Source organism: Paenibacillus sp. MAEPY2 (assembly GCF_000499205.1).
Taxonomy (GTDB): domain Bacteria; phylum Bacillota; class Bacilli; order Paenibacillales; family Paenibacillaceae; genus Paenibacillus; species Paenibacillus vandeheii.
This window is the reverse complement of the sequence record NZ_AWUK01000037.1, coordinates 1-57,671: the sequence shown is the minus strand read 5'-3', so window position 1 is coordinate 57,671 and position 57,671 is coordinate 1. Positions and strand designations below refer to the sequence as shown.

Genomic DNA, 57,671 nt, shown 5'->3' with positions numbered 1-57,671 from the left:
GATGCTACAACTTTGTTGTCCGGAGCGATCAGTTGAAGTACAGCTCCCTCACCCAAATCGAGCGATTTCAACTGCTGCTCCAGAACTTCCAGTTTCAACTCAATGATTAACACATAGGACTGGGTTGTCCCTTGCAGATTCTTCATTGAACGTGCAATCCGGAACGTTGGTGTACCGCCATCTTCCTTGGTTTCCGTTGGGAGCCAGCGGTATCCACCAGCTTGAACCAACTCGTCATACCAGGCCTCTTTACGAATATCACCCATAGAAGAACTGCTGCTTCCTGTACCCATAGTGGATCTTGTTTCATCCGTCGGCACAAGATAAATCGCTTCCATAGATTTATTCGTAAAAGCAATGTTTGATAATTGTTTGTTGATGGAGCTTGAATTTACAAACGTATCGTATGCCGACAAGTTTTTATCAGACATCTTTTGAAGCAAGGACTGCATTTCCGGATCGAAGAAAATTTGTGTAGATGTATCTACAAACCGCTCCAAAATGATGTCCATTTTTTGCTTGGTTTGTTCAATCGTTTCCTGATTCGATCGGGATGCATTCTTCTCAATCGTATCTTTGGCTTTAGCATAGGATAATAGACCTAAACCAATGACAAAAAACATGATTCCTACAAAAAAGACCAAAAACAGTTTAACGCCTACCGATTTAACCGGATTAGCCTTCTTAATCTGTGTAAACGTTGTTCCCCCAACATTTTTCCAGTTCTGCTTTTTCAATTGGGCTTTTGTTTTATTCCATCCCAACTTCAGCTTACTCCGATCCAATTTAAAAGATTGTTGGTCTGGAGCATCCCCGGTCTTCCTTTTTGCTACCTTCTCTTTTTTTACTTTCTGTACCTTCTCGGGTGTTGTCAATTCTTCCCCACTGTCCTTCTGCTTCTTTTGAACCAATCCCATTCACCTGCCAGTAATTTACTTGTTGGATTTTTCTTTCTCTCCCCTATAAATATGTAGTATTCGACAACATTCCCCTTTCCCCTTTCGTTTTCCCGAAATTTTTTACAACTTTTTTCCTATTTTTCTATAATAAAAAGACCCCCGTATGCCGATATACGGAGGTCCAAATTGTACATTTTATAACACTATCTTGTTAAAACTTAGTATTATTTTGTTAAAAACTAGGCATTTAAACCTACTTCTTTTTTCTCATCATATCAAAATAGGAAACAGGCTGATCCACCTTCATTTTCACACGCTGTAACGGATGACGAGCTGCATCGAGCACATTGCCCTCTTCATCCTGCAATTCCCCTACAACCTGTTTGAAAAAGTGGCCCCCCGGACCGAAAAATTCGATCTCCTGTCCTGGTTTGAAATGATTGCGCTGTTGAATGGTCGCCATCCCTGTAGTCGCATCATAGTCGATAACCAATCCGGCAAAGTCGTAAGGTACCGCTTTTTCTTCCGGTTCATAGATGTGATCCTCATGATCCGGTGTATCATAGAAAAAGCCGGTATTCAGTGGACGATTTGCCGCCTTGTTCATTTCTTCAACCCATTCAGGTTTCAGAACATAATTCTCCGGATCTGCCATATAGGCATCGATGGCTTGACGGTATACGTTAACCACGGTTGCCACGTAGTGAATCGATTTCATACGTCCCTCGATCTTGAAACTGTCCACACCCACATCAATCAACTCGGGAATATGGCCAATCATGCACAGATCCTTTGATCCCATGGAGAATGAATTATCCTGTTCCTGGAACAGGGGAAGCTGATTCTCACCCAGTTTGAATGGCGCAGGTGCCTTCAACTGCATGTCCTCTTCGCTAACCCACACCGTATCTTCTCTCACATCTTCAAACAAATCATACTTCCAACGGCAGGACTGGCAGCAGCCGCCCCGATTGGAGTCCCGATCCGTAAAATGGTTAGAGAGCACGCAACGTCCGGAATATGAGGAACACATCGCCCCGTGAATAAAGGCTTCAATTTCAATGTCCACATTTGCCTTGATCTCTTCAATCTCTTCGAAGCTGGTCTCACGTCCGAGAACAACCCGTGGAAGTCCTTCATCTTTCCAGAACTTCACGGCTTGCCAGTTGAGTGTGGATTGTTGCGTACTCAGATGTACCTCAAGACCTGGCACAGCACGTAGGGCTACTTCAATAATAGCCGGATCAGCTACAATGATCGCAGAGATTCCCGCATTATAGAGGTTTTGCAGGTATGTTTCGATACCCTCAACATCCTCATTATGTGCATAGATGTTCGTCGCTACGAACACTTTAGCTCCATACTTTTTGGCAAACTCCACACCTTCACGCATCTCTTCAAAGCTGAAGTTATCCGCGTTGGAACGCAGTCCATAGGCCTGTCCACCGATATATACGGCATCCGCACCGTAATGGATTGCGAATTTCAGTTTTTCCAGATTACCCGCCGGAGCTAGCAGCTCCGGTTTGTCCAGACGGTTACGTTTACCCGAGAACTTCCGCTGTACCGCCACTGTTTCCATTCTGTTCACCTCATCTATTAATACACTTGTTCTTTATAGAAAAATCCAAACGATAATTCACGTTCAGGGTCCTGTAACTCCCGCACCTCATTGAGCCACTCTTCAGAGAATGCATATGCATCAGCATCGGCAACATAACTGTCAATCGCTGTCCGATATGCACGTACAACAGCTTCATTGTAGGCTAGTGATTTTAAGATACCTTCAATTTTGAAACTATGCACACCCGCCTCCATCAACAGATGAAGATCTTCGAGGATACATATATCCTCAGAACTCATAATGTGCGTGCCATTCATGTCCTCATAGATCGGGAATTTCTCATCCCGGCGTTCAGCCTCGATTAGGAACAATCCACGTTCTTTACCCAGGTGTCCCTCGACTGGCCGTCCTTGATGAGCCATATAACTTTGCACCAGACTGCGCTTGGAATGATAAATATTCGTCATGCCATGCACCTGAACCTGCGCTTCCACCTTCAGAAAAGGAACCATTTCCGTCAACTCGTCCATATTCAACTCACGGGCAAGCACAACGCGACTCGCTCCCTTGGTTCCCCAATAGTTGGCCGTTGCATAATTCGTTGAAGTCATCTCCGCATTCCAGTGCAGCTTCACGTGTGGAGCGTACTCCTTAATCGCAGCCAATACGGATGGATCATTAAATTCCACACCATCAATACCGATTCTGCCAAGTGCTTGAACATATTCAGGCAATTCTTTCAACAGCTCGTTGGACATCAGATTATTCATGGACACGTATACACGCGCCTGATGTTTGGCTGCAACGGCAACCACCTCTGCTGTCTCTTCCACACTGAAGCTGCCAGGAAGACGCATACCGAAGCGATCGTCCCCAATTAACAAAGCATCTGCTCCTGCCTGGAGCAGCACCTCTGCCTCTTTCACATTTGCCGCCGTAACGAGCAGTTCATGTTTCGTACTCATATACATCCCCTCCGCTTATTGCGCAGCCTTACTTTTGGCTATATTTTGCTGATGTTCCTTATATGTTTTGGCGAACAGATGTCCGAATGTACCGTCCTTTTTGGTCACATAGAACAGGTAATCCGAAGCTTCTGGATTCAACGCTGCTTCAATGGATGCCAGACTTGGACTCGCAATCGGTCCCGGTGGCAGCCCTTTGTTCAGATACGTATTATAGGGACTCTGTACCTTCAGATCCTTGTAAAGCAATCTGGCCTTCGGCTTATCCAGTAAATACTGTACTGTAGCGTCAATCTCCAGTTTCATATCCTGCTTGATCCGATTATAGATTACGCCTGCCACAAGCGCGCGTTCCTGATCCACCACGACTTCTCTCTCCACAAGCGATGCGATTGTTAACATTTCATGCAAAGACAAATTTCTCTCCTTGAGCTTGGACGCCAAATCAGGGATAGAATCAATCTTGGTCTGGAATTCCTCTAGCATTCGCTGCATGACCTCTTGCGTAGAACTACCCTCTTTCAGCTCATACGTCTCTGGGAACAGATATCCCTCCAGTACATATCGCAGTTCTTCATCCACTGGAATGTCCTTGATGATGTCGATATCAAAAGCAGACGGATCATTCGCAAGCTTGATAAATTCCTCACGATCCACAATGCCCTCAGCAGACAGCTTGTCCGCCATTTGTAATACGGTATATCCCTCAGGAATAGTAAACTTCACCATGGATTCTGGCACAACTTCACCGTTATTCAGCTTATTAATTATCTCATCGTATGACACGCCGGGATTTATGGAATATGTACCTGCCATAAAATTCGATCCTTGTTTCTTCCACTTCAGGTATCCCTTAAAGGCTAAACCACTTCGAATCAGACCTTCCTGCTCTAACTGATCCGCAATTTTGGAAGTTCCTGATCCACTCTTGATCTCGAAAACGATCGGTTCTGCGGATGCTTGTACCGGACGCATCATGTTCCAGACATATACGCCTGCTCCTCCGGCAACAACCAGGATGATAAGCAAAAAGACTAAAATCGCTTTTCCTTTCAAAAAAGACACAACTCCTTTACACAACCAAAAAGAGCGGACTTCTCCGCCCTTCCGGTTTCTTCAATTTGAAGCTGATTCATCAATCTTCGTCAATGGGGAGTGTACATTCATCATACAGTTCAGAGATGTTCTCCCACTCGTCATCATCGTCAATCGTAACTAATTCCGGCATGATCTGGCCTTCACTTCCCGGTAAAACCCGCAGAAGTTCAACTTCGTCATAAGGACGTAATGAACTGCGGAGCACCGCATACTGCTGGCCCTTCACTTCAAACTCAGCCAGCAGGTCATACGGATGCGATTTACCGTTCTCTTCTTCCAGCTCAACATGAGCACCAAAAGCCAGACGCAGCGAATCTGTCCATTTCAAGTCTTCGCGGCTGTATTCTGTCATTTAGTTCGCTTCCTCTTCATCTTCTGCAAGAAATGTATTAAACGTCTCCTCGACGATATCCCATTCAGCATCATCTTGGATGACGAAAAGTTTAATATCGTCGCCCTCTTCTTCATAACGGAATGCATACACATCCGTCTCTCCATCTTCGGGTTCAACCGGAGCAACCATCATGTACTTGGCCTCCGAACCGTCCACTTCGAATTTCATGATGACTTCAAATTCCTCTTCATTACCCTCGTCATCCGCAATGTAAATAATCTCCGATTCTTCTTCCATACCCAGTTGATCTTCAGCCATTGTTGATCCCCCTCACCTTTTACTATTGGCATCCAAATAATTTTGCAAAATCAAGCTTGCGGCCATTTTGTCCACAACCTGCTTGCGTTTTTTGCGACTGACATCCGCTTCAAGTAACGTTCGTTCTGCTGCAATGGTTGTCAGCCGTTCATCCCAAAGGTGAACAGGTAAATTCAGTTCGCCCCGCAGGCGTTCGGCAAAAGCAATGCATATTTCACCACGCGGTCCTACGGTGCCGTTCATGTTTTTGGGAAGTCCGACTACAATCTCGCTGATCTCATGCTCACGCACAAGTTCTGCAATTCGAGCGAACTCACCTTCATCCCGGCGGCGTTCAAGTACTTCCAATCCCTGGGCAGTCCAACCGAAGGCGTCACTAGCGGCAACTCCGATTCTTCGGTCCCCATAGTCCAAACCTAATATTTTCATCCATGCTCTCCCATCCTCAAGCCTGCTCAGGTCGAATAATACTCGCCTTCTCAAGCTTCAGGCTGTCTTCTGTCGGTTCATTTCCCGCTGCCTGCATAGCTGCATCACAGCGGAAGCGATGTACATTACCGGTGATTGGCCAGATAAGAACGAACAAGCTCTTCAATCAGCTCATCGCGTTCTTTTTTACGGACCAGACTGCGTGCATTGTTGTGACGAGGGATGTATGCGGGGTCTCCAGAAATCAGATACCCGACAATCTGGTTAATAGGATTATACTCCTTATCCACCAGTGCATCATATACCGTGAGAAGAATCTCTTTGGAGGATGCTTCCTGCTCGTCGGCTTTCACATTAAATTTAACCGTCTTATCCATGGAGTCCATTGATGACACCTCGCTCCTGCATGAACATGGGGACCATGTCCTGCCGAATTGATTTCTGCTTATATAATAACATATTCTGACTGCTACAAGTAAACAAAGGATAAGCCAATTGTGTTTTTTGCTTGTCCTTTACTGGCTTCAGCATATTGCATCATTCGATTCCACTCGCTCTCGGGTACAAAAGTTGGACGGGAAGAAGCATCCCGATCCAACCTCCGAATAAACGAACAGAACCATTTCGAACTACATTTTGGCGTTTGAAAGCCGCTCGTTCAATTTATGCATTATGCCCGCTAACCAATGAAACCGCCAGTTTCAACGCTTCATCCAGCTTGCTCGCATCCTTGCCTCCGGCTTGCGCCATATCAGGACGTCCGCCGCCTCCGCCGCCGCATACCGCCGCAACTTCCTTGACAATTTTACCTGCATGCAGCCCTTGTTTTACCTGTTCAGCAGGGACAGCTACAACGAAATTCACTTTACCATCAGCTGGAGCACCCAGTACGAGTACTGCATCAGGCAGTTTTACTTTTAATTCATCAGCCACTGTCCGCAGTGCATCCATATTCGGAGCATCTACACGAGCTGCAAGCAATTGTGTATTTCCTGCTTGTACCACTTGATCTGTCAATGCGCCTGCTTCCATGGCACTCAGCTTGCTTTGCAGTGATTCAGTCTCTCTGGCAGCTTCTTTCAATTGCTGATTCAGACCTTCAATGCGTTTAGGCACGTCGGCCACATTCGCTTTGAGCAGGGATGCCGATTGTTTGAGCAATTCAAGCTGACTTTCTACATACAGATACGCACCACGGCCAGTAACAGCTTCGATCCGACGTACGCCGGAGCCGATTCCACTCTCGCTCACCAACTTGAAGATACCGATCTCTGATGTATTGTTTACGTGACAGCCGCCACAAAGTTCCAAACTATAATCTCCGACTTGTACCACACGCACAATATCACCGTATTTTTCACCGAACAGTGCCATCGCACCCATTTCTTTGGCTTCATCAATGGCTTTCAGTTCAATGTTTACGTTCAGACGATTCCAGATCTGTTCGTTCACCTGACGCTCGATCTCAGTTAATTCTTCCGGCGTAATGCTGCCGAAGTGCGAGAAGTCAAAGCGCAGACGTTGAGGCTCTACGAGAGATCCTGCCTGATTGACATGCGTTCCGAGCACATCTTTGAGCGCTTTGTGCAGCAAATGGGTTGCTGTATGGTTTTTGATAATATCGCCACGTTTGGACGCATCCACTTCAGCTTTAATCACTTCACCCACACGCAATTCTCCGGACTCTACTGTCACCAGATGCACATGTTGTCCCAGCGGAGCTTTGAACAGACCTTGCACTTTCGCCGTTACACTGGCTCCTCGCAGCAAGCCCTGATCACTCACTTGTCCGCCACTTTCCGCATAGAACGGAGTCTTGTCCAGGATGACCTGGCAAGTCTGTCCTTCGCTTACGGAGTCTACCAGGGCGTCACCAGCAACGATGGCTACCACTTTTGCTTCCGTCAACAGGTCATTATAACCAACAAACTCGCTTTTAACCTCCAGATCGGCAAGCGGTCCGCCTTGAACCTTCATGCTCTCGCTTTCCTGGCGTCCTGCACGTGCACGATCACGCTGCTCCTGCATCGAGGCATCGAATCCTTCACGGTCAACAGTCATGCCATGCTCTGCTGCATAGTCTTCGGTCAGGTCAAACGGGAAACCGTACGTATCATACAGTTTAAACGCTTCAGGCCCGCTAATAACCGTGCGACCTTCAGATTTGGCTGTGCTGCTCATGTCCGCGAGAATAGCAAGTCCATCCGTGAGTGTTTCATGGAAACGTTCTTCCTCGGTTTTGATCACTTTAGCGATAAACTCCTGCTTATCCACCACTTCAGGGTAGTACATCCCCATCACTTCACCGACAGTTGTTGTGAGTTCATACAGGAATGGACGGTCGAGTCCCAGTACTTTACCGTAACGTACGGCACGACGAAGCAAACGGCGAATTACATATCCGCGTCCTTCATTGCTTGGCAGAACACCGTCACCTACAGCAAAGGCAACCGTACGAATGTGATCGGCAATAACTTTCAGTGCAACGTCAATCTCTACGCTGTCATTATATTTCACACCGGCAAGAGCCGCTGTTCTTTGAATCATCGGTTGGAACAGATCTGTGTCAAAGTTGGAATCCACATTTTGCAGAATGGATGCAAAACGTTCCAGACCTGCACCTGTATCAATATTTTTGTTCGGAAGCGGTGTGTAGCTACCATCTTTGTTGTGATTGAACTGGGAGAATACCAGGTTCCATACTTCCAGATAACGTTCATTTTCCCCGCCTGGATACATCTCGGGGTCATTCATGTCATTGCCATAAGCTTCGCCGCGGTCATAGAAAATTTCGGTACAAGGTCCACACGGGCCTTCGCCGATATCCCAGAAGTTCTCATCCAGCTTGATGATACGTTCAGCAGGCAGTCCCACTTTTTCGTTCCACAGTTTGAAAGCCTCTTCGTCTTCAGGGTATACCGTTACCGAGAGACGTTCCGGATCGAAACCGATCCATTCTTTGCTTGTGAGAAATTCCCATGCCCACGTAATCGTTTCTTCCTTGAAATAGTCTCCAATGGAAAAGTTACCGAGCATTTCGAAGAACGTATGGTGACGGCGAGTTTTACCGACATTTTCAATATCGTTCGTACGAATACATTTTTGGGAGTTGGCGAGACGTGGATTCTCCGGTTTCTCCCGACCGTCAAAATACGGTTTTAACGGAGCCATACCTGCATTAATCCACAGAAGGGATGGATCATTATGAGGTACAAGCGATGCGCTTGGCTCGATTTTATGTCCTTTACTTGCAAAAAACTCTATCCATTTGGACCGGATTTCACTGGCTTTCATACGGAGTGCCCCCAATTAATTATAATAGTCCGGTGCATATTCGCTCCGGGTTGTTAACAAGTAAAAACAAACACAAAAAACGCCCCTGATAGTCAGGGACGATTGTAATCGCGGTACCACCCTGGTTATTGCTGTTCATCCGCAGATGAAACAAACAATCTCCTCGTTGATGCGAAATAACGGTCGCTCCCGGCAGGGTTGTCCTGCACTCCGAAATCAGCTTTCCGCCGCTTCAACTTTCAAGACTCTTCCAGCCATCGGGCTCAGATTGCATCTGATCCGAAGAAGTCTATTCTCTGAGGAAAGGAACCCTCGGCGTACTTCATTTCATCATCGATTTCTTGTTCTAAACATACCCCTCCATTATATCGATATGCCTATATGGTGTCAACGCACCCTTGAGGAACAGACCTGTGCTTGGGTCAGTCGGTTCTTCGTTTGATGTAATACGCAAAAAAGTGCTGCACGATCACCTTGAGGACAGCAAAGACCGGTACTGCCAGAATGAGTCCCACAATGCCCGCCAGTTCGCCTCCCACAAGGAGCGCGAAGATAATCGACAACGGATGCAAATGCAGAGTCCTCCCCACCACCTGAGGAGAGATGACGTTGCTCTCCAACACCTGGCACAGTGTGTTCACGATGACAACAAAGAGCACCATTTTGAACGATACAGTTGACGCCATAACCACTGCTGGAGCAGCTCCAAGGAATGGACCCAGATAGGGCACGATGTTAAATACAGCGACAATGCTGGCAAGCAGCAATGCATAAGGCATATCAATGACGATGTAACCGATATAGGCAAAGATGCCCACAATTACACAGACGATAAATTGTCCGCGAATATAGTTCCCCAAGGCCGTGTCAACCTCTTTCATAACCGAAACAATCGCTTTGCGCCGTGATCGAGGCAGGTAGGCCACTATGGTGCGCTCGAATACCTCAAAATCTTTTAACATATAGAAAATGAGAAATGGCACAATAAACACATTGAATAACACATTAATGGTTGTCCCGATATTATCCATCAGCTTCGTGATCCCCTGAGTCAGCCGATCCTCCATCTGGAAAAACCAGCTGTTCATGCCTGTGCGTACACTTGGTGGCATTAATTTGTGGTCCATATTATTCATCAAACTCTGGGCACGCATCGACAGCTCCGGCATATGCTCGTTCAGTTCCTCCAATTGTTCAATCAATACCGGAATGACATTCATCAGGATGACCCCGATACAGGTGAGGAAAAAAGCATAGATTAACAGCACGGCAATGGTTCGAGGGACTTTACGTCCTCCCAGCATGCTTACAATCGGATTGAGTACATAGGAGATGATGAGGGCCACGATAAAAGGTGCCAGCACTGTTTTCAAAAATCCATATATATGAAGCAGCAATGGCCGCAGCAGCCAGATAAAATACAGAATAATCAATCCGAGTAGCAGCCAGATGGCATAACGGAACATCTTGTTTTTGGTTAATTGCTCCACTTGCATCTCTCCCTTTTGGACTGGCTCTGAAAGTCAGTATATGTAAGGAAGGGAATATTTATTATCGCCGTCCAGAAGTGGGGACTAACAATTCTCACCCATGGATGGACAATCGGGTAGACGTCGTATTTTGGACACAAAAAAAGCGCCCCCTTCATGATGAAGGAGACGCATCTTGTGATTCGGGGTAGCATATATTATACAAGTCCCTTGAACCACTATGTAACCGCAGCTATATACATCTGTCATCATTTCATGACAGCATTCAATGACATTCTTTGTCATGAAACCGCATATAGAAGAAGTTAGACTGCTTATTAAGAAGAAGCATGAAGATGAGGGAAGTCTTGCGGCAGCTCTTCCCCGAAGAACAGATCATCGAGGGAACTGAGCGTGCCGTCTTCTTCCACCTGGTATACAGACATTTTCTCACCGTTCACTGTTAATTCGATAAAGCATCCCCAGCAATAAAATTGGTGGGAACCGATTTTCCCAATATCTTTGGAACTACAGTTTGGACATTTCATATTCATTCACCTATCCATTAACAGAATGAATGGCATTTTCCAAGCGCTGTTCACTCAGCGGCGGCACCATAATGGCACTTTCCCCAATGGACATATCACTTGTACATGGCAGCCATTTGCGGCCCTCAATCAAATCGGACACAAAACCGTCCGTAATTTCAATCCCTATTATTGTATTTCCCAACTCCTGGTCAAAATAAACATCAGAGACTCGTCCAAGCAGCAAACCTTCTTCGGTGAGCACGGACATCTCCTTCAATTTAGACTGACCGAGGAGGTACGTGTGTTTTATGTCGTCGGCTCCCGTTTTGCGGACAGCCTGTTGATTACGGATCATGACGGCATCTTCGCCGTAGGCAACGATATCTTGCCACTGCACGATTTTGACATGACTGGTAAACAGGCCTTTGTTTTCAAGTTCAATGCCTTCAATTTTCCAATCGTCATTCACAATGAAATCCTGGATTTTGCCGACCTGCTTCCCGTCCTCAACGTCAAACACGGCAAGTCCGATCATTTCCTGAAGCTTCATCGCAGGGTCCCCCTCATCTTCTTATCATTAAATAGCCGCGGCGCTATTGCTAGGTATGCCCAAAGTTGATGAGTGGCAATCAGACGCCGATCATCAAAACCGCTTCTATCCAACCGATGAAATGGAACTTCTTCCCTCCTTTTGTTCCATGTGCAATGAGCCCTTAGGCTCTATTACGCAGTCGCCCAAGAATGGTTCCAATTTTTTCGGCGGTTATCATGATTTCTTCCGTAGTATTACCCAATCCCCAGCTAAAACGAATCGCGGAATGCAAAAATGTCTCCGGCAAGTTCATTGCTTTCAGCACATGGGACACTTCGAGGGAACCGGAAGTACATGCCGAACCGCTCGCCACAGCGATGCCTTCCATATCCAGATTCATGAGCATCGTCTCCGTGGACACCTCCGGAAAGCTGATGTTCAGGATATTGGGCAGCGTATATTCAGGATGTCCGTTGACGTGAAAATGCTCCGCCCCTACGTGTTTCTCCAGTTGTTCCAGCAGCAATGACCGCAATGCCAGATCATGTTCACGGCGCGCGTTCGCTTGTTCCCCTGATATTTTCAACGCCTCCGCAAAGCCAGCAATACCTGCCATATTCTCAGTCCCAGCCCGTCGTTGCCGTTCCTGCAGTCCACCATGTGATCTCGCCTCAAGCACAATTCCGCGCCGTACATAGAGCGCACCCACGCCTTGAGGCCCATTGATTTTATGAGCAGAGAAGCTGATCAGATCCACAGGCAGTTCCTTGCAGGAAATTTCCTGGGTGCCAAGAGCCTGAACTGCATCGGTATGGAACAAAATATCATGCTGACGAGCCAGTTCACCAATTTCGCGGATGGGCTGAATGGTGCCTACTTCATTGTTGGCATACATCATGGTGATCAGTACTGTATCTGGGCGAATGGCCTCTTTTAGCTCTTCCAGACGTATTCTTCCGTATTCATCTACAGGCAAATAGGTCACGTCATAGCCTTGTCGTTCCAGTTCCTGGCACGTATGCAGTACCGCATGATGTTCAATGGCTGTTGTAATGATGTGACGTCCCCGTTCTTTCCTCGCTGAAACTGCGCCAAATATGGCCAAATTGTCACTTTCCGTGCCGCCTCCGGTAAATACGAGTTCATCCGGGAAACAACCCAAAGACGCCGCAATCACATCCCTTGCTCCACTGACGGTCCGTTTGGCTTCGCGGCCAAAGGCATGGATACTTGATGCATTGCCATATTGCCCTGTCATTACTTTCATCATCGCTTCCGCGACTTGTGGATGCATAGGTGTCGATGCGGCGTGATCCATATATATTCTTTTCATTGATTTCACCCCGTTATATGTTGGACTTCCATCTTTTCATGTTGTGTAATTGAAAATTTAAACCAATGCTATTGTGTCATATCTTCGTGTATAATGTTTAATATCCTTTCAAAAAGGAGAGATCGACATGAGTGATCAGGTTCTCAGTCAAATTCTGAATCAGCTTCAACAAATGGACAAGCGTTTCGACAACATCGATGGACGTCTTGAAAAGATCGAAGACAGGCTTGGTACATTGGATAGCAGACTTGATACCATGGATACCAGACTTGACACCATCGAGGAACAAACCAAAAACATTCCTCTGCTTCAGCAGGCCGTTCTGGAGACACTGGAAGTTACCAAACGTCTTGAAGCTTCACAAATCACGTTTGAACGTAAAGTAACTGCCGAATTAAACACCCATCAGCACAGCATTGATATTTAGAACCGTCGTCAATTGCGTATGGAAGCAGATATAGAAGCACTTAAACTTCGTTAGATTCTTGAGCTCCGTTCCAGATGGCAGCCACGAAAACGTTGCCTTCTTCAGTACATTATTTACATAAAATTTTGTTCATTCCAGGCTATCGTAGAATTGGAAGAATCACAATGTAGCTTGTTGCACGGCTAAAGCCCCCAATATGGGGGCTTTAGTGTGTCGTCTCTGATGCTCGTCATCAACTATGTTAGATGTAAAACATGTAGCTATCTTTTTGTTCCTGATTTTGGAAAGTAATCAGATCCTTCAACGTTGTTGAATCCAGTACTTCTGCAATGCTATCACGGATGCGCAACCACAAGTCGCGCTTCGCCGGATCATCTTCCTCCGTGAAATCCACTGGAGAGATTGGACCTTCCAGTACACGAATAACATCCCCTGCCGTTACGGTAGCCGGATCGCCTGCCAGAATGTAACCGCCGTAGGCGCCACGGATACTTTTGACCAATCCTGCATTACGCAGGGGAGCGATCAATTGCTCCAGATAATGCTCCGAGAGCTGATTGCGCTCGGCAATACTTTTCAAAGATGTAGGGCCTTCGCCAGTTCTGGCTGCGAGCTCCATCATGATTGTGAGCCCATAACGGCCCTTTGTCGATATTTTCAAAGGAGTCACCTCTTTCAATTTTCGAAAAAACAAGTTGTGAAACATAAAATAACAGGATGTGGCCCAAGCCTGTCTTTCCAAGATTCCAGGATCCGCCACAGGGGGATATTAAAAATACAGGCCTAGTCCCTCTAATCCTCCGTATTCCGATCATAACCCTCAGCTAATGTTAACATATCTGCATGCTTTATGGAAAAGAAAGATTGACGAAATTCAGAAAATGTACGCCTGTGGTGGACACTATCCAAAATCGGCCGGGTGTATCGTAACTTGAGTCCGGTTATGGTAGAATAGAAACGAAACACATTTATATAGAGAAATGGTGATAACGATGTCCAAAACAATTGAAAATACACGGGTCGTCGTTGGCATGTCCGGAGGTGTCGATTCTTCCGTCACCGCACTGCTGCTGAAGGAGCAGGGTTACGATGTCATCGGCATTTTCATGAAAAACTGGGATGACACGGACGAGTTCGGCCACTGTACCGCTGAAGAGGATTCAGAGGACGTACGCCGGGTTTGCGAACAGATCGGCATTCCTTACTACACTGTCAACTTCGAGAAAGAGTACTTTGATAAAGTATTTTCCTATTTCCTTGATGAATATAAGTCGGGTCGGACTCCGAATCCAGATGTCATGTGTAATCGCGAGATTAAATTCGGCGAATTCCTGAACAAAGCACTGGATCTCGGCGCTGATTATGTGGCCACAGGCCACTATGCTCGCCTAATTGAAGAAGACGGAACGTTCAAACTGCTGCGCGGTGTGGACAGTAACAAAGACCAAACGTACTTCCTCAATGCACTGAATCAGAACCAGCTGTCCAAAGCCATGTTCCCGATTGGTCATCTTCCGAAACCGGAAGTGCGCAAGATTGCAGAAGCGGCTGGCCTGTACACCGCGAAGAAAAAAGATAGCACAGGTGTCTGCTTCATCGGCGAGCGCAACTTCAAAGAGTTCCTGAGCAACTATCTTCCTGCCAAAGGCGGAGACATGGTTGATATTGCAACCGGAGAAGTGAAGGGCCGTCATGACGGTCTGATGTACTATACGCTTGGACAGCGTCAAGGTCTCGGCATTGGCGGTTCCGGTAATGGTGAACCCTGGTTCGTGGCAGACAAGGATCTGGAGAAAAATCAGCTGCTTGTCGTTCAAGGCGATGCACATGCAAGTCTGTACTCAACTGGTCTGACTGCAACGGGTGTAAACTGGATCGCAGGTTCAGCGCATATGCCTAACGTGCCCTTCCGTTGTACCGCCAAATTCCGCTATCGTCAGCCGGATCAGGGTGTAACCCTGACATGGCAGGAAGATGGCAGCGTGGATGTACAATTTGACCAACAGCAAAAAGCGATTACGCCTGGTCAAGCTGTTGTGTTTTATGATGGAGATGTGTGTCTCGGCGGTGGAACGATTGATCAGGTTCAAAAAGTGCCTGTACCAGCGCTACAATAGATTCAATAATAGAAATGAACCCATCCCATATGCATTTTGCACAATACCCTGTATTCCTATAACAAAAGCCATCTTTCATGTATACCATGACGGATGGCTTTTTTCCTTCTTTTTCCTGCAAAAAAAATATTTTTTTTCACTTATGCAGCCAGCCACACGCCTGCAAAAGAAGCCGCAACCCCCAGCAGTACCGAACTGATGACGTATACAACTGCTCTTGAGTAACGTTCCTGCCCCAGCAGACCGAGGGTCTCATATCCAAATGTAGAGAATGTGGTATACGCTCCGCAAAATCCAGTCCCCCATATCACCCAGATTCCGTACGAAATCGAGGCTGACTGATGCCAGCCATAGAGCAATCCAAGTAACAATGAACCACTGATATTAATGACCCATGTCCCCCATGGGAAGGCCGTTCCGAGCGAACCGGATATCCATCTACCCAAACTATAGCGGAGCACTGCTCCCAGCATCCCTGCAAGACCAATCCAGATGATCATGGTGCAACACCATCCTGCGTTGGTTTACCCAACATTCGCTGTCCAAGCTTCATTCCCAATGCACACAGCAATAACCCTGCAAGTAAACTCACAACGAGGTATACAACAGCCTTCACCCACATTCCTTCCTCAGATAAACGGACAATATCCAACGTAAACGTGGAGAATGTGGTGAATGCGCCCGTAAACCCCGTCCCAATCGCTAGACGAAGTTGAGGCGTTATTTTGCCTGGAACAGCTATGGTGAAGAACCAACCCAAAAACAGACTCCCGATGGCATTAATCAGCAGCACTGCCCAAGGGAAGCCTTCATTTGTTACTGGCATCCATAATTGAATCCCATATCGGCAAAACGTACCTATAATGCCACCGATTCCAATATAGAAAATTTCTTTCATCGTTCAAGCCTCTCCCGGTTCATCGATCTTACAGCTCTCTGCGCCGCTGCTGGTTTAGACGAATCTTGGATTCATTGCCTTGTTCCGTTGCTTCATAAAATACACGACGCGAAAGCCGCTTCGGTAAATACTCCTGCTTCACGTAATGTCCCGGATAATTGTGCGGGTATTGGTAACCCTCATGTCCCAGCTTCACTGCACCCGAATAATGGGTATCCCGCAGATGAAGAGGGACCTCAGCAGATTTCACCTCATCAATGGCATTCATTGCTTTTGAGATCGCAGTGTACACCGCATTGGACTTCGGACTTTCAACAGCAAACAGAATCGCTTGGGCAATGTTCAGCTTGGCTTCAGGCCAACCATTATTGCGATAAGCATCCAGCGCCCCGATGGCCTGGGTCATCGCTTGCGGATTCGCAAGTCCAATATCTTCACTGCTCGCTGCAATCAGACGACGTATAAACGTCATCGGGTCCATGCCCAACTTTTCTACTGCATACAAAAACCAGAACAGTGCTGCATCACTGGAACCCCGAATGCTTTTGTGAAATGCCGACAATACATCATATTGTGTCGATTCATCCGCCTTCACAATCGGACGACGAATAGACTCTTCAGCTACATCGAGCGTGATGTGAATGGAGCCGTCCTTCTCTGGCGGTGTAGTCAGTGCAGCCAGTTCCAACGCGTTCAGCGCACGCCGAATATCGCCATTCGCCATCGTCGCAATATGTCCCAATGCCTCGTCGTCAGCCTGCAGATCCATGAATCCCAAACCTTTATCCGCATCCGCCAGTGCTCGGTGCATCGCAATCAGGGAGTGCTCTTTGTTCAAAGACTCCAGCTGAAACAGCGTAGAACGGCTCATCAAGGCCCCATTCACATAATGAAAGGGATTCTCTGTCGTAGCGCCGATAAAAATGATCGTGCCCTTCTCTACTGCAGGTAGCAATGCATCCTGACGTGAACTATTAAAGCGGTGTACCTCATCCAGGAACAAAATGGTTTTTGTTCCGTACAACTGCTTGTTCGTCTGTGCCTGCTCAATGACTTCACGTACATCTTTAACCGAGGCATCCACCGCATTCAGACGAACGAACTGTCCCTGCGTATGCTGGGAAATAATATGTGCGAGGGTCGTCTTACCACATCCCGGAGGACCGTAAAGCAAAATGGACGAGATCTGATCGGCTTCAATGGCGCGCCGAAGCAGTTTACCCGGTCCTATAATTTGCTCTTGCCCAATATATTCATCAAGCCGCTCTGGCCGCATGCGGTCAGCGAGCAGTCTTGCTTGAGGTTCTGAATCCTGCTGAAACGAAAATAAATCCATTGCTCATCACTTCCTTAACGGATTGCCTTTACTTGATCCTTACCAAAATCCTGATTAATCTCTATTCTCTATCATATCATACTCCCGCGGCAGCATACCCATAAATGCGCCAAGCGCACTGCTGACAAAGGCATCCTTGCGCGTAATAAAATGAGTCATCATCCGATTCATGCCTGCGGGGAGAGTATGCTTTCGCAGTGATCCACTTTCGATCTGGCGCCGAATGACGATCTCAGGTAACAGTGAAATTCCCATGCCGGAGGTGACCCCGCTAATAATCGCTTCAAGGGTTCCAAATTCCATAATGATCGGACGGGTTACGCCGCTAACCGACAACCATTCCTCCAAAACCTGACGATATGAACAACCCATGCTGTAGACCAGAATCGGTTTACTGGTGAGCTCTTCGTCTTCCGGTCCCATACCGGAGGAGACCACATATAGTTCTTCATCAAATACGGGAGTAGAAGCAATATCGGGGTGATCACAGGAACAACCGATAAAAGCCCCTTCCAATTCATACCCAATAACCTGATCCATAAGCACTTGGGAGTTCCCCGTAGTCAATGATAAGGAGACCGCCGGATGCAGTTTATAATATTTTGCCAAAAGCTCAGGCAACCGAACCGCTGCAGCAGTCTGCGTGGAGCCGATGCGCAGCGGGCCAGCTGGCACACTTGTGGAGCTGAGCGCTTTTCCAGCCTCATCAAGCAGGCCGATAATTTTATCTGCATATGTCAGCAGCATCTCACCTGCTGGAGATAACGTCATTCCCCGATTATGACGAATAAACAGCAGTGTCCCTACTTCAGATTCCAGATGTCGTATCCTTGCTGTGACATTGGACTGCACGTAACCAAGGCGCTCCGCAGCTCGGGTCAGATTTCCTTCTTGTGCCACACATTGAAATATCCTTAAATCGCCGCTCTCCATTGAATGAACCTCCCAACGATCACTTTTTTAGCCAGACATCATTTAAAATGATATCCAATCCATTAACAATCATTATACAGTATAGCTACTCCGAGCTACAATCGGGGTATATCAGAACACAGCAACTTACTCTCGCTGAGTTCACTTAAGGAGTGTTAAGGATGATGAACTGGAAGAACACCGTAGCTTTGGTTACTGGAGGGGGTACGGGCATAGGTCGAGCTGCCAGTATATTGCTAGCTAATCGTGGAGCTACCGTTGCCGTCAATTACTCCCGTTCCCAGGATGAGGCTGAAGAGACAGTTCAACATATTCTGGATGCGGGTGGCCATGCTTTTGCCATTCGGGCCAATGTGGGTTCCGATGTCGAGGTTCGCCAGATGGTGGCCTCTGTCACTGAACAAGTTGGACCTGTAACTGCACTCGTAAATAACGCCAGTATCACGCATCATATCCCCATGAAAGATCTGGAAGCTGTAACAGATGACATATGGAATGAACTATATGACGTCAATGTTAAAGGCATGTTTTACACCGCACGGGCTGTAGCGAAGGGAATGCAGCAGGTTGGCCAAGGCGCAATCGTTAACCTCGGCAGCATAGCTGGCAGCACAGGATCAGGGTCCTCCCTTCCCTACGCCGTTTCCAAAGCAGCAGTACATGGGTTAACGAAATCATTAGCACATGCGCTTTCTCCCGATATACGGGTTAACGCCATCATTCCGGGTGCAGTTGCGACCCGCTGGTGGGCAGGAAAGGAAGAACAGATGAATCGTCTGGGTGGTACGTTATTGTTACAGCGAATAGCCGCAAGCGAAGACATCGCACATATGATATGCACCGCGCTGGAGCAACCGTCCATGACCGGACAATGGATTACAGTAGATAGCGGTCAGACGTTATGAGCACGGGAAACCAAAGGGAGGAAGGAAACCTGATGAAGCCTCTAAAATATACGTTCCTGATCATCGTAACCACTCTCATCATGGGAACCTCGTTTCCTGTAGGCAAAATCGGTATGATGTATGCTCCTCCCTTTTTGTTAATGGGACTTCGCTATATATTGGCAGGAGCATTACTTGCCTGGATCATCAGAAAACGCCCCATGCCTGTGGGGTGGAAACAATGGATGCAAATCGGCGTAATCGGTTTGTTCCAGTCGGCGGGCGTGATGGGCTGTGCTTATTACAGCATGAACTGGATCAGTTCGGGAGAGTCCGCCATTATCACGTTTACAAATCCCTTGCTTGTCATCCTCCTGAGTGCTGCATTATACGGTGTGTCCTATCGTTTTAGCCAATGGACCGGTGTGATTCTCGGATTTGTCGGAGTGGCGTTAACCTTTGGATTCCATCTGAGCTTGAGTCCTGGGACGTGGATTGGGTTTGCCGGGGCTATATCCTTTGCTGTATCCACGTTGCTTATTAAGCGCTGGGGAACAGCTCATGATACATTTGTGCTTACCGCTTATCAAATGCTCGCTGGAGGCGTCGTACTGCTCTTACTGAGCGTTTTTACAGAGCAGCCTCATTTTATCGTGAATACAACGTCTATCGTTGTCCTGGTATGGCTGACGATTTTCTGTTCCATCATTCAGTTCACACTTTGGTTTTATCTACTGCAAAACACAGATCCGGCCAAAACCAGTTCCTTTCTTTTTCTGGCACCGCTGTTTGGACTGCTGTCGAGCTTTGTCTTGCTGGAAGAGCATGTCGGCTGGATCGTCGGTGCAGGTGGAGTAATGATCTGTCTGGGCATTTTCCTGGTTAACCGTCATCCCAACAGGCATAATTCAACCTTGGATAAACCGGGTTTGACCCAACGAACACCTGCAAGTTAACCCCCGTATAAGATCAGCTACCTGATTGCAAATACTTTCGTGAATAACACACCTCTGCTGTGAACGTACAAAAGAGCATGGTGCTTGAACAGCGCCATGCTCTTTTCATATGAATACGATGTTCAACAAACAAGAATTCACTCTGACTCGCTGTCAGGCCAACCATGAATGGCAACGGACTCGCCTTCCAAATTGTGAGTTGCAGCAGCATAGTCAGGCAATGGGCCCTCGTGGAATAACCACAGTTCGTGCAATGCCCGTGTACAGCCAACGTATAACAGCTTCGCATCACCCGCATTAGGCAAATAGTGTTTCTCATCCGCGTCCGCTACGATAACGGCATCAAACTCCAACCCTTTTGACAAATAGACAGGTAAAACGGAGTGTCCACCTGTGTACTGTTTTTTGCCGCCGTCAATCAAGTTCAGCTCCCAGCCTGCTTCCTGGAGTTCATGATGAAGCTCCTTTGCCTCATGCAGGGTACGGGTCAGAATGGAGACGGTGCGATAGTCTTTGACCGTTAACAGCTTCAAAGCCTGTTCGAGGCTTGCTGTACGTCCTTTTTCCCCATAGGACAATGTCCGTACAGGATCACCACTCCGGAATACAGGAATCGCCGTAATCCCGCTTTTGACGCCCCGCTCCAGAATCGTATTGGCATAATCTATAATTTCCATTGTCGAGCGATAACTCCGGGTCAATGCAAAATAAGCATTCTGTTCCTCGGGGAACAGCGAACTCATCTCGTCCCACGCATGAACACCACGGTACTCATGAATACCTTGGGACAGATCGCCCAGTATGGTGAAGGAATGCCCTTTGACGAACTGATCCAATAATGCCACATGAAAAGGAGAAAAGTCTTGTGCTTCATCAATGACGATGTGATCGAACCGCTCTGAGCCTTCAATATCATGAACCAAGGTATGGATGTACACCAATGCAGGCAAATCCTCTTCACGGATAATATCCTGCTTCAGATCTGCTGCCGTTTGCTTCATCACCAATTTGGGGATAAGAGCGCTCAGCGAGGCAGGTACCGAGCCACCTTTAACGACCTTGAACAGCTGTTTGTACAGCGTAAGCGGTTCATATTGAGGCCATTTTTTGGCGTAGGCTTTCTCACGGGTTGCCGCTTTCTTTTTACGCTCTTTGCGAACGGCTTCCGGCGAAGGCTTCTTGAGCTCCATCTCAATCCAGCGGTGAATACGCGCCATGACCCGCTCTTTCCGTTTCGCCAGCGGATAATGTTTGTACTCTTCCCCGAACCAGTTCTCAATCTCGGCTTTACGGAGCACCGCACCATCCCATGGACTGAAGTCCATATCGGGTACGGACTCCTCTTCCATCCCGGACAGCCACTCGCGAATTAATTCCATGAATCGGATCGAGCCTTTATACCGCCCAGGCACATCATCATTGAGTTCAGGACGTGCATCCGGGGTTTCAAACCAGGTGTTCAATGTCTCCGACGTATCCGCCAAAGGCTGGTCCAGTCCCAGCAGGTTCATTGCCCAATCCGGGAATGTACGCTGCTGAATATCCCCTACACCGAGCTCTGGAAGTACATCTGATATGTAATCCAAGAACATGTGGTTGGGTGCAAAAATAACCATCTTCTCCGCAGATACCTGCTCCTTGTATTGATACAGCAGGAAGGCAAGTCGATGCAGGGCCACGGTTGTTTTTCCAGAACCGGCCACACCCTGAATGATCAATGCGGTGTTTCTTGCCGCACGAATAATCTGATCCTGCTCAGCCTGAATGGTAGAAACGATATCGCGGAGCTTGTTGTCCTTGTTCTCTCCCAATCGATACACGAGGAATTCATCCGATACGGCTGGCTGGTCGCTGTCCCGATTGTACGTATCTGCCACACGTTCCAATATACGCTGCCGAATGACCACGTTTCGTTTTAGATAAACCAGGCCCTCAATGAGTCCCTCCGGGGCTTCATACGTTGCGGAGGCTTCCCCTCCGGTAAATGAGTAAAACAGGCTTGCCACAGGAGCACGCCAATCGATGACGAGCGGATGCTCTCCCACCTCTTCGCGGTCTACGCCGATTTTGCCAATATACAGAGGTTTCCGTGCACCACTGCCCTCTTCTTCGAAATCCAAGCGTCCGAAATAGGGTTGCTGCGCGCTCTTGGACAAGGCGGTGCGGCGCTCTTCGCGTCCGGCTTCCAGCACTTGTTCTGTGAAGTCGTGGCCGGTGTACACCGGAATATTGTGCAGCCGTTCCAGCTGGCTGTCCACTTCCTTCATCGTTCGCTCTAACCTGTACTCTTCTTCTTGATAGGCACTTTGAAAGCTGTCTGACATGTTTCAGTTACCTCCTAAGAATATGTTTGTTCTGCATAGCCAATCACTGACGACACAAAAGGATACCCACTATATCATATTGATGTACAAAAAGCTACAGTAACCCCGATAGCAAAATGAAAGAAACCGCTGCTCCTGTTCGCAAAGAACAGATGAACAACGGTCACTCTTTTCATTACTCTGACTCCAAATCCGACTTACCATCCTGTGCCACAAACTGCTTCTGAGCCAACTCACGGTATACCGGATGGTTGCTGATCAGCTCCGCATGTGTTCCGGTTCCCGTCACATGGCCCTGTTCCAGAACAACAATCTGATCAGAGTCGACAACGGTTGACAATCGATGCGCAATGACAACCGTGGTTCGTCCTTCCATCAGATTGGACAGGGCTTGCTGCACTTCATGTTCAGAAGTGCTGTCCAGACTGGACGTCGCTTCATCCAGCATCAGAATATCAGGGCTGCGCAGCAGTGCACGAGCGATAGCGATCCGTTGGCGTTGGCCACCGGAGAGCTTAATCCCGCGTTCTCCCACTTCCGTATCATAGCCCTGAGGCAGCTTATCAATAAAAGCAGAGGAGTACGCCATCTCTGCCGCATGTCGAATTTCGTCCATACTTGCCTCACGGCCCAGTCCGTATGTCATATTTTCCTTAATTGTACCTGCCATCAGCGGGCTTTCCTGAGAAACATATCCAATCTTGCTGCGCCAGGAAGCCAACGAATAATCCGTGATGGCTTGTCCACCATATGATATACTGCCCGACCCCGGAAGATAGAACTGCTCCAACAGAGAGAACAGCGTTGATTTCCCGCTGCCGCTTGGGCCTACAATAGCCGTCACTTTACGGGCAGGAACGGTCAGATTAATCCCATGCAGTACCTCTTCCCCTGTTACATAAGAGAAGTGCAGGTTGTTAAATGTAATCGTCTCATTGCCCTTGGGAGCAATTGCTGTGCTATGACGCGGTTCTTCTTCATGAGCCAGAATAGCCTGAATGCGTTCTGTCGCACCGACAACCTTTTGCAAACGTGAATACAGTGTCGTAAATTGCCCCATCGGCATAATGACCTGGAACAACAGCAGAATGAAGGCAACCAGTTCCCCCGGAGACAGCAATCCCGAAGCCACCCGCATGCCGCCAACACCCAGAATAACAACCAGTACAGCCGTCATGACAAATGTAAAGAGCGGACCGATCAACGCCAAGATCCGAGCTTCCTGTAGTCCAAAAGCAAACATCTTGCCAATGCGGGAATCGCCTGCTTCTGCCTCCTGTTTCTCCGTACCATAAGCTTTCACCAAACGAATCTCGCCAATGACTTGGCTGAGCACGGAAGTAAGGCCCGCCATTTCGTCCTGCTGCTTTTTGGAGATTTTGTACATTTTACGTCCGACAGGTAACAGAATCAGCAGCGTGAGCGGGACAAGACTCAGGATAATAAGTGACATGACCCAATCCAGATAGAAAAGCAACGCTACCCCGCCCACAACCGCAACGATATTGGATACAAAAGAAACGAGATAATCCGCAATTAGCGTCATAATCTGACTCGTATCATTCGTGATTCGACTCATCGTATCACCCGTACGATTTCGGTCGAAATATGGCATTGGCAAGGATAATACTTTGTTCCACAGCTTCGTCCGCAATGTCGCAACCACGCGCTGGCCTGCATAGTTCAACATGTAGATGCTGATGCCTGAAGCAATGGCCTGAATAACGAATGCTCCCAGCAGCAGAAAAATAACGGACTTGTTCAGCGCGGACATCGTCAGCCCATCAATCAGGCCTTTGGTCATCAGCGGGACAATCAGGCCCGCTGTCGTCTGAATGAGTGTCAGGATTAACGCTATAATCAAAATAAGCTTCGGTGGATTTGTGGCAGCAATCAGCTTCACAAAATCCCTGAATCCTTTTTTCCCTACTTTCGGTTCAGCTTGACCCGCTTGTTGTTGCTCTTCCATTCACGTTCCCCCGTTCTCCCGATGTTCACCAGAGATCATACGTATGAGTTAACATAACGTTTCCTATCTTTTACAATATCCCGTGCAGAACAAAATTGGCCAAAAACAGAATGGCAATGCCATACATGACTTTAGGCACCTGCTTACCCTGACCCACCGCCAGCTTCGCTACGGGATACGCAATGAATCCAAATGCCATACCGTCGACGATGCTATATGTAAATGGAATCATGACCATGATCAGAAAAGCCGGGAAAGCCTCCGTAAAATCACGGAAATCCATGTCCTTCACATCCTGTACCATCAATCCGCCTATAATGATCAAAATGGGAGCGATGGCACTGTCCGGGATATAACCCAGCAGTGGAATAAAGAAGAATGTTGCACCGAATAGCACTGCGGTAACCAGTGGAGTCAAGCCTGAGCGCCCGCCTGCAGCTATACCGGCTGTTGTCTCAGCCGCAGCTACAGTAGGGCTGCTTCCAAAGATCCCGGCAAAAATATTCGAAATTGACAGGGCTCGCAAGCTGCCTTTAAATCTTTCGGGGCGACCAATCAAATGGGTCTGGGCCGTAATCAGGCCGATATTTTCAAATACAACAATCAGCAGCAACAGAAATACAGCAATCCAGAACGACAAGTCCACCAGATTTGCGAAGGAAAGCTCAGCGAACAAACCGCCATATTGATGCAATGCTTCTGCGGCAGACACGGGGTCACCCGGTTTTACGGCCCCCAGCACATAAGCCAGTCCTGTTCCCGCCAGAATACTGATCAGAAGCCCACCCTGTACATTTCGTATAAATAGAATCAATGCAAGCACAAGTGTAACACAAGCAGTAATTACTCCAGGGTCGTTAAAATGCCCAATGGCTACAAACGTCGTCTGATGTGCGATGACGATTCCGCTTTTTTGCAAACCGATAAACGTCAGAAATAGACCGATTCCCACTGTGATGCCATGCTGCAGGTTTTTGGGAATGGCATCACTGATCATTTTATATAACGATGTAAACGTCACGACCGAAAATAGCACACCTGTGACCGATACAACCGCCAAGGCTTCCTGCCAGCTCAATTTCATCGAATGTACGAGTGTGTAAGTGAAAAATGCATTGATGCCCATGCCAGGTACAACGATAATCGGTGATTTACCGCCAAATGCCATCAGCAAACAACCTGCAATGGACGTCAGAAGTGTGCCCACCATAGCTGCCTGCAGCGGCATTCCGGCATCCGCCAGAATTGTTGCATTGACCATCACGATATACACCACGGCAAAATAGGAAATGGCCCCCGCCATAATTTCCTTCTTCCACTGGTCTCCCGGCTCCAGGCCAAGTCGTCTGGCCATCCATCCTTGTTTCATTCGTTCCGTTCCCCTCTCTCACTGCCGTTTCTCTATGTAGTTATCATCATTTCGCGCAGCACCACATATCATACACGGTTTTGGGATCGAAGTACATCACGTAACCCTGACATTGGTTAGGGTTTTGCGTATGCAAAAAAGCGCAGACACCTTGTCGGCATCTACGCTTTTCCCTTACAGCAAATTACTGCTGCTTGTTCTCTGCAATTTCAATCAGTTCCTTGACAGCAACACTGACCATGATCAGTCCGGCTACCGGAGGAACAAAGGCGTTACTCGCTGGCGGCTGTTTGGCCTTGCGAATTTCCGGCGCATTTTCAGGTACAATTTTCTGTGTTACATCTTCGCGTGGTTTGAGCGGCTTTTCGGTTGAAAAGACCACTTTTACACCTTTTTTAATACCGTCTTTGCGAAGTGTCGTACGGACAACACGAGCAATGGGGTCCATGGTCGTTTTCGAAATATCCGCAACCTGGAATTTTGTCGGGTCCATTTTGTTTGCCGCACCCATGCTGGAAATGACCGGAATCTTCCGTTTGAGGCATTCCTTGATGAGGTGGATTTTGTAAATGATCGTGTCGGAAGCATCCAGCACATAATCCAGCTCATACTTGAACAATTCCTCATACGTCTCTTCCGTGTAAAACATATTCAGTGCAATGGCGTCACACTCTGGATTGATGAGCTTCACCCGCTCCACCATCAAATCTGCTTTTTTCTGACCCACGGTCGTTGTCAAAGCATGAATCTGACGATTGATGTTCGTGATGTCCACCACGTCTTTATCAATCAGAATGATACGGCCAACACCGCTGCGAGCGAGGGCTTCCACTGCAATACCACCCACACCGCCGATGCCGAGCACAGCTACTGTACTATTTTTCAAGGCGTTCAGACCTTCAGGTCCGATTGCCAGTTCTGTTCTTGAAAATTGATGGAGCATTGAGAATCGATGCCTCCTTTATTTCTTTTCCGCCACCGGTTTACGGGCTACACGGATGTGAAGTTGTTCCAATTGGGAGTTATCCACTTCAGAAGGTGCATTCATGAGCAGATCCGTTGCACTTGCCGTTTTCGGGAAGGCAATCGTTTCACGCAGATTCGTACGTCCTGCCAGCAGCATCACCAGACGGTCGAGACCAAAAGCGATTCCGCCGTGTGGTGGCGTTCCGTATTCGAATGCTTCGAGCAGATAACCGAATTTCTCGTTGGCTACTTCCGGAGAGAGTCCCAGGGCAGCGAACATTTTTTCCTGAACATCACGTTTATAGATACGCATTGAACCGCCGCCCACTTCATAACCATTCAGAACAAGGTCATAGGCTTGAGCGCGAATCGCACCCGGATCTGTGTCAAACAGATGTACATCTTCGTCTTTAGGACGTGTGAATGGGTGGTGTTCTGCTACATAACGTTTGGCATCTTCATCGTACCCGAGCAATGGGAAGTCGACAACCCATGCAAATTTGAATTTGCTGTCATCGATCAGACCCAGTTGACGACCGATTTTCAGACGAAGCGCGCCCAGTACATCTGCAACCACTTTTTTGGTGTCAGCAGAGAAGAGCAGCAAGTCGCCTTCTTCAGCGCCAGTACGTTCTTTAACTGCTTCGATCTCTTCCGGTGTAAAGAACTTCACGATTGGTCCTTTGAACTCGCCGTCTTTCACTTGAATCCATGCCAAACCTTTTGCGCCGTAACGCGCTGCGAATGGACCGAGGTCATCGATTTCTTTACGACTCCATGTGCCACAGCCTTTAGCATTCAGAACTTTCACTTCTCCACCTTTTTCAATGACAGAAGCAAATACTTTCACACCACTGTTTGCTACGATATCGTTCATTTCAACCAGTTCCATGCCAAAACGCAGATCCGGTTTGTCCGAACCGTATTTACCCATGGCATCTGCATACGTAATCCGTTGGAAAGGCAGTTCCAGCTCAATACCTTTCGTCTCACGCAGCAATTTGGCCATCAGCTCTTCCATCATTGGCAGCAGGTCATCCTGTTGCAGGAAGGAAGTCTCGATGTCGACTTGGGTGAATTCCGGTTGACGGTCTGCACGCAAATCTTCATCACGGAAACAACGGGCGATCTGATAGTAACGCTCAAGTCCGCCAACCATCAGCAATTGTTTGTAAATTTGCGGTGATTGCGGCAGGGCGAAGAATTCACCTTCATGCACACGGCTTGGTACGAGATAGTCACGCGCACCTTCCGGGGAGCTCTTCGTCAGGATTGGTGTTTCTACTTCAACAAATTCTTCTCCATCCAGATAATCACGGAACACTTTGGATGCTTTGGAACGCAATTTCAATGTTTCGAACATTTCCGGACGACGCAGGTCCAGGTAACGATACTTCAATCGAAGGGACTCGTCGACTTCCACACCATCTTCGATGAAGAATGGAGGTGTTTTAGCAGCGTTCAGCACTTCAATCTCCGTAATTTGGACTTCAATTTCGCCTGTAGGCAGGTTTTTGTTTACGGTCTCTTCGTCACGTTTAACGACTTTACCCGTTACCGCGATAACATACTCGCTCCGTACTCTGTCAGCGATTTGCAATGCTTCGCCAGAGTATGCCGGGTTGAAAACAACCTGTACAATTCCGCTGCGGTCACGCAGATCGATAAACAGTACGCCCCCTAGGTCACGGCGGGTCTGTACCCAGCCGTTCAATGTTACAGTTTCACCGATGTATGCGGGTGTTAACGCGCCGCAATGATGACTTCTTTTCATAACCAAACTCCTCATATGTGAATTTCCGTTCTGTATGGGCGGGCAGAGCCCGCTTTTCAACAGTGCGGTTGCGTGAAGACAACTTTATTCAAATGGTGTTAATGCTTACTTTCCACTTACCGTGGCAACAAGATCATCCAGCTTCACCGTTTGTTGTTCACCTGTATCCATGGACTTCAGGGCAATCTCGCCGCGCTCCAGTTCATCATCACCAAGAATGGCAGTGTAACGGGCTTTGAATCGGTCGGCAGATTTCATCTGTGCTTTCATCTTGCGACCGAGATAGTCGCGTTCACCGGACAGTCCGGATTGACGGAGCTTGAACAGCTGACGATTGACTTCACGATCGGCTGCTTCACCAAGAGCAACAAAATATACATCGAGTGGGGCAAGGGAACTTACATCAATGTTCTGGTGTTCCAGAATCAGTTGAATACGCTCCAGACCGATACCGAAACCAATACCAGGCTGATCAGGTCCACCGATATCTCCAACGAGACCGTTGTATCTGCCGCCACCGCCGACCGTATCAATTGCGCCAATACCTTGGGCCTTCAATTCAAAAGCAGTCAAGGTGTAGTAATCCAGTCCGCGTACCAGACGATTGTTCACCGCGTAATCTACGCCAAAGTCATCCAGATACTCTTTCAGCTTGGCAAAGTGGTTCAAGGACTCTTCATCCAGACTATCCAAGATGGACGGTGCCCCTACGAACTTGTCCTGATCGACTTTGCAGTCGAGCACACGCAGCGGATTACGTTCCATCCGGGATTGGCAGTCCTTGCACAGACTGTCTTTCATTGGTCTGAGGAATCCAAGCAATTTTTCGCGATATTCCGCACGGCTGGTTGGGTTACCGACCGAGTTGATTTCGACTTTGACATCTTTCAATCCCAGTTCTACACACAGTTGATACCCAAGTGCAATGACTTCAGCATCGATCGCTGGATCAAGGGCTCCGATGGCTTCTACGCCGAACTGGTGGAACTGACGCTGGCGACCTGCTTGCGGACGTTCGTACCGGAACATCGGACCGATGTAATAAAGCTTGCTCACATCCGGTTCGCCATAGATTTTATTTTCCACATAAGCGCGGACAACCCCCGCTGTACCCTCCGGTCGAAGGGTCATGCTGCGGTCCCCTTTATCATTGAAGGTGTACATTTCTTTCTCAACAATATCGGTTGTTTCCCCAACGCCTCGTACAAATAAAGAAGTCTGTTCGAAGATCGGTGTGCGAATCTCGCGGTAATTAAAACGGCGACACAGATCACGCGCTTTTTCCTCTACGAACTGCCACTTTTCGACAACACCAGGCAGCAAGTCCTGCGTTCCAGTCGGTTTTTGAAAAGCCATCTTTCATCCCTCCAGCATCTATTTTTCTCTGTATAACAAAAAAATCCCTCTCCCTGTCGCTGTATAAACAGCAAACAAAGGGACGAGGGATTGTGTTTACACATTCACCCGTGGTACCACCCACATTCCGGAATCCCTGACACTTTCGCCGTTCAGGTGATCGTGTGATGATGTAGGGTTGCTCCAGGCAATCCGATCAAAACACAGATCATTCCGCTCTACGTATAACGCACGCCCTGCGCAGGCCGGCTAATGATCATCAGATATAAATCTAATGTGTTCGCCGTCTGTTCTCGGGGAAGTCATTCGTCCGCTCATCAAGAGAATCCTTACAGCCAGGGGATTCCTCTCTGTTCATGTGGGCACGGAGTACTTGGTCCCGTCATCAAATCATCAGTTATATTATTGAATAACACCTATAGTTATTATATAACGTTTAAAGTTAATTTATTTCCTGATTGTAATGAACCGCAGTGCTAAAGTCAAGGGCTAACACAAAAAGATAGCACTAAAAAAATTCTCACACGCCGTACGGGATGCGGGGTCCATAGATATCAAGCTAACAGAAGCTGGATTTCATCAAATAAATTCCAACTTCTGTTGCCTTCTTATATCTCTATTGTTTCAGCATCCACTTCACCAGATCCGGCACATTCGCCCATAGACGGGAGTGCATAATGACATATTCAATCGCTTCGTCGGAATCCCCCATTCCGACAAAATCAGGGAGGTTATGCGGCAGCCGCTTCAAACCCAGCAGATAATCAGGCACATGCTTGTTCACGCCCCGGGCCACACGGTACAGCATTTTGAGCTGGGAGGTGATTCCGTTCTTCTTATACTCCAGAATGATCTGGTCATAGGCAAAGGCGGCTGCGGCGTCACCTTTCCCATACTTCTCCAGCAGTTGCTCTGCCTGCTTCAATTGGTTGCTGTACAAATACACAGCAGCGAGCAGGTAACGCGCTCCGGTATTGTCTTCCGTATTAAGCTCCAAAATATGCTCCAGGATTTGTGCCGCTTCTTCGGCATCTCCGCCAAACCAGCAGGATTCGGCGTAGCTTTTGCATATCCGGATATATGGACGAGTCTCATGAAGCCCCCAGAAGTCCCCCTTGTTCTTCTCAAAAAACAGTTCGCCCAGTTCGCGTTCGCCAGCAGCGATTCCAGCCTTGAGGTAAGCCCGTGCATCAGACTCATTGTCCGATTCCTCAGCCAGAATAAGATACGCATCAGAGCTGTCAGAATACATCTCCAGCGCTGTTTCCGCCAGCTGTATTCTGCGTTTGGAAGAACTGGCTTCCATGGCCTTATACAGCAGAGCCTGCGCTTTGTCCTTCGCTGTACCTGGGCTGTTCAGAATCATCAGCTCGTCCGTTTCGCCGCCCATGCCATATTCTTCGATGTAATTGAACATCTCCCTAACCTTTCGGGAGATCGTTGCTGTCGTTACCTCATATTTAACGGCCAGCTCATCCTTCGAAACATTGAAGCCGTATTCCTCGGACAGCAGATACTCGATTGCGGCACAGAACGAGCCTGTCTTCTTCACAGTAGGGCGGGTCTGACGGGAATATCCATTCCATAGCACCAGAGCTTCCAAAATCAACTCCCGCTCGTATTGGTTCCTCATGTCCTCAATAAGCTGCAGGGCCAGCTGTTCGTGAGCCGGATGCGCCCATTTCAGTTCTTGCGCTACCATCTTTTTCAGCTTGGTCAAGGTCAGTTTGCTCTCAGGCTGAATCGAGGCTTCCTGGACAGGCTGCTCGGTTGATATCAGCCGCAGTACGGATTCTACCGCAGAGGGCTCCTTGTCCAGACAGCATTTCTTATATTTTTTCCCGCTTCCGCATGGGCATACATCATTTCTTCCAACCTTACTCAAAACTAATTCCCCCTTAAATCTTTCACTAGCCATTTCGCATGAGAACACTGTTGCTTTAGCATTATAGGTTTCATTTCTCAAACGAGGCATTCTATATAACTTGTCAATTTCCATAAGCAGAAACGGCTGCCCCGCTCTTATATAAGGGCGAGGGCCGTTTCAGCGAGTATATGTTCATCTGGAATATGACGGATCACTCTGGCGATGAATTACTCACAATCTCTATCATAGGATTAGGATTGGATTCGCCTGAGCCCAATCGCTAGAAGCTTCATTTACCGACCAATGTTGCCTAACTATGAAAACAATTCGCTTTAAAATGTTTAAATCCATCTCTCTATTCTATCAAAAATTTAAATACGGGGTAAGCTTCGCCCCAAACATATACATTTTCATCTCAAAAAAAAAACCTGCACACGGTGTGCAGGCTCAAAGGATATATAAAAAAAGGGGGTCATGTGTGTTATTATAAACGGGCTATGTTAAAGGCTTATGTAACTAATATTACAGTAATATTACAAAAATGACAGCGCTTTATAATTCATTTTTTTCTACATAATAAAAGCCCCTGCAAAGGCTCCTGACACGAATCCAGGCCTTGCAAGGGCTCTCTTTTACATGTTAATTCAATTCTTCCACATAAGCTTGGTTAGAGCGAAGTTTATGAACGATTTCCTCATAATCTTCATCCCTTACTTTGGCAGACAAAACATAATGCAGATCATCATAATCAGCCGAGGACACATCCGCAGCATCCAACAGGTCGCCATCTTCATTGACATTATCACGGGAACCTCTCTCGGTATCGCGATCCACATTACTGACGACCGGAATTACATTTTCACTAGCGGGAACCCCGGGTGCTGCACCCACACCCATAGCTCCATTGGTTCCTACGCCACCTGCTGTGTTATAAGGCACCAGAGGTACCATAATCCGCTTGTCTCTGCCAACTGCACTGTCCAGTTGCCCTACTTCCAAATGCTCAGTACGGAACGTCTGAAGTGAAGTTCTTGCTCCCTCCGCCTCGTCCTCGGTCCGAAAATACGCCTGAATATGTTTTGTCATGTCAAACCCTCCTTTATCGGAATAAATGCTGGATGAAACCTAAATTTAGAAGCTTCCAGTTCCACCCTATAACGTAATCATTTTTAACGGATAGTTATCTGACTCCATATCATTAAATAACTTTTAGCAGCTCGCGGACAAATGCTGGCTCATCGGCAGGTGTTCGGGAAGTAATATAGTTGCCGTCTACAACAGCTTCATGGTCCTTAAATTCTGCTCCCGCGTTCACCATGTCATCCTTGAGCGGTGGATAGGACGTAATTGTCCGACCTTTCAACAGATTGGCAGACGCCAAAATTTGAGGACCGTGACAAATCGCAGCGATTGGTTTCTTCGCACTGTTGATCTCCGTCACGAATTTCAGAATGTGCGCATCTGTACGTAGATTCTCTGGAGAAGATCCCCCTGGAATCACAACCGCATCATAATCGGAAGCAGAGACTTCGGAAATCGCTTTGTCTGAAGTGTAGGAGGCTTTACCACCTTTACCCTTCAGTGTCTCTCCTGCTTTCAAGCCGATAATTTCCACATCGTGTCCGGCTTTTTTCACCTCATCATATGGTACCTGCATTTCCGAATCTTCAAAATCATTCGCCAATAAAAAAGCAACTTTACTCATAACGTATGTTCTCCTTTCCGTGTTCGAAATTTCTTGAAATCGGGTAATCGCAGAAACTTATATTCTACATTTCTTGTTCATTGCCCGTAATAAACACTGAACCTGGCACGCCATCGTGCCTCGTTCTGTTATTACCCTAACCAGAGTCATTTATAACAAGACGAACCTGTATTATTTTGACTTTGATTAAACACTCCAACTCCGAAATGATTAAGCTTCCTAACAAAAAAAGCCTTGATTCGATGATCGAATCAAAACTTTTTCGCTTTTGTTACCTAAATATTTAATCGAATACTGTCCGCACTCAGTCACGCGGAAGACGGCTCTGCTCCCCTTTATCCGAATCCTGAAGGGCCCAAATTGTTGTTGCACATTCGGCAGCAGCGCGGGCAAGCTTCAGGGACTCATACAGGTTTCCAGGTAGAAGCAAAGGTTCTATTCGGGAACGGGTTTCCTTGACGGATTGGCGCATAAGGGTGGGGTACTCCTTTGATCATCTTATGTTATAAACCGAATTATCCCTCATTATGGCCTGTTCCCCAATCAATTATGCATGTGCCTCTTGACGAATAGGGCTTTCGAGCATTAAAGTCACGGGTCCCCAATTGGTAAAAGTCACATCCATCATCGCACCGAAACGCCCGGTTTCCACCTGAATTCCTTTATCCCGTAACAGCTGATTAAATGTTTCATACAACAATTCTGCCGCTTCAGGTCTGGCTGCCGCTGCAAAGCTTGGGCGTTTCCCTTTGCGACAATCCCCGTACAATGTAAATTGTGAGACAGATAATACAGCCCCGCCCACATCCATCAAACTGAGATTCATCTTTTCCTGCTCATCCTCAAAGATTCGAAGTCCAGCAATTTTGTCTGCCAAATATATGGCATCCTTCTCTGTGTCCTCATGTGTAATGCCCACGAGTAACATCAATCCGGATTCAATTCTTCCCGTCAGCTCGTCCCCAACGGTCACCTGAGCCTCTTTACAGCGTTGTACAAGCACCCTCATCTTACAGGCTCCTTACTGCATAATCCGATGCACAGAATAGACATCTTTCACCCGTTTGATTCGTTCCACAACCGAATGCAGATGCTCCGTATTACGTATCAGAATTGTGACGTGCACCAATGCTAATTTATTTTTATCTGTACGTCCGGTGACGGCAGATATATTGGTTTTACTTTCGGAAACAGCTTGAAGCACTTCATTGAGTAAACCATTGCGATCATGGCCCGTAATCTCAATATCCACACTGTAGTTGGCTTCAATGTTCTCTTCCCACTCGACTTCAATGACGCGAGCTGCTTCTTCTCCATCCGTACTGGACGGAATATTTGGACAGTCACTGCGATGCACGGAAACCCCGCGCCCACGTGTAACATACCCGATAATAGCATCCCCTGGTACAGGGTTACAGCAGCGCGCAAAACGAACAAGCAAATTGTCTATGCCTTTGACACGAATGCCATTGGTCGGACGGTTTTTGCGTTCAGGTGCAGGCTTCAGCTCTCGCATCTCGGAATTCAGTTCCAGCAAGCTGGATTCTTCCTGCTCCTTGCGGAGTTTCTCCGTTGCTTTGGTCACAATCTGAGCAGCCGTAATGCCACCGAATCCAACCGCTGCGAGCATATCCTCAATATCATTGAAGGCATACTTTTTAGCTGCTTCCTGCAACTTATCGTCCGTCATCCAGGCAGATGGATCAAGCCCCATGCGCTTAAGTTCACGTTCGCAACTGTCTCGTCCCTTTTCAACGTTTTCTTCGCGCCGTTCCTTCTTGAACCATTGCTTGATCTTCGCTCGTGCGTGAGAGGATTTTGCAATTTTAAGCCAGTCCTGGCTCGGTCCGTAAGAATGTTTGGATGTCAAAATTTCAATGATGTCGCCCGTTTTGAGATGATAATCAAGCGGAACGATACGACCATTTACTTTCGCACCAATCGTCCGATTACCCACCTCTGTATGGATTCTGTACGCAAAATCCAATGGAACAGATCCGGTAGGCAATTCGATAACTTCACCTTTTGGCGTGAATACAAACACCAGATCGGAGAAGAAATCCATTTTGAGTGATTCTACAAATTCAGACGCATCCTGTGCTTCATTTTGAAGTTCAAGAATCTCGCGGAAGAACGTAATTTTATCTTCAAAATTATTTCCGTTCGCAGCGCCTTCTTTGTAGGCCCAGTGGGCAGCAATCCCGAATTCAGCAGTGCGATGCATATCCCATGTCCGAATCTGAACTTCAGTCGGTTCACCGTTGGGACCTACAACCGTGGTATGCAGCGATTGATACATATTCGCCTTCGGCATCGCAATATAGTCCTTGAAACGTCCAGGCATCGGTTTCCATAACGTGTGTATAATTCCGAGCGTAGCATAACAATCCTTGATGTTATCCACAATAATACGAATCGCAAGCAGATCATAAATCTCGTTAAACTGTTTGTTTTTCGTAGTCATTTTTTTGAACACGCTGTAGATGTGCTTAGGACGACCCGACAGGTCTGCCTGAATTCCCATCTCATCCAGCTTGCTCGTAATGCCGTCCATAACCGTATCTATATATTGCTCACGTTCCGCACGTTTTTTGTGCATCAGGTTTGCGATTCGGTAATATTGCTGCGGATTCAAATAACGGAGGGCGATGTCCTCCATTTCCCATTTGATCGCAGATATACCCAGACGGTTCGCAATCGGACAGAAAATCTCCAACGTTTCATATGAAATCCGGCGTTGGCTTTCTTCCGACTGAAACTTGAGTGTCCGCATATTATGCAGACGGTCAGCCAATTTGATCACGATGACACGGATGTCCTGCGCCATGGCGATGAACATTTTGCGGTAGTTCTCGTTCTGCTGTTCTTCCTTGGAGCGGAACTGAATACGTTCCAGCTTCGTCAAGCCGTCAACAAGCATGGCACACGTATTGCCGAAATGATTGCGGATTTCTTCAAGTGAAACCGTAGTATCTTCTACTACATCATGAAGAAGCGCTGCAATTATGGAGATGGTGTCCATCTGCATGTTTACAACAATATCGGCAACCGCAAGCGGATGCAGAATATACGGTTCTCCCGATTTTCGCGTCTGTCCATGGTGGGCCTGATCAGCAAATTCGTAAGCTTCACGTATGCGCACCAGATCGGGTTCTTTGATATATGCCCCGGCCTTCTCGAGTAATTGCTCTATGCCCATTCTGATCTGTTCCGTGTCCTTTCTATACAAAATGGAACCCGTGACATAATATCAACACAGGTTCCCCGTAAAAGTAATTTCCTATAATTATGACGCTTCGCCCGTTTCCCGTCAACTACTGACGAATAAGAGCATATATCCAATTTTTTTATACGTGATGCATCATTCCCGAAAGAGCTTGCCCAGTCCTCCACAGGGCTTCGAGGTCATCCTCAATTACCATATATTATTACCGTTATTTACCGAAATAGAAGGATAGATTGTAAAAATAAATAGAGCTTTCAATGCTCAGCGAAAAATGTTATTGCTAAATGAAGAGAAACTCTGTACTATATTGAAGATTTGTGTTTCGGAAAAAGGAGATGAACATTCATTGCAACGTGAAATTCAGGTTAATCAAAAAATGCCGCTTGGCTCAGGCTCCCTGCTGAGTCTCCAGCATTTGTTCGCCATGTTTGGCAGTACCGTGCTCGTGCCGAACCTGTTCGGTGTCGATCCAAGTATGATCTTGCTTATGAACGGTATTGGAACATTGTTGTACATACTCATGTGTAAAGGAAAGATTCCCGCCTATCTTGGATCAAGCTTTGCTTTTATTGCACCCGTGTCATTTGTATTACTCGAACACCCCGATAACGGTTACTCCATGGCGCTTGGAGCGTTCATCGTAACGGGAGTTGTATTCTGTCTCGTAGCTCTTACCATTAAATATACCGGAACAGGCTGGATTAACGTGGTATTCCCGCCAGCGGTTATGGGTGCCATTGTTGCCCTAATCGGTCTCGAGCTTGTTCCTGTGGCAGCCGGAATGGCTGGTCTAATCAATTCAAACCCTGCTGAGAACCCCGACTGGGTACCTCAGGCCAAACCTATTATTTTAGCCATGGTTACTCTTGGGATCACTGTTATTGGTGCAGTAACCTTCCGTGGGTTCCCTAAGATCATTCACATTCTAATCGGGATTGTATCCGGTTACGTGCTTGGATACTTTATGGGTGAGGTGCAAACCGAGAATATAGCGAACGCTGACTTTATCTCACTGCCTACCGTAACAACACCGACATTTGACTGGTCTGTCATCTTCACCATTTTGCCTGTCGCCCTTGTTGTCATTGTTGAGCACATCGGACATCTGCTTGTAACGAGCAGCATTGTGGGCAAAGATCTGTCCAAGGACCCGGGTCTGCATCGCTCCCTGCTCGGAAACGGCGTTTCAACCATTCTTTCCGGTTTCGTTGGGTCCACACCGAATACAACGTATGGTGAGAATATTGGAGTTATGGCTCTTACAAGAGTTTATTCCACCTATGTTATTGGCGGCGCAGCTGTCATTGCCATTGTGCTTTCGTTCTCAGGTACGTTCTCGGCACTTATAGCTAACATTCCCGTTCCGGTTATGGGTGGTGTATCTTTGCTTCTGTTCGGAGTTATTGCAGCATCCGGTTTGCGTATTCTGGTCGAACAGAAAGTGGATTTTGCCAAACCGACCAACCTGTTGTTAACCACCCTTGTACTCGTCATCGGACTCAGTGGTACTGAGATCACGTTTTATGGTATACATCTCAAGGGAATGGCTCTGGCAACCATCGTCGGAATTGTGCTGAGCTTGTTGTTTAAATTATTTGAAGTACTGGGTTGGTCGAATGATCAAACGGAGAAACAGCCTTTAACCGAGAAAACGCCGGATTGATTTCTTGCCGACTGATCTGAACGAACCATGTTTATTCATCTTCATTTTATACATCGTACAACGCAAAAAGCCTGCTCTCACACCTTTACAGGTTGAGGGACAGGCTTTTTGCAAATAGTTAATGCTGTATATTATTTCCCGGGAAACGGGAGATCCAGTTCACGTGATTTAACAGCAATGAATGCTGGAATTCTAGTAGTTCATCAATGTAAATACATCAATTCCCGGCAATTTTGCACGTCCATTCAAATCAGACAGCTCAATCAGGAATGCTGCACCTACAATCTTGCCACCCAATTGTTCAATCAGGTTAATGGAGGTAGCAATCGTTCCGCCTGTCGCCAGCAGATCATCCGCAATCAGAACATTTTGTCCTTTTTCGATCGCATCTGTATGCATAGCAAGCGTATCCTTGCCATATTCAAGATCATAACCGACTTCGATCGTCTCTCCAGGCAATTTTCCGCTTTTACGAATCGGAGCAAAACCGACACCCAGAGCGTACGCCAGAGGAGCGCCCACAACGAATCCACGTGCTTCAGGTCCGGCAATAACGTCAATTTTGAGATCCGAAACCATTACTTTCAGCTCATTGATCGCCTTGCGGTACATTTCTCCATCCTTCAACAATGTCGTAATGTCTTTGAAGCTGATTCCCGGTTGTGGAAAGTCAGGAATGACACGAATATAATCTTTAAAATCCAAAATAATCTCCTCCTAAAATAAATGCACAACTTCTATCTAAGATACGCCCTTCATCCGGGATATCATCCATTGTGTCAGTTGAGGGGTAGATGCATCCAGCATCACCTGCTCTGTCTCGGCCATACTTTCCAGCGCCTGATAGTGACGCGAGGCGGTTAGCTCACGCTTGGGCGGGTTATCCACAAACATAATCTTTCCATCTTCTCGGGTAATGAACGATAACTCTTCAAATACATCCAACATCATTGTAATCATACGCGGTGTACAACCACACTGACGACTGAGCACAGGAGTGATCTCTTGTTCCTCCACCGGTTCAGCTCTCCATTTGGACACCAGCATATAAATACGCTTGAAGAGTTCTCTGGAAGGCATCTGAAGGCGATCTCGGCGATTGCCTGATCCGTGCAGAAGGATGATATTCTCGGCTCCGCTGAATAAGGCCAGCATTGCATCAAGTTGTTCCGGGGTTTCCGGCGTATCAAACACAAATAACGTCCGGACCTGTTCCTGCCCATAATGCTGCGCGGCAGCATTGCACGGAAACAACCCGACCTTTCTATCATATACCCAAAGGCACGGTTCATACAATGAATTTCCCTCGGAAACATTCGTTTCTTTCCGTACGATGGCACCAATAGAGCCTGACTTGTATCGTAAATGGACTTCAAGCGAGCTCAAGAACTGCTTCATTGCGTTCAAAGGCTCCGTACTGCCTCGCAAATCAAAAACTTGCGCATGTGGCACTTGAATGTCCTGAAGCATCAATTGTGGTTTTCTCATCCCGTTCCACTCATTGACGGACAACTCACCCATAACATCAATAATGGTGCCTGGTGGCAGAAAATCAGCCAATGCTCCCTTACCAAAAGCGACCGTCTCCAGCTGCTGCCCGTCCTGCTCCAAAACCAATTTCAGATGGCGTTTTTCGCGTCCCATCGTCCGTGTTTCTTTTACAGTCACATTGCGCAAAACAAACCGAGGAGAAGGATTACTCATGCCAAATGGCTGGAGTCTGTCGATCTCTTGAATGACCTGCAATGGCACATCACTGATTCTGCACTCATCATCCGCAAGACGATGGGGAACAAAGTCCTCCTCCGTCAGCACAGATGCCGCAAACTCATTCAGTCCGTCTTCCAGCTCTTTAAGCTGATCACGATGGAGGCTCATACCTGCTGCAGCTGGATGACCACCATAATGATCCATCGTGTGTTTACAAGCCGTTAATGCCTCATAGATGTCCAGGCCCTCTATGGAGCGTGCTGAGCCTTTACAAGCGCCGCTCTCCGGGTCGATTCCAAGGATAAGCGTTGGCCGATAATACCGTTCAAGTAACTTGGAAGCCACAATACCTACGACTCCAACATTCCAGCCTTCTCCCGCCAAAACGATGACATCCGGCACTGCTCCGGAGTTAAGCTGAATTTTCTGTTCCAACTGGGCTGTCGCTTCCAGAAGTATGCCCTCAACAACCTGCTGCCTTTCACGATTCAGCAAGTCCAGTTGACCTGCCAGAGTGTGAGCCTCATCCAGATTCTCGGTTGTGAGAAGCGATACGGCTCTGCCAGCATGATCCAGACGTCCGCTTGCATTAATACGCGGAGCCATTGCAAAGGCAATATTAATTGAGGTGACCTGACTTTGATCCACACCACTAATTTCAAGCAGAGCACTTACACCAGGCAGACGCGTACCTCGCATGGATTCAATGCCATAACTGACGATAACCCGATTCTCGCCTTCCAAAGGCATCAAGTCGGCAACCGTACCGATCGCGGCAATCTCCATCCATTCTCCAGGCACTTCACCGATCAATGCCTGAGCCAGCTTCAATGCTACACCCGCACCAGCTAACCCTTTAAAAGGATAAGGACAGTCCGGAAGCTTGGGATTAATAAGCGTATAAGCCTCAGGCAAAACTTCAGGCGGTTCATGATGATCCGTCACAATAACTTCCATGCCCAGTGTTGAAGCATAGGCAATCTGCTCTACCGCACTGATTCCGGTATCTACCGTGATAACCAGCGTGACGCCTTGTTGATGAGCCCAATCCAAGGCATGATTGTGTAACCCGTAGCCTTCATTGGAACGATGAGGGATATAAATATCGTAGGAAGCACCGAGATAACGCATCAGATGAATCATCAGGGATGTGCTCGATACTCCATCCGCGTCATAGTCCCCATATATTAAAATATGTTCTTCACGCTCAATGGCCTGCTGGATTCGAGGCACAGCTTCTTTCATGCCTAGAAGCAGATAAGGATCATGCATCTGATTCAGATCAGGATGCAGAAACTGTTCCGCCTCTAATTCATTATGAACCCCCCGACTGACCAGCAAACGTCCAACAAGTGATGAAACGGAAAGCGCCTGCGAGAGTCCCGCAGCCGCCTCTAGATCGATATTCGGTGTATTCCACCGGTATTGCGAATAAAGCAATGTTAACGCTCCTTTCCTGATCTACTGGACCAAGCTCCATTACTGAATTAATGTCGCTTCAGGATCTGGCAGTTCATGATTGGATTTATAAGGATATCCAGGATCATATGGTACAGCCTGGATCTGTACTTCTTTAACATGACTGAAACGAGTCAGGAGAAGTGTCTTCGCCCTATTCGCAATCTCCTGTGCCTCGAGCACGGAAATTCTCGGGTTCACACTAATGACCAGTTCAATCGTAACATCATGTTCCTGTTCACGTGCGACCAGATGTTCAATTGTAATAATGCCATATACACGCTGCACCGTTTCTTTGAAGTCATGCGCTTCTTCCTGCTCCAATTCCTGAACAAGCGAACCATATACGGTATCCACAATCATTCTGTACCCTTTATGAAGCACAAAACAGGAAGCGATTAATGCAGCTGCCGGGTCCATATATCGAAGAATGCTCCACCCCGTTGTTTCTCCTGTCATGGAACCTACAATGCCGACCAAGACGATAAGTGAACAGTAGAGTGCCCGACGATGCTGCTGTGCGTACGCCAGAGCCTGCGATTGATTTCGTTTACGGAAATATCTGTATTGATATTGAAAGATTGCTTCTTTCACAGCCAGTGCTGCAAAAGCCACGACAAGTGCATGGGTATACTTCTCTAGCGACTCTGGTTCATCTCCAGACAGACTACCCAAAGCGGAGATAGCAATCTGCAATCCTCCCATAAGGATGAGCACAGATAATAATACCGAAATTCCAGGTCTCGCGATACGTGAATGTTCCTTTGACCGCTCCCTACGAGCCTTTCTTTTGGTTTGTACAGACTTCGAGGGAAAGAGGCCGGACAATGAAGAAGCAGCTTCTGAAGCAGAGTGCAGGCCGTCTGCAAGCAACGATTTGCTGTTTGCCATATAACCGAACCCAGCCTTGATTACTGCAAGTGTCAAATTCCCGGCGATCCCGCTCCACGTGGCAGCGTGAACAGAAGGGAAACGTTCTCTGGTCATGGCGATGCCCCCCTTAATACTCTACCTAAAGTTGCAAAACCGCGCCTGGCAGACGCGGCTTGACAATACAATGTTTAGTTGGATGCTTTGACAGCTGCTTTAGGTTTCTCTGTTTGTTTACCTTTGAGCACCAGCCACAATGGAGCGGCGATGTAGATCGAAGAATAAGCACCGAACAATGTTCCGATGACCATAGCAAGTGAGAACATGCGAATGGATTCCCCACCAAAAATAAACAAACAGAGCGAAGCGATAAACACGGTGAATGTGGTATTCAAGGAACGTGTCATCGTTTGCGCCAAACTGCGGTTGACTACTTCACGCAAATCGGCTTTTGTAGTCTTTTTAGCAAAACGCATATTCTCACGAATTCGGTCGAAGATAACGATTGTATCATTGATCGAGAACCCGACAATGGTTAGTACAGCCGTAATGAAGGTCAGATTCACTTCCAGTCGGAAGATCGAAAATACGCTAATAACTACAAATGCATCATGGAAGAGCGAAACAACAGCAGCCACACCAAATCGCCATTCGAATCGGATAGCTACATAGATCATAATCCCGATACTTGCGATAAGAACCGCATATATGGCATTGCGTTCAAGTTCTTTAGCCATCTCCGGGTCTACCGTGTTGACTTCATACGAAGCTGTTGAATCCAGCTTGGTGAACTCTTGCTTAAACTTGCTTTCCTGATTCTCATCCAGTACGTTTGAGAAACGAACGTTAACCCGATCAGCACCAGGTGTAATATGAACATCCTTTGTGTCAATCCCAAGGTCACTAACAATGGGTTTAATTTGTTCCGTAGTGATCGCTTTGGATACTGTAATATCCACATTTGAACCTGAGCGGAAATCTACCGCATAATTCAATCCCAGGGCTAGAATACTGATGATACCTGCAATCGTCAAAATAATGGAAAAGGTATAGGCAATTTTACTGCCTTTAACAAAATCAAAATTCCAATTAAAGCGCACGAATTTCACTCTCCTTCACTCCGAAGTACTTAGGCTTCTTCAACACGTTAGCCCGCACAAGCAGGGTCAACAGGAAGCGGGAGAAGAAAATATTCGTGATAATGCTGGTTACGATGTCAAAAATCAGTACCAATGCGAAACCTTTAACCGCACCTGTACCCATGATGAACATCACTGAAGCCGCAATGATCGTCGTAATGTTGGAGTCAATGATGGTACGGAATGAACTCTTACCACCAGCTCTAACCGATGACAATATGGACTTACCACTCCGCATCTCTTCCTTGATCCGCTCATACGTGATGATGTTGGCATCCACGGCCATCCCTATACCCAGGATAAATGCCGCGATCCCTGGAAGGGTAAGTACAAATTCTCCCAAGTAGAAGATTGCAAGTACCAGCCACGTGTGTGTGATTAAGGCAAAGCTCGCAATAATCCCCGGAATACGGTACAGACCAATCATGAACACCAGAATAATCACGGAACCGATTAATCCTGCTTTAATCGTCTGATCGAGTGACAATTTACCAAGAGTTGCGCCTACGCTTTGGGAGTACTTCTCCGTAAGTTTCAAAGGCAATGCACCCAGGTTAATGGTATCACGTAGCTGGTTCGCTTCTTCACGAGTATACGAACCTGAGATTTGAGCAGACCCATCAGTCAATTGTTGTCTAACTTCTGGTGCTGAAAGCAATTGATCATCCAGATAGATTGCTAAAGGTTGATTGATCAAACGTTTTGTGATTTCAGAAAATTTGGCTTTATCTTTTACTTTAATGTCGATCATCGGCTCATTTAATTGAGTGAAGACAACCTTAGCCGCATTTTCGACAAACTCATTACCGCGAAGCTCAATTTTGGAGTACTCGCCTTCTTTGTCGTTCGGAGCTTTACTCCGGAATGTCAGAACAGCGGGTTCTTTCATTTTGGCTCTGACCTCAGCCTCGTCGGTAACCCCGGCCAGCTTCAAGCGGATCCGGTTTGTTCCTTCAGTTGTTACTTCCGGCTCGCTTGTTCCGAGCGCATTGGCACGGCTCTCCAAACTTTTTGCTGTTTGCACCAAAGATGCTTTGGTGACTTCTTGTCCTTTTTCCAGCGGCTCTGCTTCATATAAGATCTCGTAGCCTCCTTTTAAATCAAGGCCCAAGCGTATATTTTTGAGCAGCCCTGGACTTGTGCCCAACATTACTCCTGCGGTCACAAGCACGACCAAAATGAAACTGACGATTCTTTTCATGCCGTTCCTAGATCCCCTTTCGTTCTCAATATTCCTATTATAGCGATGCCGTAAAAAGCAGTCAATTTCCAACAAAAAAGATCCCTTTCGTTTAGAAAGAGGACCCCCGGTATGCAGACACGGTCATAAAGTTCATAAAGCTTGTTGCTTTCAGTGACAATATGTCGTTCACCAGTTGGTGAAGCGGTGGAATGCCCTGCTTTTCATATTTATGACTGATGCAATTCCAGACATCTTTGCTGGTGACATATTCGTAACCGACAAGCCTTAATTCCTCTGCTTTGCTGCGGCAGAGCATCTCTATAGACTGTTCCAACTCCACATCATTCATTTCCTCCAACGGGGAGCCTCCCTTCATACATCCAAGCCTTTATGCGGCATCAATATTACATCATTCGACTTTACCCGATCATATTCCTTCTTGCTGTTGATGGATCTTTTTGTTAATCGTGTCCAAGTTGTCATGAGAAGATATTGGACTGGCATAGGATGAAGAACGAGGGATTTGTCCCGTTTATGAAAACCTGCACTCCAACCGGGAAAGAGGGGTAGTCTTGAAGAAACAGACATTTATCCAGGGAGCCATGATCCTGCTCGCCGCAGGCATTATTAATCGGATTCTCGGTTTCATCCCGCGCATTGTGCTGCCACGGGTCATCGGTGCAGAAGGTGTTGGCATCTACCAACTGAGCTATCCCTTTTTCATCGTACTCGTCACATTGATCACTGGTGGTATTCCATTGGCCGTAGCCAAGCTCGTAGCCGAAGCGGATACAGGTGCCAACCGTTATTCACCCCAACGGATTCTGCAAATCAGCCTGAGCTTCACACTGACCCTTGGTGTTGTGTTTATGTTTTTGTGCATTATTTTCGCTCCATGGGTCACCCGGTATGTTCTGACCGATGAGAGGGTCTATCACACGTTTGTCAGCATGAGCCCTATGATTGCCATTATCGCGGTATCTGCAGTCTACAGAGGTTATTTCCAGGGAAAGCAAAACATGATGCCTACGGCTGTTTCGTCGATCGTTGAAACGGTCATTCGCATTATCTGTGTGATCTGGTTCTCCTGGCTCCTTCTTCCCAAAGGAATTGCCCAAGCTGCAGCAGGAGCCATGCTCGGAGCCCTTGTCGGTGAATTCGTCGGTATGCTCGTATTATTGTGGAACTATGCCAGACAGAAGAAATATCTCGAGCAACATCAGCCAATACTCGAAACTCCAATCAAACCCAAACCTGCTCTTTTAAAAAACTCAACCAGATCAGAGCCTGGACTTCTGCGTCGTTTACTCGCGATTTCCGTCCCCGTAACTGCCGGACGGTTAGTTGGTTCCCTATCCTATCTCGCTGAGACAATTGTAACCGCACAGAGTCTGGCTATTGCAGGTATCTCCAAAGGGCTCGCAACGGCCCAGTATGGAGCATTACAAGGCATGATTATACCGCTACTTCTACTGCCGGGAGCATTAACGTCCTCTTTAGCCACGTCACTTGTTCCTTCATTGTCTGAAGCCTCGGCTCAAGGTGACCGTGCGCTCATTCATAAACGAATGCATCAGGCTTTGCGGCTAGCGCTTGTAACAGGTGCTCCATTTTCTGTGTTTATGTATGTGCTTGCCGAACCGATGTGTCTTGTCCTGTATAATGATGCATCGATTGGAAGCATGCTTAAGCTTATGGCTCCTTTTGCTTTGTTTATCTACATTCAAGCTCCTCTTCAAGCAGCTCTTCAGGCACTTGATCGTCCAGGGAAAGCACTGCTCAATACGTTTATTGGTGCTGTCATCAAAATCACGTTGATTTTGGTACTCGCCTCCCGGCCGGAATATGGTATTTTTGGTGCGGTGATTGCCATTTGTGTCAATTCAACAGTCGTTACTCTTTTACATGCAAGAAGTGTGCGCAGCCTGTTACAGTTCCGTTTCAAGATGATGGATTGGGTCAAGACAGGTGCTGGTATGCTCATCATGGGCGGTGCTACTCTGGTCATTTACGAACAGACTGCGACCCTGCTTCCGTTCTGGCTCAGAATGCTTCTCGCGCCCCTTGTTGGTCTGATCGTTTATTTTATGGTTATGGGCTGGACTAAAATGATTGATTTCCACGATCTTTCCCGTGCTCCCATTATCGGTTCCTGGTTTAAACGTCTTTCACGTAAATAAGTTCACTTTTCATCTTTCAAACTTACGTATACTTTTCCGTTATGGTCGATGGAACATAGAAATACATCTTTGAAATCAAGAATGCCCTTCCCCTGCATCTGATTTTTGAGCCAAAATCGTGTTTTCTGAATTAGCTCAAGGTTCTGATCTTGCACTTTACCATCCATGATCAGGGGCAAAGGCAGCCCTTCATATTTGATATTTTGGAATCCATCGACCTTTTCTTTTCTCGCTTTTTGAATGCTATTTATAGTTCCATCCTTGCCAGAGGCATTATTACCACTGGAGTAGGACTGGTTTTTGGGAAAAACGGTTAACTTGCCTGTCGTCTCTAAAATGGCAAATTCCACTTCATCGATGCTGTCGATATTTTGTTCGCGCAACTGAAGCAAAAGATCATCCAGGTTATACCGCTGCTTGCGCATCTCATCCCGATGCAATGTTCCTTTAGATATCAATACAGTGGGTTTTCCATCAATCATTAGTCGTAACTTACGACTCTTGAGACTGAGAAAAGCCATGACAATCTGCACAACAAGTACTGTGAGCATGGGTACGATACCATGAAACAATGGTTTTTTGGTATCCTCAATCACAAATGCCGCAATCTCTGCAAGCATAATGGAAACAACAAGATCAAACATGGATAACTTCCCGATTTCTCGTTTGCCCATTAGTCTGATTGCACCGTAGACAATAAAATACATCAGTATAGTTCGAAAGATATGTGCTCCGACATCTGAGAAGTTCACAACAGGGTTCCTCCTTGGGATCTGGATTTTATTCAGGTTCCTGAAGCGTAATCCCTATTTTGGCCCGAAGTTTACATGCTCATGCAAATATAAACTGTTTATTTAATGGAAAATTCAGTTCATAAGTCGGAGGGCTTGACCATACACTGTATTAATTTCAAACTTGTACAAGGGGGTTGCTTCATGCAGTTGATTCGCCGTATGGCTTCATTTCGAATGTCTAACCCGATTCTTTCGGGCCTCTGTCATGCTTTTGTGTGGATGATGTTAGGCGCACTCATTCTTTCCTTCTTTCTCTGGATGACCGGAATGCGGGAACAGGATCTTTCCCTGTATACATACGTCGTTCATGGCTTGTCTTTGCTGGTTGGTGGATTTGTATCTGGGAAGAGGTCAGGTGAGCGAGGCTGGTACCACGGAGGTATTACCGGAATCGTCTACGGATTAATTGTATTGCTAATCGGATTTCTGGCACTCGATGCCTCGTTCAATTGGAAAGACAGTCTGCAGCTTGCAAGTGCCTTCCTGATTTCTGCACTAGGCGGTATATTTGGAGTCAACACACGAAGATCATAGAAGATCGGGGTGTAACGGTTACTAAAAAAGAAAAAGAGAACCGGGTCTCCAAGGAGATCCAGTTCTCTGACAATGAAGAATACGCTGCAAACGTACTCATAGCCTTACAGGCTTTTTAACATCTAGGATTTATTCAGCCGTATCGCGGGCAACTGCACTGCTGATCGCATTACGATCGAATGTCAGTTTAGTTACATCGTTTACACGCAATACAACCACATCATCCGTGATTTCAGCGATCGTTCCGTGAAGACCACCGATGGTAACAATTTTATCGCCTTTTTTCAATTGACCTAACATGGAATTACGTTGCTTTTGTTTTTTGTTCTGTGGACGAATCATCAAGAAGTAAAAAATCGCGACCATAAGTACCAAAGGTACTATCAGAGACACAATTCCACCGCCTGCTGGTGTTCCTGTTAAAGGCATTCCCTGAAACATTCAAACTCCCCCTTATCGACTATACTTACAAGTAAAGCTTGTTACTTCGGCTCCGCAAAACTCCTTATCAGAAACCTCTGTCATTGTCATGAAGACCATATTGATCGAAAAATTCATCCCGGAAATCAAGCAGACGATCTTCCATTATGGCTTTGCGCACATTGCGCATCAAATTCTGCAAGAAGTGAAGATTGTGGATGGTCGTCAAACGCAAGCCAAACGTTTCATCCGCTTTGATTAAATGACGCAGATAAGCTCTGGAATAGTTACGGCAAGTGTAGCAATCACATTCAGGGTCTAGTGGCCCAAAATCACTTGCAAACTTGGCATTACGAACTACCAGACGTCCTTGGCTGGTCATTGTAGTTCCGTTACGGGCAATTCGGGTAGGCAGAACACAATCGAACATGTCCACTCCGCGAATCGATCCCTCAATCAATGCATCGGGTGAACCAACACCCATTAGATAGCGTGGTTTATTGGACGGCAACAAAGGAACGGTGTAGTCCAACACACCATACATCAAATGTTTCGGTTCTCCAACACTCAGTCCACCAATAGCATACCCCGGGAAATCCATGGAAGTCAAATCTGCCGCGCTCTGGCGGCGAAGATCTTCATGCATGCCTCCCTGTACGATGGCAAACAGCCCTTGATCATTCGGACGAGCATGACTTTCCAGACAACGTTCTGCCCAGCGACTCGTTCTTTCAAGTGATTTTTTTACATATTCATACTCTGCCGGATACGGCGGGCATTCATCAAATGCCATCATAATATCGGAGCCCAGTGCATTCTGAATTTCCATTGCCACTTCAGGCGAAAGGAACTTTTTGTCCCCATTGAGGTGGGAGCGGAAGTTAACGCCTTCCTCCGTAATTTTGCGCATCTCACTCAGAGAAAACACTTGGAACCCGCCACTGTCAGTCAAAATCGGACGATCCCAGTTCATAAATTTGTGCAGTCCGCCTGCCTGACGTATAATTTCATGCCCAGGTCTCAGAAACAGATGATAGGTGTTACTCAAAATGATTTGAGCATCCATCTCTTTCAGCTCTTCGGGACTCATCGTCTTCACCGTCGCCTGTGTTCCTACAGGCATGAAGGTTGGTGTCTCAATAATACCGTGAGGTGTATGTACACGTCCCAAACGGGCTCCGGATTGTTTACAGGTTTTGATATGTTCATACGTAATTGCTGCCATTGGTTTTAATCATCCTCTAAAAATTAATCGTAATACCTTCACAACTTAATAAATCAACATGGCATCGCCAAAGCTAAAGAAACGGTATTGTTCTTTAATTGCTTCCTCATATGCATGCATGATTTGTTCTCTGCCCGCAAGTGCACTGACCAGCATGACCAATGTGGATTTGGGAAGATGGAAATTCGTAAGCATCCCGTCAATCACCTTGAACGTATATCCCGGGTAGATAAAGATTTTGGTCCAGCCGCTGCTCTCTTGCAGCTGCCCGTCTTCAAATTTGCTTCCCACCGTTTCAAGTGTTCGGCAACTTGTCGTTCCTACAGCAAATATACGGTTACCACGTTTTTTCGTTTCATTAATCAGATCCGCCGTCTCTTGAGACAAGGAATAGTATTCCTCATGCATAACATGCTCTTCAACATTATCAACCGACATAGGCCGAAATGTTCCGAGTCCCACGTGAAGCGTGATGAAAGCTATATTAACGCCTTTATCCCGAATCCGGTTCAGCAGTTCATCCGTAAAATGTAATCCTGCTGTCGGCGCAGCAGCTGATCCTTCATGCTTCGCATATACCGTTTGATATCTTTCGCGATCATCCAGTGTCTCTCTGATATAAGGAGGCAGTGGCATTTCACCCAGACGATCCAGAATCTCCTGAAAGATTCCATCATAGGAGAACGTAAGCAAACGCGCTCCCATCTCGCCTTCTTCATCAATAACAGCTCTGAGCTCGTCGCTAAAAACGATGACTGAGCCGGCTTTCAGCTTCTTGCCTGGTTTAACCAGAGCTTCCCAACGGTCGCCCTCCACGTTTTTGAGCAGGAGCACTTCCGCCTTTGCCCCCGTACCTTCCTTAGTCCCGAACAAACGGGCTGGAAGAACACGTGTATCATTCAGCACCAGTGTATCTCCAGAGTGGAGGAAGTCGATAATATCAGGAAACGTGTGATGGTTAACCTCACCGCTTTCCTTGTTTAAGGTAAGCAACCGGGACGCCGTGCGGTCAAGCAGCGGCGTCTGTGCAATCAATTTCTCCGGCAATTCAAAATCATATAAGTTCACATTCATATTCTATTCATTCCTTAACAATAGTCGCATTTTGATAATAGTGTTTCAATATTGCCTGGTAATCATACCCTTCATCTGCCATGCCTTTGGCACCCCATTGGGACAAGCCCAATCCGTGCCCGTTGCCCTGACCGATGATCATAAAACTTTGGCCCTGAGTTACAGCTCGCGCTTGACCATCACCACTCATAACCACCAGAGCATTACTGGATGAAGTTCCTGTGCCTGAGGCAGATAGTACAGCAGCACCCTGTGAGCCGGTTTTGCTTGCTGTTTTGCCGTCAGCGCCTAATACAGTATAACTTCCGGTCCCTGCAATATCAAATAAAGTACTCGGTAATCCACCTAAAGCAGAGCGGTATGTATCTGCATATTTCACCGACATAGGCTGGCCATTGGCAGTGACTTCAAGTGCTCTTCCTGATGGCCCACGCTTGGTCACTTCCAGCGTTGAAATCGAAGATGGAACAGTAGAAGTCGTTTTACCCTGCAAGGATTTAACCAATTGAGCTGACGTGAATGGTCCTCTTACCCAAGCATAATCATTGGATTGCGGCACTTTGGCCAGAACAACAGCCTCGTTGCCTGGATTTATTTTCGCTACAGGTTCAACATTGGATTGAATTAACGGAATGGGACGCACATTGGTATTTTGGGCAGTAACCGTTACTTTGGCTAAACCCGCATCCGTTTTGGTCGTTAATTCTTTTACATTATCCTCACGGATATAGCCGCTGACTCCTGTACTCAACAGCACATGATACCATGTTTGTAATCCAGCTTGGGCCGATGTGTCTCCCGGGCTGTCCACGTTGCTGAACACACCCGCGCCCCCGTTCCATACCTCGGATGGGTCAGCAGTCTGTCCCCCTGCATTGGAAGAGAATACAGCTTCCACAATCTTACCACCGCTCTTGATAACTTCTCCAGAGGTGGCATCAACCGCGCTGGAGACCTTATCATTCTCTGAGCCCATTCCGTTGTATGCCTGACTGAGCGTGGTATCCACGACATTGGCAATTTTGAAACGCTCCCCTTGTTGAAGTGCATAAGAACGTGCTGCGACAGCCTGTACTTTCAGTGCTTCTGCTGGCCAGGATGAATAAACTTCCGCACCAACAACGGAGTATAAATATTGCTCCAGTGGAACGACATTAACCAAAGCCAAATCGCCGCTTACAATGCTAATTTCCATGTTACCGCGATATGTCCGCCCTGAACGTTCCACCACTTTGATTCCACTGCCGTCTCCTTGTACAAACGCCTTGGCTTCACTTCCAGCAATGGTGTAGTGCGGTGCTGTTTTAAGTGTATCCGTACTTAACCCGGCATCCTGACGAATGATAAGTGCAGCACTATTACTGTTTACCGGAGATAGGGATACTCCTGGAACACTGGCTTCCACACTCTTTTTGAATGTTGCCAGCTCAGCATCTGTTGAGGCTTCACCAACCCATACGGTATACCCTTGACTTCCTCCATCCAGTTGAAGCACCGTGTAGGCACTAACTCCTGCCGATAAAAAGGACGCTTGCGCTGTTTCTGCCTCTTGAAGTGAACTGTAGACTCCAGCCGATAGACGCTTGCTGCCCGTCACCGCTGGTTTTTGTCCCCCCAGTTGGGCTGCGGCCACCTTTTGCACGCGTGCTACCGCTTGTCCGGCCAACGCTTCTGTAGCATAGTTACCGATGTAGAGCTGATAGGTTGCTTTACCATTCAGAGACGTTGTAAACAACAACGGTTTATCGCTGGTGGCCTGCAACAATTTCGCAGCTGCTGCTGCCGTTTTGAAATCCCCTGTTTCCAATACTTTGACGCGGAATCCATCCGCACTGAAACGGATTTGTCCTGCCGGAAGGGTTATGCTTGCTCCGCTTTCGGAACCAATATTCCATTTTCCACTCGACTCAAGCGTAATCAATGGTGTAGTCGATTTATACGTACTCCCCAGGTTCGCAAACATGGCTACCCGGATCATCTGTCCATCACTTTCAGCGGCATACACAGGCACTTGCAGACACCCTACCGTCAACAGAGCTGCGGCCAGAACCTTCAAACGCCGACTCCACTTCTTTGTTTGCATTGCTTTCCCCACGATCAGTCTCCTCTCCATGTTTGTCCCAAGTTGTATTTTGAAATGAATCTCTTTGATATATAATCACAATTTATTTGGCATCTCTCGGTGGAACAGGCAAACCCAGATGATGATAGGCCTGGTCCGTTACAATTCTGCCCCTCGGTGTACGTTGAAGCATACCAATCTGCAGCAGATAGGGCTCGTAAACATCCTCAATGGTTTGACTCTCTTCACCGATCGTAGCGGCAATCGTATCCAGACCCACCGGGCCTCCGCGGAAACTGTTAATCATTGATTTGAGCATCTTGTGATCGATCTCGTCCAGACCGCGCGGATCAATCTGAAGACGTTGCAGTGCTTCTTCCGCCAGAGTCTGTGTGATGATACCATCACCCCGTACCTGAGCAAAGTCACGCACTCTTTTTAGCAGACGATTGGCAATCCTTGGCGTCCCACGGGAGCGCAATGCGATCTCCTCAGCGGCATTACCAACAATCTCCACCCCTAGAATCTCGGAGGCTCGTGAGACGATGTAGGCCAGCTCATCCACCGTGTAGAATTCCAGCCGACTAATAACACCAAACCGGTCTCTGAGAGGCGCAGACAGCAAGCCTGCGCGGGTTGTAGCACCAATCAGTGTAAATGATGGCAGATCAAGACGTACAGAGCGGGCACTTGGGCCTTTTCCGATCATGATATCCAACGCAAAGTCTTCCATCGCGGGATACATTACTTCTTCTACCGTACGATGAAGGCGATGAATCTCGTCAATAAACAGGACATCGCCTTCTTGCAGGTTAGTCAGCAACGCAGCCAGATCGCCTGGGCGTTCAATTGCTGGTCCTGATGTCGTACGCAAGTTAACACCCAATTCGTTGGCAATGATATTCGCAAGTGTTGTTTTCCCAAGTCCAGGCGGGCCATATAATAACACATGATCGAGCGCCTCATTACGCATTTTGGCGGCTTCAATGTATATTTTCAAATTCTCCTTGGCCTGGTTCTGCCCGATATATTCATTCAAATACCGGGGACGAAGGCTGAGCTCCACAGCTTGATCCTCCATCATCAGGTTCGCGGAAATAATCCGGTCATCCATGTTCATCCCTACCTTTTTTATGCGGCTTACTGCTCTATTATAGAGGCAAAATTAATTATCCTGTAAACAGCATTTGCAGTGCCCGTTTCATTAACACATCAACAGAATCTGCCGAAGTAACATCTTTCTTCAGTTTGAGCCATACTTTATCGAGCTCACTGTCGGTATAACCCAGCGCCTTGAGACCTTCACGAGCCTCATCCCAGGCAGAGCCGCTTCCTGCTTCTTCTGAAGGAGGAGCAAACAAACCTGTTGCATACGTGGCAGCACCGAAACCATCCAATTTGTCCTTGAGGTCCAGTATCATACGCTGCGCTGTTTTCTTGCCAATTCCCGGAAGTTTGGTCAGGAACGTCAGATTCTCTTGATAAATGGCCGTCACGACATGATCCGGCGTACCGCCAGCAAGTATACCCAGAGCAACTTTGGGGCCAATACCTGATACCTCGATCAGCTTGCGAAATAACTTCTGTTCCTCCCGAGTAGCAAAACCAAACAGCAATATCGCATCTTCACGTACATGGTGATGGGTATACACCATAATTTCGCCCTCTTGCTTCGCAAATGCAAAAGGATTCGGACAGAACACACGATAACCGACTCCGTGCACATCAAGCACAATATATTCGTTCTCCAGATGTATAAACTGTCCTCTTAGAAAATCAATCATTTTCGCAATACCTCATTCAACTTGGAATTTAATGTATAGGAGTGTGCATGGCACACGGCTACAGCCAAAGCATCCGCTACGTCATCCGGCTTCGGAATCGCCTGTAAACGCAAAAACATTTTGACCATCTCCTGTACTTGCCGCTTCTCCGCTTTTCCGTATCCAACAATCGCCTGCTTAATCTGCATCGGCGTATATTCGGCAATAGGCAGTCCCTTCTGGGCAGCAGCCAGTACCATGACACCTCTCGCCTGACTGACAGACATCGCTGTTGTGACGTTACGATTAAAAAAAAGTTTCTCCAGCGCTACCGCGTCCGGTTTATATTTATCAATCAGCTGTACCATGCCCTCATATACATGAAGCAGCCGTTCTTCTTCAGGGGTATGAGCTTCAGTCTGAATACAGCCATATTGTACAGGGGTTACCTTACTGCCGATTTTATCCACAAAACCAAAACCGACAATCGCAATCCCCGGGTCAATTCCCAAAAAACGCAAATCCATCTCTCCCTTACAAAAGCGAACATATGTATCGTTCATTTCATTATAACAAAAGATAGACCCTGCGGCAGGAAAAACTTTGTCCGTCCTTACACTCGCCTGAATTTCGTGAACAACCAACAATCGTTATCTCCTATATTCAGGTGTTTCGGTCATGGAACGACAAAAAGGACATCTTTCGATGTCCTTCGCTTCACTTCGTATGTTGTATAAGCTGTGAATGTCCTTCGAGCAGGTACTTCTCCTCTATACAATGTAAACAAATACGTTCAATGCAGATCAGCCTATTTATTTATCCGCCATTACGGATTTCTTTATTGGCTTCATCCACCGCATAATCGCTGAACGTCGAAATCACACTATCATACTCATCCTTGTCCTGAATACGGATCCCCTGCTGCAACTGCTCCAACACACCTTCCGGCAATGAAGTCTCCAACGTTCCTACGTCCATTTGAAAAAAAGTACGGATGACTTTCTCTTCTGCTGGTCGCCCCTCATAAAGGTTGAGATTGCCCACAGCATCTATACTAATATACGCCTGCTCTTTACATAGTGGAGAAAGATCGTCCACATGTTGCTTAACGCGTAACACTGCTGCTGACTCAACCTGAGCATCCCAATCCGGATGTTGAACTAGCAGCATCTTCCATTGAGGAACAGCCATCTTTCCCAATTGTTCCGTCTCTACCCCACATATATATTGCGTCTCCAGCACAACACTCGTTAAACGGTCCGGATCAGACCCGAGTTGTTCCATCAAAGTCTGAATTTCTTGCTCAGACCTTTGTTCATTCGTAGCAGGTCCCATTACGGATACTGCCTCACTGAAATTGGTCGTTAGTAAACGCTCGATCGCAGAAGAAATCGGCAAACCACTGTAAGCCAATATAGCTACAGCAGCCAGCGCTGCAGTCATCCATACTGTTCGTTTCCACCGACGCCAGCGTCTCTTGAATTGTTTTTTGAAGTTAAACGTGTTCACATGAACCCCTTCTATCACTTTTTAAACTTATTGTGACCGAAAGACTTGGGGTTTATGCAAAATCAACCTATGGCATCAGTAATGCGCTGCACTTGAGCGCAAACAAGATAAAAGCTATAGATATTCCCTTATTAAAGGTTGCCATGAGTGAAGAGGTTGTTAGCTCAGCATACTTCAAAATATAAATAAAAAGACAGACTATCTATGAAAAGATAGTCTGTCTTTTTTGAGATCGGGATGACACGATTTGAACATGCGACCCCCTGGTCCCAAACCAGGTGCTCTACCAAGCTGAGCTACATCCCGTTATCTATACCGGCGAGAGGACTCGAACCTCCACGGTTTCCCACTCGATTTTGAGTCGAGCGCGTCTGCCATTCCGCCACGCCGGCATATGAAGTTATAATGGCGCGCCCTGAGAGATTCGAACTCCCGGCCTTTTGATTCGTAGTCAAACGCTCTATCCAGCTGAGCTAAGGGCGCAAATAATATGGAGCGGACGACGGGAATCGAACCCGCGACCCTCGCCTTGGCAAGGCGATGCTCTACCGCTGAGCCACGTCCGCAAGCGGTAATAAGATAAAAAATGGCGGAACCGACGGGATTCGAACCCGCGATCTCCTGCGTGACAGGCAGGCATGTTAGGCCAACTACACCACGGTTCCAGATCACTTTCTTGGTAGAAAGTATAATTGCGGGGGCAGGATTTGAACCTGCGGCCTTCGGGTTATGAGCCCGACGAGCTACCGGGCTGCTCCACCCCGCGTCGTTATTCAGAAAACTATATGGTGGAGGCTGAGGGGATCGAACCCCCGACCCTCTGCTTGTAAGGCAGATGCTCTCCCAGCTGAGCTAAGCCTCCATATTTATGACCCGTAGGGGATACTCTCACTTCGTTAGCAACTGCTTCGCAGTCTCGAACGAAGTTTATCCTCCGACGAAACTTTGGGATTCTCATCCCTTTTTTAAGCTAATAAATATAGCTATGACCCGTAGGGGATTCGAACCCCTGTTACCTCCGTGAAAGGGAGGTGTCTTAACCCCTTGACCAACGGGCCTTAATGGCTCCCCGAACAGGGCTCGAACCTGTGACAACTCGATTAACAGTCGAGTGCTCTACCAACTGAGCTATCAGGGAATATTAATGCATCTGCAGGGCAAATGCAATCCATCGTACAACGTCAACACGCAAAATCTGTTTTCTATGTAGGATGA

The 57,671-nt window shown here is 47.1% G+C and carries 52 protein-coding genes and 9 tRNA genes (1 of these 61 running past the window's edge); 7 read left to right on the top strand and 54 right to left on the bottom strand.

The features are described 5' to 3' along the window. The 13 genes from P364_RS0126640 to P364_RS0126580 all read right to left on the bottom strand — a co-directional run. Window positions 1–917 carry the start of a methyl-accepting chemotaxis protein gene (locus tag P364_RS0126640; protein WP_024633080.1) on the bottom strand. Its footprint begins 1,351 nt before the window's first position, so the window shows 917 of its 2,268 coding nt (coding positions 1–917); it begins with the start codon at window positions 915–917; its stop codon lies off the left edge, out of view. 235 nt (window positions 918–1,152) lie between these two features. After that, window positions 1,153–2,481, bottom strand: a complete 1,329-nt coding sequence (locus P364_RS0126635) for a peptidase U32 family protein (protein WP_024633079.1) — start codon at window positions 2,479–2,481, stop codon at window positions 1,153–1,155. A gap of 17 nt (window positions 2,482–2,498) precedes the next feature. Continuing rightward, the gene (locus tag P364_RS0126630) at window positions 2,499–3,428 is read right to left on the bottom strand and encodes a peptidase U32 family protein (RefSeq protein ID WP_024633078.1); all 930 of its coding nucleotides are present in this window, start codon (window positions 3,426–3,428) and stop codon (window positions 2,499–2,501) included. Window positions 3,429–3,443: 15 nt separating this feature from the next. Beyond that, complete coding sequence (gene mltG / locus P364_RS0126625) at window positions 3,444–4,484, bottom strand: endolytic transglycosylase MltG (protein ID WP_029881320.1); 1,041 nt, start codon at window positions 4,482–4,484, stop codon at window positions 3,444–3,446. 79 nt (window positions 4,485–4,563) lie between these two features. Further along, window positions 4,564–4,878, bottom strand: coding sequence for a DUF1292 domain-containing protein (locus P364_RS0126620; protein WP_024633076.1), 315 nt, complete (start codon window positions 4,876–4,878; stop codon window positions 4,564–4,566). After that, a complete protein-coding gene (locus P364_RS0126615; protein WP_024633075.1) occupies window positions 4,879–5,178 on the bottom strand; it encodes a DUF1292 domain-containing protein in 300 nt (99 codons plus the stop codon). It abuts the gene before it with no gap. 12 nt (window positions 5,179–5,190) lie between these two features. After that, window positions 5,191–5,607 carry a Holliday junction resolvase RuvX gene (gene ruvX, locus P364_RS0126610; RefSeq protein ID WP_024633074.1) on the bottom strand — a complete coding sequence of 139 codons (417 nt, stop codon included), beginning with the start codon at window positions 5,605–5,607 and terminating at the stop codon, window positions 5,191–5,193. 125 nt (window positions 5,608–5,732) lie between these two features. Further along, window positions 5,733–5,993, bottom strand: coding sequence for an IreB family regulatory phosphoprotein (locus P364_RS0126605; protein WP_024633073.1), 261 nt, complete (start codon window positions 5,991–5,993; stop codon window positions 5,733–5,735). A gap of 277 nt (window positions 5,994–6,270) precedes the next feature. Beyond that, window positions 6,271–8,901: an alanine--tRNA ligase gene (gene alaS / locus P364_RS0126600; RefSeq protein WP_024633072.1), complete on the bottom strand. Its 2,631-nt coding sequence runs from the start codon at window positions 8,899–8,901 to the stop codon at window positions 6,271–6,273. 422 nt (window positions 8,902–9,323) lie between these two features. After that, complete coding sequence (locus tag P364_RS0126595; RefSeq protein WP_024633071.1) at window positions 9,324–10,391, bottom strand: AI-2E family transporter; 1,068 nt, start codon at window positions 10,389–10,391, stop codon at window positions 9,324–9,326. Between the two features lie 317 nt (window positions 10,392–10,708). Then, window positions 10,709–10,918 carry a hypothetical protein gene (locus P364_RS0126590; RefSeq protein WP_024633070.1) on the bottom strand — a complete coding sequence of 70 codons (210 nt, stop codon included), beginning with the start codon at window positions 10,916–10,918 and terminating at the stop codon, window positions 10,709–10,711. A gap of 10 nt (window positions 10,919–10,928) precedes the next feature. Beyond that, on the bottom strand, window positions 10,929–11,450 hold the full coding sequence (locus P364_RS0126585) for a PRC-barrel domain-containing protein (RefSeq protein WP_024633069.1): 522 nt from the start codon (window positions 11,448–11,450) through the stop codon (window positions 10,929–10,931). Between the two features lie 163 nt (window positions 11,451–11,613). Then, complete coding sequence (locus P364_RS0126580; RefSeq protein WP_024633068.1) at window positions 11,614–12,765, bottom strand: cysteine desulfurase family protein; 1,152 nt, start codon at window positions 12,763–12,765, stop codon at window positions 11,614–11,616. Window positions 12,766–12,892: 127 nt separating this feature from the next. Between P364_RS0126580 and P364_RS0126575 the strand changes: the two genes are divergently transcribed. Then, window positions 12,893–13,192: a hypothetical protein gene (locus tag P364_RS0126575; RefSeq protein ID WP_024633067.1), complete on the top strand. Its 300-nt coding sequence runs from the start codon at window positions 12,893–12,895 to the stop codon at window positions 13,190–13,192. A 241-nt stretch (window positions 13,193–13,433) separates the two neighbouring features. Here the strand turns inward: P364_RS0126575 and cymR are convergent, their stop codons facing one another. After that, window positions 13,434–13,853 (bottom strand): cysteine metabolism transcriptional regulator CymR, encoded by a 420-nt coding sequence (gene cymR / locus P364_RS0126570; RefSeq protein ID WP_024633066.1) that lies wholly within the window; start codon window positions 13,851–13,853, stop codon window positions 13,434–13,436. Window positions 13,854–14,184: 331 nt separating this feature from the next. Here cymR and mnmA point away from each other — a divergent pair, with 331 nt between their 5' ends. After that, window positions 14,185–15,309, top strand: coding sequence for a tRNA 2-thiouridine(34) synthase MnmA (gene mnmA / locus P364_RS0126565; RefSeq protein WP_024633065.1), 1,125 nt, complete (start codon window positions 14,185–14,187; stop codon window positions 15,307–15,309). A 140-nt stretch (window positions 15,310–15,449) separates the two neighbouring features. Here the strand turns inward: mnmA and crcB (P364_RS0126560) are convergent, their stop codons facing one another. Genes crcB (P364_RS0126560) through P364_RS0126545 form a run of 4 tightly spaced genes read right to left on the bottom strand, consistent with a single transcriptional unit; the run spans window position 15,450 to window position 18,476 of the window. Continuing rightward, window positions 15,450–15,809 carry a fluoride efflux transporter CrcB gene (crcB, locus tag P364_RS0126560; protein ID WP_024633064.1) on the bottom strand — a complete coding sequence of 120 codons (360 nt, stop codon included), beginning with the start codon at window positions 15,807–15,809 and terminating at the stop codon, window positions 15,450–15,452. Next, complete coding sequence (gene crcB / locus P364_RS0126555) at window positions 15,806–16,207, bottom strand: fluoride efflux transporter CrcB (protein WP_024633063.1); 402 nt, start codon at window positions 16,205–16,207, stop codon at window positions 15,806–15,808. The genes crcB (P364_RS0126560) and crcB (P364_RS0126555) overlap by 4 nt, the downstream gene beginning before the upstream one ends. 28 nt (window positions 16,208–16,235) lie before the next feature. Next, entirely contained in the window at window positions 16,236–17,543 is a 1,308-nt protein-coding gene (locus P364_RS0126550; RefSeq protein ID WP_024633062.1) for a replication-associated recombination protein A, read from the bottom strand. Window positions 17,544–17,597: 54 nt separating this feature from the next. Next, window positions 17,598–18,476: a LysR family transcriptional regulator gene (locus tag P364_RS0126545; protein WP_024633061.1), complete on the bottom strand. Its 879-nt coding sequence runs from the start codon at window positions 18,474–18,476 to the stop codon at window positions 17,598–17,600. 164 nt (window positions 18,477–18,640) lie between these two features. Between P364_RS0126545 and P364_RS0126540 the strand changes: the two genes are divergently transcribed. Both P364_RS0126540 and P364_RS0126535 read left to right on the top strand, forming a co-directional pair. Next, a complete protein-coding gene (locus P364_RS0126540; protein ID WP_024633060.1) occupies window positions 18,641–19,381 on the top strand; it encodes an SDR family NAD(P)-dependent oxidoreductase in 741 nt (246 codons plus the stop codon). 32 nt (window positions 19,382–19,413) lie between these two features. After that, the gene (locus tag P364_RS0126535) at window positions 19,414–20,316 is read left to right on the top strand and encodes a DMT family transporter (RefSeq protein ID WP_024633059.1); all 903 of its coding nucleotides are present in this window, start codon (window positions 19,414–19,416) and stop codon (window positions 20,314–20,316) included. A 137-nt stretch (window positions 20,317–20,453) separates the two neighbouring features. On the opposite strand, the gene P364_RS0126530 is transcribed toward P364_RS0126535, so the two are convergent. The 12 genes from P364_RS0126530 to P364_RS0126475 form a co-directional block, all read right to left on the bottom strand. Further along, window positions 20,454–22,640 carry a HelD family protein gene (locus P364_RS0126530; protein WP_024633058.1) on the bottom strand — a complete coding sequence of 729 codons (2,187 nt, stop codon included), beginning with the start codon at window positions 22,638–22,640 and terminating at the stop codon, window positions 20,454–20,456. A 175-nt stretch (window positions 22,641–22,815) separates the two neighbouring features. Next, on the bottom strand, window positions 22,816–24,609 hold the full coding sequence (locus P364_RS0126525; protein WP_024633057.1) for an ABC transporter ATP-binding protein: 1,794 nt from the start codon (window positions 24,607–24,609) through the stop codon (window positions 22,816–22,818). 70 nt (window positions 24,610–24,679) lie between these two features. Then, a complete protein-coding gene (locus P364_RS0126520) occupies window positions 24,680–25,978 on the bottom strand; it encodes an NCS2 family permease (RefSeq protein WP_024633056.1) in 1,299 nt (432 codons plus the stop codon). 184 nt (window positions 25,979–26,162) lie between these two features. Continuing rightward, window positions 26,163–26,921, bottom strand: a complete 759-nt coding sequence (locus tag P364_RS0126515) for a tRNA threonylcarbamoyladenosine dehydratase (protein ID WP_024633055.1) — start codon at window positions 26,919–26,921, stop codon at window positions 26,163–26,165. A gap of 18 nt (window positions 26,922–26,939) precedes the next feature. After that, the gene (gene aspS / locus P364_RS0126510; protein ID WP_024633054.1) at window positions 26,940–28,718 is read right to left on the bottom strand and encodes an aspartate--tRNA ligase; all 1,779 of its coding nucleotides are present in this window, start codon (window positions 28,716–28,718) and stop codon (window positions 26,940–26,942) included. Window positions 28,719–28,823: 105 nt separating this feature from the next. After that, a complete protein-coding gene (gene hisS / locus P364_RS0126505; protein WP_024633053.1) occupies window positions 28,824–30,074 on the bottom strand; it encodes a histidine--tRNA ligase in 1,251 nt (416 codons plus the stop codon). A 616-nt stretch (window positions 30,075–30,690) separates the two neighbouring features. After that, window positions 30,691–31,959: an SEC-C metal-binding domain-containing protein gene (locus P364_RS0126500; RefSeq protein ID WP_024633052.1), complete on the bottom strand. Its 1,269-nt coding sequence runs from the start codon at window positions 31,957–31,959 to the stop codon at window positions 30,691–30,693. Between the two features lie 621 nt (window positions 31,960–32,580). After that, window positions 32,581–33,027, bottom strand: coding sequence for a hypothetical protein (locus tag P364_RS0126495; protein ID WP_024633051.1), 447 nt, complete (start codon window positions 33,025–33,027; stop codon window positions 32,581–32,583). A 112-nt stretch (window positions 33,028–33,139) separates the two neighbouring features. Beyond that, complete coding sequence (locus P364_RS0126490; RefSeq protein ID WP_024633050.1) at window positions 33,140–33,646, bottom strand: type 1 glutamine amidotransferase domain-containing protein; 507 nt, start codon at window positions 33,644–33,646, stop codon at window positions 33,140–33,142. 304 nt (window positions 33,647–33,950) lie between these two features. Continuing rightward, the gene (locus tag P364_RS37650) at window positions 33,951–34,118 is read right to left on the bottom strand and encodes a hypothetical protein (protein WP_160319650.1); all 168 of its coding nucleotides are present in this window, start codon (window positions 34,116–34,118) and stop codon (window positions 33,951–33,953) included. 75 nt (window positions 34,119–34,193) lie between these two features. Next, entirely contained in the window at window positions 34,194–34,655 is a 462-nt protein-coding gene (dtd, locus tag P364_RS0126480; RefSeq protein WP_024633049.1) for a D-aminoacyl-tRNA deacylase, read from the bottom strand. Between the two features lie 12 nt (window positions 34,656–34,667). After that, a complete protein-coding gene (locus tag P364_RS0126475) occupies window positions 34,668–36,845 on the bottom strand; it encodes a RelA/SpoT family protein (RefSeq protein WP_024633048.1) in 2,178 nt (725 codons plus the stop codon). Window positions 36,846–37,218: 373 nt separating this feature from the next. Here P364_RS0126475 and uraA point away from each other — a divergent pair, with 373 nt between their 5' ends. Further along, window positions 37,219–38,535 carry a uracil permease gene (uraA, locus tag P364_RS0126470; RefSeq protein ID WP_024633047.1) on the top strand — a complete coding sequence of 439 codons (1,317 nt, stop codon included), beginning with the start codon at window positions 37,219–37,221 and terminating at the stop codon, window positions 38,533–38,535. A 192-nt stretch (window positions 38,536–38,727) separates the two neighbouring features. Here uraA and P364_RS0126465 read toward each other — a convergent pair whose 3' ends face one another. From P364_RS0126465 to P364_RS0126440, 6 genes are all read right to left on the bottom strand, one after another. After that, window positions 38,728–39,240 (bottom strand): adenine phosphoribosyltransferase, encoded by a 513-nt coding sequence (locus tag P364_RS0126465; protein WP_024633046.1) that lies wholly within the window; start codon window positions 39,238–39,240, stop codon window positions 38,728–38,730. Between the two features lie 36 nt (window positions 39,241–39,276). Beyond that, window positions 39,277–41,685 carry a single-stranded-DNA-specific exonuclease RecJ gene (gene recJ / locus P364_RS0126460; protein WP_024633045.1) on the bottom strand — a complete coding sequence of 803 codons (2,409 nt, stop codon included), beginning with the start codon at window positions 41,683–41,685 and terminating at the stop codon, window positions 39,277–39,279. Between the two features lie 39 nt (window positions 41,686–41,724). After that, entirely contained in the window at window positions 41,725–42,690 is a 966-nt protein-coding gene (locus tag P364_RS0126455) for a cation diffusion facilitator family transporter (RefSeq protein ID WP_024633044.1), read from the bottom strand. A 74-nt stretch (window positions 42,691–42,764) separates the two neighbouring features. After that, a complete protein-coding gene (gene secF / locus P364_RS37020; protein WP_024633043.1) occupies window positions 42,765–43,673 on the bottom strand; it encodes a protein translocase subunit SecF in 909 nt (302 codons plus the stop codon). Next, a complete protein-coding gene (gene secD / locus P364_RS37015) occupies window positions 43,663–44,913 on the bottom strand; it encodes a protein translocase subunit SecD (RefSeq protein ID WP_024633042.1) in 1,251 nt (416 codons plus the stop codon). The genes secF and secD overlap by 11 nt, the downstream gene beginning before the upstream one ends. A gap of 91 nt (window positions 44,914–45,004) precedes the next feature. Then, on the bottom strand, window positions 45,005–45,244 hold the full coding sequence (locus tag P364_RS0126440; protein WP_175383441.1) for a post-transcriptional regulator: 240 nt from the start codon (window positions 45,242–45,244) through the stop codon (window positions 45,005–45,007). Window positions 45,245–45,467: 223 nt separating this feature from the next. On the opposite strand from P364_RS0126440, the gene spoVB reads away from it, so the two are divergent. After that, complete coding sequence (spoVB, locus tag P364_RS0126435) at window positions 45,468–47,075, top strand: stage V sporulation protein B (RefSeq protein WP_024633040.1); 1,608 nt, start codon at window positions 45,468–45,470, stop codon at window positions 47,073–47,075. A gap of 2 nt (window positions 47,076–47,077) precedes the next feature. Here spoVB and P364_RS0126430 read toward each other — a convergent pair whose 3' ends face one another. Beyond that, window positions 47,078–47,782, bottom strand: coding sequence for a DUF421 domain-containing protein (locus P364_RS0126430; RefSeq protein WP_052016796.1), 705 nt, complete (start codon window positions 47,780–47,782; stop codon window positions 47,078–47,080). A gap of 228 nt (window positions 47,783–48,010) precedes the next feature. On the opposite strand from P364_RS0126430, the gene P364_RS0126425 reads away from it, so the two are divergent. Then, complete coding sequence (locus P364_RS0126425; protein WP_024633038.1) at window positions 48,011–48,403, top strand: TIGR04086 family membrane protein; 393 nt, start codon at window positions 48,011–48,013, stop codon at window positions 48,401–48,403. A 129-nt stretch (window positions 48,404–48,532) separates the two neighbouring features. On the opposite strand, the gene yajC is transcribed toward P364_RS0126425, so the two are convergent. The 17 genes from yajC to P364_RS0126340 form a co-directional block, all read right to left on the bottom strand. Next, window positions 48,533–48,844, bottom strand: a complete 312-nt coding sequence (gene yajC / locus P364_RS0126420) for a preprotein translocase subunit YajC (protein ID WP_024633037.1) — start codon at window positions 48,842–48,844, stop codon at window positions 48,533–48,535. Between the two features lie 67 nt (window positions 48,845–48,911). Beyond that, the gene (gene tgt / locus P364_RS0126415) at window positions 48,912–50,048 is read right to left on the bottom strand and encodes a tRNA guanosine(34) transglycosylase Tgt (protein WP_024633036.1); all 1,137 of its coding nucleotides are present in this window, start codon (window positions 50,046–50,048) and stop codon (window positions 48,912–48,914) included. Between the two features lie 45 nt (window positions 50,049–50,093). Beyond that, window positions 50,094–51,122: a tRNA preQ1(34) S-adenosylmethionine ribosyltransferase-isomerase QueA gene (gene queA / locus P364_RS0126410; protein WP_024633035.1), complete on the bottom strand. Its 1,029-nt coding sequence runs from the start codon at window positions 51,120–51,122 to the stop codon at window positions 50,094–50,096. A gap of 7 nt (window positions 51,123–51,129) precedes the next feature. Continuing rightward, window positions 51,130–53,205, bottom strand: coding sequence for a SpoIID/LytB domain-containing protein (locus P364_RS0126405; protein WP_029881317.1), 2,076 nt, complete (start codon window positions 53,203–53,205; stop codon window positions 51,130–51,132). Between the two features lie 82 nt (window positions 53,206–53,287). Beyond that, window positions 53,288–54,298, bottom strand: coding sequence for a Holliday junction branch migration DNA helicase RuvB (ruvB, locus tag P364_RS0126400; RefSeq protein WP_024633033.1), 1,011 nt, complete (start codon window positions 54,296–54,298; stop codon window positions 53,288–53,290). A 55-nt stretch (window positions 54,299–54,353) separates the two neighbouring features. Then, window positions 54,354–54,968: a Holliday junction branch migration protein RuvA gene (gene ruvA / locus P364_RS0126395; protein ID WP_024633032.1), complete on the bottom strand. Its 615-nt coding sequence runs from the start codon at window positions 54,966–54,968 to the stop codon at window positions 54,354–54,356. After that, window positions 54,965–55,468 carry a crossover junction endodeoxyribonuclease RuvC gene (gene ruvC / locus P364_RS0126390; RefSeq protein WP_024633031.1) on the bottom strand — a complete coding sequence of 168 codons (504 nt, stop codon included), beginning with the start codon at window positions 55,466–55,468 and terminating at the stop codon, window positions 54,965–54,967. The genes ruvA and ruvC overlap by 4 nt, the downstream gene beginning before the upstream one ends. A gap of 295 nt (window positions 55,469–55,763) precedes the next feature. After that, window positions 55,764–56,456: a BofC C-terminal domain-containing protein gene (locus tag P364_RS0126385; RefSeq protein WP_024633030.1), complete on the bottom strand. Its 693-nt coding sequence runs from the start codon at window positions 56,454–56,456 to the stop codon at window positions 55,764–55,766. A gap of 232 nt (window positions 56,457–56,688) precedes the next feature. Then, window positions 56,689–56,762 (bottom strand) — tRNA-Pro (locus P364_RS0126380). Window positions 56,763–56,769: 7 nt separating this feature from the next. Continuing rightward, window positions 56,770–56,848 (bottom strand) — tRNA-Leu (locus P364_RS0126375). 14 nt (window positions 56,849–56,862) lie between these two features. Continuing rightward, a tRNA-Arg gene (locus P364_RS0126370) sits at window positions 56,863–56,939 on the bottom strand. Window positions 56,940–56,947: 8 nt separating this feature from the next. Next, window positions 56,948–57,022, bottom strand: a tRNA-Gly gene (locus P364_RS0126365). A 21-nt stretch (window positions 57,023–57,043) separates the two neighbouring features. Then, window positions 57,044–57,121 (bottom strand) — tRNA-Asp (locus P364_RS0126360). Window positions 57,122–57,148: 27 nt separating this feature from the next. Further along, window positions 57,149–57,222, bottom strand: a tRNA-Met gene (locus tag P364_RS0126355). 20 nt (window positions 57,223–57,242) lie between these two features. Next, window positions 57,243–57,318: transfer RNA gene (locus P364_RS0126350), tRNA-Val, on the bottom strand. Window positions 57,319–57,442: 124 nt separating this feature from the next. After that, a tRNA-Glu gene (locus P364_RS0126345) sits at window positions 57,443–57,514 on the bottom strand. Between the two features lie 4 nt (window positions 57,515–57,518). Next, a tRNA-Asn gene (locus P364_RS0126340) sits at window positions 57,519–57,594 on the bottom strand. Between the last annotated feature and the right edge of the window lie 77 nt (window positions 57,595–57,671).

Coding starts and splice junctions, on each gene's coding strand:
- ruvA (WP_024633032.1), bottom strand. CDS start 54,968: ATGATTGATTTTCTAAGAGGACAGTTTATACATCTGGAGAACGAATAT.
- tgt (WP_024633036.1), bottom strand. CDS start 50,048: ATGGCAGCAATTACGTATGAACATATCAAAACCTGTAAACAATCCGGA.
- P364_RS37650 (WP_160319650.1), bottom strand. CDS start 34,118: ATGCGCCAATCCGTCAAGGAAACCCGTTCCCGAATAGAACCTTTGCTT.
- P364_RS0126580 (WP_024633068.1), bottom strand. CDS start 12,765: ATGAAAAGAATATATATGGATCACGCCGCATCGACACCTATGCATCCA.
- ruvB (WP_024633033.1), bottom strand. CDS start 54,298: ATGGATGACCGGATTATTTCCGCGAACCTGATGATGGAGGATCAAGCT.
- P364_RS0126585 (WP_024633069.1), bottom strand. CDS start 11,450: ATGAAGCTTCAGGAAATGATCGGACTTGCCGTGTTTGACGTTGAGGAC.
- P364_RS0126590 (WP_024633070.1), bottom strand. CDS start 10,918: ATGAAATGTCCAAACTGTAGTTCCAAAGATATTGGGAAAATCGGTTCC.
- crcB (WP_024633063.1), bottom strand. CDS start 16,207: ATGAAAGAAATTTTCTATATTGGAATCGGTGGCATTATAGGTACGTTT.
- P364_RS0126535 (WP_024633059.1), top strand. CDS start 19,414: ATGAAGCCTCTAAAATATACGTTCCTGATCATCGTAACCACTCTCATC.
- secD (WP_024633042.1), bottom strand. CDS start 44,913: ATGAAAAGAATCGTCAGTTTCATTTTGGTCGTGCTTGTGACCGCAGGA.
- P364_RS0126515 (WP_024633055.1), bottom strand. CDS start 26,921: ATGCTCCATCAATTTTCAAGAACAGAACTGGCAATCGGACCTGAAGGT.
- ruvX (WP_024633074.1), bottom strand. CDS start 5,607: ATGAAAATATTAGGTTTGGACTATGGGGACCGAAGAATCGGAGTTGCC.
- P364_RS0126440 (WP_175383441.1), bottom strand. CDS start 45,244: ATGAATGATGTGGAGTTGGAACAGTCTATAGAGATGCTCTGCCGCAGC.
- P364_RS0126425 (WP_024633038.1), top strand. CDS start 48,011: ATGCAGTTGATTCGCCGTATGGCTTCATTTCGAATGTCTAACCCGATT.
- alaS (WP_024633072.1), bottom strand. CDS start 8,901: ATGAAAGCCAGTGAAATCCGGTCCAAATGGATAGAGTTTTTTGCAAGT.
- P364_RS0126550 (WP_024633062.1), bottom strand. CDS start 17,543: ATGGATTTATTTTCGTTTCAGCAGGATTCAGAACCTCAAGCAAGACTG.
- P364_RS0126615 (WP_024633075.1), bottom strand. CDS start 5,178: ATGGCTGAAGATCAACTGGGTATGGAAGAAGAATCGGAGATTATTTAC.
- P364_RS0126525 (WP_024633057.1), bottom strand. CDS start 24,609: ATGGAAGAGCAACAACAAGCGGGTCAAGCTGAACCGAAAGTAGGGAAA.
- aspS (WP_024633054.1), bottom strand. CDS start 28,718: ATGAAAAGAAGTCATCATTGCGGCGCGTTAACACCCGCATACATCGGT.
- yajC (WP_024633037.1), bottom strand. CDS start 48,844: ATGTTTCAGGGAATGCCTTTAACAGGAACACCAGCAGGCGGTGGAATT.
- P364_RS0126520 (WP_024633056.1), bottom strand. CDS start 25,978: ATGAAACAAGGATGGATGGCCAGACGACTTGGCCTGGAGCCGGGAGAC.
- P364_RS0126635 (WP_024633079.1), bottom strand. CDS start 2,481: ATGGAAACAGTGGCGGTACAGCGGAAGTTCTCGGGTAAACGTAACCGT.
- P364_RS0126620 (WP_024633076.1), bottom strand. CDS start 4,878: ATGACAGAATACAGCCGCGAAGACTTGAAATGGACAGATTCGCTGCGT.
- P364_RS0126430 (WP_052016796.1), bottom strand. CDS start 47,782: ATGTATTTTATTGTCTACGGTGCAATCAGACTAATGGGCAAACGAGAA.
- P364_RS0126405 (WP_029881317.1), bottom strand. CDS start 53,205: ATGCAAACAAAGAAGTGGAGTCGGCGTTTGAAGGTTCTGGCCGCAGCT.
- P364_RS0126545 (WP_024633061.1), bottom strand. CDS start 18,476: ATGGAGAGCGGCGATTTAAGGATATTTCAATGTGTGGCACAAGAAGGA.
- hisS (WP_024633053.1), bottom strand. CDS start 30,074: ATGGCTTTTCAAAAACCGACTGGAACGCAGGACTTGCTGCCTGGTGTT.
- P364_RS0126490 (WP_024633050.1), bottom strand. CDS start 33,646: ATGAGTAAAGTTGCTTTTTTATTGGCGAATGATTTTGAAGATTCGGAA.
- mnmA (WP_024633065.1), top strand. CDS start 14,185: ATGTCCAAAACAATTGAAAATACACGGGTCGTCGTTGGCATGTCCGGA.
- P364_RS0126605 (WP_024633073.1), bottom strand. CDS start 5,993: ATGGACTCCATGGATAAGACGGTTAAATTTAATGTGAAAGCCGACGAG.
- P364_RS0126630 (WP_024633078.1), bottom strand. CDS start 3,428: ATGAGTACGAAACATGAACTGCTCGTTACGGCGGCAAATGTGAAAGAG.
- P364_RS0126455 (WP_024633044.1), bottom strand. CDS start 42,690: ATGACCAGAGAACGTTTCCCTTCTGTTCACGCTGCCACGTGGAGCGGG.
- P364_RS0126530 (WP_024633058.1), bottom strand. CDS start 22,640: ATGTCAGACAGCTTTCAAAGTGCCTATCAAGAAGAAGAGTACAGGTTA.
- queA (WP_024633035.1), bottom strand. CDS start 51,122: ATGAATGTGAACTTATATGATTTTGAATTGCCGGAGAAATTGATTGCA.
- dtd (WP_024633049.1), bottom strand. CDS start 34,655: ATGAGGGTGCTTGTACAACGCTGTAAAGAGGCTCAGGTGACCGTTGGG.
- P364_RS0126495 (WP_024633051.1), bottom strand. CDS start 33,027: ATGACAAAACATATTCAGGCGTATTTTCGGACCGAGGACGAGGCGGAG.
- P364_RS0126575 (WP_024633067.1), top strand. CDS start 12,893: ATGAGTGATCAGGTTCTCAGTCAAATTCTGAATCAGCTTCAACAAATG.
- P364_RS0126540 (WP_024633060.1), top strand. CDS start 18,641: ATGAACTGGAAGAACACCGTAGCTTTGGTTACTGGAGGGGGTACGGGC.
- P364_RS0126475 (WP_024633048.1), bottom strand. CDS start 36,845: ATGGGCATAGAGCAATTACTCGAGAAGGCCGGGGCATATATCAAAGAA.
- crcB (WP_024633064.1), bottom strand. CDS start 15,809: ATGATCATCTGGATTGGTCTTGCAGGGATGCTGGGAGCAGTGCTCCGC.